At 59.8% G+C, this 57,671-nt stretch carries 51 protein-coding genes (2 of these 51 running past the window's edge); 33 read left to right on the top strand and 18 right to left on the bottom strand.

What is annotated here, in order from left to right; genetic code table 11:
• Positions 1-657: the 3' portion of an SDR family oxidoreductase gene (locus tag JJQ51_RS01485; protein WP_145636741.1), read on the top strand. Its footprint begins 87 nt before the window's first position; only the last 657 of its 744 coding nucleotides appear in the window; the start codon falls outside the window, past its left edge; its stop codon occupies positions 655-657.
• 188 nt (positions 658-845) lie between these two features.
• Here JJQ51_RS01485 and JJQ51_RS01490 read toward each other — a convergent pair whose 3' ends face one another.
• Positions 846-1,715, bottom strand: a complete 870-nt coding sequence (locus JJQ51_RS01490) for an SDR family oxidoreductase (RefSeq protein ID WP_145636693.1) — start codon at positions 1,713-1,715, stop codon at positions 846-848.
• Positions 1,716-1,820: 105 nt separating this feature from the next.
• Here JJQ51_RS01490 and JJQ51_RS01495 point away from each other — a divergent pair, with 105 nt between their 5' ends.
• Positions 1,821-2,714 carry a LysR family transcriptional regulator gene (locus JJQ51_RS01495; protein ID WP_269244177.1) on the top strand — a complete coding sequence of 298 codons (894 nt, stop codon included), beginning with the start codon at positions 1,821-1,823 and terminating at the stop codon, positions 2,712-2,714.
• 64 nt (positions 2,715-2,778) lie between these two features.
• On the opposite strand, the gene JJQ51_RS01500 is transcribed toward JJQ51_RS01495, so the two are convergent.
• The 4 genes from JJQ51_RS01500 to JJQ51_RS01515 form a co-directional block, all read right to left on the bottom strand.
• Positions 2,779-3,057 carry a transposase gene (locus tag JJQ51_RS01500; RefSeq protein WP_069614130.1) on the bottom strand — a complete coding sequence of 93 codons (279 nt, stop codon included), beginning with the start codon at positions 3,055-3,057 and terminating at the stop codon, positions 2,779-2,781.
• 7 nt (positions 3,058-3,064) lie between these two features.
• Entirely contained in the window at positions 3,065-4,510 is a 1,446-nt protein-coding gene (locus JJQ51_RS01505) for an HlyD family type I secretion periplasmic adaptor subunit (RefSeq protein WP_145636699.1), read from the bottom strand.
• Positions 4,511-4,523: 13 nt separating this feature from the next.
• Positions 4,524-6,239 (bottom strand): type I secretion system permease/ATPase, encoded by a 1,716-nt coding sequence (locus tag JJQ51_RS01510; RefSeq protein WP_269244178.1) that lies wholly within the window; start codon positions 6,237-6,239, stop codon positions 4,524-4,526.
• A gap of 104 nt (positions 6,240-6,343) precedes the next feature.
• The gene (locus tag JJQ51_RS01515) at positions 6,344-6,919 is read right to left on the bottom strand and encodes a PE-PGRS family protein (RefSeq protein WP_113331788.1); all 576 of its coding nucleotides are present in this window, start codon (positions 6,917-6,919) and stop codon (positions 6,344-6,346) included.
• A gap of 500 nt (positions 6,920-7,419) precedes the next feature.
• Here JJQ51_RS01515 and JJQ51_RS01520 point away from each other — a divergent pair, with 500 nt between their 5' ends.
• From JJQ51_RS01520 to JJQ51_RS01540, 5 genes are all read left to right on the top strand, one after another.
• Positions 7,420-8,505, top strand: a complete 1,086-nt coding sequence (locus tag JJQ51_RS01520) for a hypothetical protein (RefSeq protein ID WP_269244179.1) — start codon at positions 7,420-7,422, stop codon at positions 8,503-8,505.
• 644 nt (positions 8,506-9,149) lie between these two features.
• Positions 9,150-9,857 (top strand): response regulator transcription factor, encoded by a 708-nt coding sequence (locus JJQ51_RS01525; protein WP_113352109.1) that lies wholly within the window; start codon positions 9,150-9,152, stop codon positions 9,855-9,857.
• A gap of 1,034 nt (positions 9,858-10,891) precedes the next feature.
• Complete coding sequence (locus JJQ51_RS01530) at positions 10,892-12,220, top strand: HlyD family efflux transporter periplasmic adaptor subunit (RefSeq protein WP_113391154.1); 1,329 nt, start codon at positions 10,892-10,894, stop codon at positions 12,218-12,220.
• A 70-nt stretch (positions 12,221-12,290) separates the two neighbouring features.
• Positions 12,291-14,255 (top strand): glycosyltransferase family 2 protein, encoded by a 1,965-nt coding sequence (locus JJQ51_RS01535; protein WP_269244180.1) that lies wholly within the window; start codon positions 12,291-12,293, stop codon positions 14,253-14,255.
• Positions 14,256-14,293: 38 nt separating this feature from the next.
• Positions 14,294-15,553 carry a hypothetical protein gene (locus JJQ51_RS01540; RefSeq protein WP_113391153.1) on the top strand — a complete coding sequence of 420 codons (1,260 nt, stop codon included), beginning with the start codon at positions 14,294-14,296 and terminating at the stop codon, positions 15,551-15,553.
• A gap of 325 nt (positions 15,554-15,878) precedes the next feature.
• Here the strand turns inward: JJQ51_RS01540 and JJQ51_RS01545 are convergent, their stop codons facing one another.
• Complete coding sequence (locus JJQ51_RS01545; RefSeq protein ID WP_113391152.1) at positions 15,879-16,148, bottom strand: hypothetical protein; 270 nt, start codon at positions 16,146-16,148, stop codon at positions 15,879-15,881.
• Between the two features lie 278 nt (positions 16,149-16,426).
• Here JJQ51_RS01545 and JJQ51_RS01550 point away from each other — a divergent pair, with 278 nt between their 5' ends.
• Positions 16,427-16,708, top strand: coding sequence for a hypothetical protein (locus tag JJQ51_RS01550; protein WP_113421492.1), 282 nt, complete (start codon positions 16,427-16,429; stop codon positions 16,706-16,708).
• A gap of 72 nt (positions 16,709-16,780) precedes the next feature.
• Here the strand turns inward: JJQ51_RS01550 and JJQ51_RS01555 are convergent, their stop codons facing one another.
• Positions 16,781-17,734, bottom strand: coding sequence for a LysR family transcriptional regulator (locus JJQ51_RS01555; RefSeq protein WP_113352104.1), 954 nt, complete (start codon positions 17,732-17,734; stop codon positions 16,781-16,783).
• 171 nt (positions 17,735-17,905) lie between these two features.
• Between JJQ51_RS01555 and JJQ51_RS01560 the strand changes: the two genes are divergently transcribed.
• Complete coding sequence (locus JJQ51_RS01560) at positions 17,906-18,544, top strand: NAD(P)H-dependent oxidoreductase (protein WP_113352103.1); 639 nt, start codon at positions 17,906-17,908, stop codon at positions 18,542-18,544.
• A gap of 322 nt (positions 18,545-18,866) precedes the next feature.
• Here the strand turns inward: JJQ51_RS01560 and JJQ51_RS01565 are convergent, their stop codons facing one another.
• Positions 18,867-19,427 (bottom strand): TetR/AcrR family transcriptional regulator, encoded by a 561-nt coding sequence (locus tag JJQ51_RS01565; protein WP_162750785.1) that lies wholly within the window; start codon positions 19,425-19,427, stop codon positions 18,867-18,869.
• A gap of 150 nt (positions 19,428-19,577) precedes the next feature.
• On the opposite strand from JJQ51_RS01565, the gene JJQ51_RS01570 reads away from it, so the two are divergent.
• Entirely contained in the window at positions 19,578-20,984 is a 1,407-nt protein-coding gene (locus JJQ51_RS01570) for an amidase (RefSeq protein ID WP_269244181.1), read from the top strand.
• Positions 20,985-21,065: 81 nt separating this feature from the next.
• Here the strand turns inward: JJQ51_RS01570 and JJQ51_RS01575 are convergent, their stop codons facing one another.
• The gene (locus tag JJQ51_RS01575) at positions 21,066-21,644 is read right to left on the bottom strand and encodes a TetR/AcrR family transcriptional regulator (RefSeq protein WP_197044223.1); all 579 of its coding nucleotides are present in this window, start codon (positions 21,642-21,644) and stop codon (positions 21,066-21,068) included.
• A gap of 258 nt (positions 21,645-21,902) precedes the next feature.
• On the opposite strand from JJQ51_RS01575, the gene JJQ51_RS01580 reads away from it, so the two are divergent.
• From JJQ51_RS01580 to JJQ51_RS01590, 3 genes are all read left to right on the top strand, one after another.
• Entirely contained in the window at positions 21,903-23,054 is a 1,152-nt protein-coding gene (locus JJQ51_RS01580) for an alpha/beta fold hydrolase (protein ID WP_113391146.1), read from the top strand.
• Between the two features lie 374 nt (positions 23,055-23,428).
• A complete protein-coding gene (locus tag JJQ51_RS01585; RefSeq protein WP_113395667.1) occupies positions 23,429-24,118 on the top strand; it encodes a carbonic anhydrase in 690 nt (229 codons plus the stop codon).
• A 4-nt stretch (positions 24,119-24,122) separates the two neighbouring features.
• The gene (locus tag JJQ51_RS01590; protein WP_269244182.1) at positions 24,123-25,649 is read left to right on the top strand and encodes a SulP family inorganic anion transporter; all 1,527 of its coding nucleotides are present in this window, start codon (positions 24,123-24,125) and stop codon (positions 25,647-25,649) included.
• Positions 25,650-25,941: 292 nt separating this feature from the next.
• Here the strand turns inward: JJQ51_RS01590 and JJQ51_RS01595 are convergent, their stop codons facing one another.
• The 5 genes from JJQ51_RS01595 to JJQ51_RS01615 all read right to left on the bottom strand — a co-directional run bounded on the left by JJQ51_RS01595 (position 25,942) and on the right by JJQ51_RS01615 (position 32,864).
• Complete coding sequence (locus tag JJQ51_RS01595) at positions 25,942-27,663, bottom strand: peptidoglycan D,D-transpeptidase FtsI family protein (protein ID WP_113421533.1); 1,722 nt, start codon at positions 27,661-27,663, stop codon at positions 25,942-25,944.
• Between the two features lie 191 nt (positions 27,664-27,854).
• The gene (locus JJQ51_RS01600) at positions 27,855-28,400 is read right to left on the bottom strand and encodes a sarcosine oxidase subunit gamma family protein (RefSeq protein ID WP_113421532.1); all 546 of its coding nucleotides are present in this window, start codon (positions 28,398-28,400) and stop codon (positions 27,855-27,857) included.
• Positions 28,393-31,326, bottom strand: a complete 2,934-nt coding sequence (locus JJQ51_RS01605; protein WP_269244183.1) for a sarcosine oxidase subunit alpha family protein — start codon at positions 31,324-31,326, stop codon at positions 28,393-28,395. The genes JJQ51_RS01600 and JJQ51_RS01605 overlap by 8 nt, the downstream gene beginning before the upstream one ends.
• Entirely contained in the window at positions 31,323-31,601 is a 279-nt protein-coding gene (locus JJQ51_RS01610; protein ID WP_269244184.1) for a sarcosine oxidase subunit delta, read from the bottom strand. The genes JJQ51_RS01605 and JJQ51_RS01610 overlap by 4 nt, the downstream gene beginning before the upstream one ends.
• A gap of 12 nt (positions 31,602-31,613) precedes the next feature.
• On the bottom strand, positions 31,614-32,864 hold the full coding sequence (locus JJQ51_RS01615) for a sarcosine oxidase subunit beta family protein (RefSeq protein WP_269244185.1): 1,251 nt from the start codon (positions 32,862-32,864) through the stop codon (positions 31,614-31,616).
• Between the two features lie 87 nt (positions 32,865-32,951).
• Between JJQ51_RS01615 and JJQ51_RS01620 the strand changes: the two genes are divergently transcribed.
• From JJQ51_RS01620 to JJQ51_RS01685, 14 genes are all read left to right on the top strand, one after another.
• Positions 32,952-33,911, top strand: coding sequence for a GlxA family transcriptional regulator (locus JJQ51_RS01620; RefSeq protein ID WP_269244186.1), 960 nt, complete (start codon positions 32,952-32,954; stop codon positions 33,909-33,911).
• A 79-nt stretch (positions 33,912-33,990) separates the two neighbouring features.
• The gene (locus tag JJQ51_RS01625; protein WP_113352091.1) at positions 33,991-34,674 is read left to right on the top strand and encodes a helix-turn-helix domain-containing protein; all 684 of its coding nucleotides are present in this window, start codon (positions 33,991-33,993) and stop codon (positions 34,672-34,674) included.
• Between the two features lie 93 nt (positions 34,675-34,767).
• Positions 34,768-35,676: a class II glutamine amidotransferase gene (locus JJQ51_RS01630; RefSeq protein ID WP_269244187.1), complete on the top strand. Its 909-nt coding sequence runs from the start codon at positions 34,768-34,770 to the stop codon at positions 35,674-35,676.
• 31 nt (positions 35,677-35,707) lie between these two features.
• Positions 35,708-36,394: a GXGXG domain-containing protein gene (locus tag JJQ51_RS01635; protein WP_269244188.1), complete on the top strand. Its 687-nt coding sequence runs from the start codon at positions 35,708-35,710 to the stop codon at positions 36,392-36,394.
• A gap of 15 nt (positions 36,395-36,409) precedes the next feature.
• Positions 36,410-37,738 carry an FMN-binding glutamate synthase family protein gene (locus tag JJQ51_RS01640; RefSeq protein WP_269244189.1) on the top strand — a complete coding sequence of 443 codons (1,329 nt, stop codon included), beginning with the start codon at positions 36,410-36,412 and terminating at the stop codon, positions 37,736-37,738.
• Between the two features lie 77 nt (positions 37,739-37,815).
• Positions 37,816-39,123 (top strand): type III glutamate--ammonia ligase, encoded by a 1,308-nt coding sequence (gene glnT, locus JJQ51_RS01645; RefSeq protein WP_113395660.1) that lies wholly within the window; start codon positions 37,816-37,818, stop codon positions 39,121-39,123.
• A gap of 99 nt (positions 39,124-39,222) precedes the next feature.
• Positions 39,223-40,107, top strand: coding sequence for a formyltetrahydrofolate deformylase (gene purU / locus JJQ51_RS01650; protein WP_145323378.1), 885 nt, complete (start codon positions 39,223-39,225; stop codon positions 40,105-40,107).
• A 3-nt stretch (positions 40,108-40,110) separates the two neighbouring features.
• Entirely contained in the window at positions 40,111-41,016 is a 906-nt protein-coding gene (gene folD / locus JJQ51_RS01655; protein WP_269244190.1) for a bifunctional methylenetetrahydrofolate dehydrogenase/methenyltetrahydrofolate cyclohydrolase FolD, read from the top strand.
• Between the two features lie 114 nt (positions 41,017-41,130).
• Positions 41,131-42,264: an aminomethyltransferase family protein gene (locus JJQ51_RS01660; protein ID WP_113355708.1), complete on the top strand. Its 1,134-nt coding sequence runs from the start codon at positions 41,131-41,133 to the stop codon at positions 42,262-42,264.
• 10 nt (positions 42,265-42,274) lie between these two features.
• A complete protein-coding gene (locus JJQ51_RS01665) occupies positions 42,275-42,880 on the top strand; it encodes a dimethylamine monooxygenase subunit DmmA family protein (RefSeq protein ID WP_113355709.1) in 606 nt (201 codons plus the stop codon).
• A complete protein-coding gene (locus JJQ51_RS01670) occupies positions 42,877-43,842 on the top strand; it encodes a PDR/VanB family oxidoreductase (RefSeq protein ID WP_145635801.1) in 966 nt (321 codons plus the stop codon). Before JJQ51_RS01665 ends, JJQ51_RS01670 begins: the two co-directional genes overlap by 4 nt.
• Before the next feature lie 29 nt (positions 43,843-43,871).
• Positions 43,872-44,912, top strand: coding sequence for a heme-dependent oxidative N-demethylase family protein (locus JJQ51_RS01675; protein WP_269244191.1), 1,041 nt, complete (start codon positions 43,872-43,874; stop codon positions 44,910-44,912).
• Positions 44,913-44,979: 67 nt separating this feature from the next.
• Positions 44,980-46,317 carry an NAD(P)-binding domain-containing protein gene (locus JJQ51_RS01680; RefSeq protein WP_269244192.1) on the top strand — a complete coding sequence of 446 codons (1,338 nt, stop codon included), beginning with the start codon at positions 44,980-44,982 and terminating at the stop codon, positions 46,315-46,317.
• A gap of 116 nt (positions 46,318-46,433) precedes the next feature.
• A complete protein-coding gene (locus tag JJQ51_RS01685) occupies positions 46,434-47,033 on the top strand; it encodes a methyl-accepting chemotaxis protein (RefSeq protein WP_113355745.1) in 600 nt (199 codons plus the stop codon).
• Here JJQ51_RS01685 and JJQ51_RS01690 read toward each other — a convergent pair.
• The gene (locus JJQ51_RS01690) at positions 47,030-49,399 is read right to left on the bottom strand and encodes a DUF1989 domain-containing protein (RefSeq protein ID WP_269244193.1); all 2,370 of its coding nucleotides are present in this window, start codon (positions 49,397-49,399) and stop codon (positions 47,030-47,032) included. The genes JJQ51_RS01685 and JJQ51_RS01690 overlap by 4 nt on opposite strands.
• 39 nt (positions 49,400-49,438) lie before the next feature.
• Positions 49,439-49,651: a hypothetical protein gene (locus JJQ51_RS01695; protein ID WP_152094144.1), complete on the bottom strand. Its 213-nt coding sequence runs from the start codon at positions 49,649-49,651 to the stop codon at positions 49,439-49,441.
• On the opposite strand from JJQ51_RS01695, the gene JJQ51_RS01700 reads away from it, so the two are divergent.
• Entirely contained in the window at positions 49,641-51,425 is a 1,785-nt protein-coding gene (locus JJQ51_RS01700) for an APC family permease (protein WP_112724330.1), read from the top strand. The genes JJQ51_RS01695 and JJQ51_RS01700 overlap by 11 nt on opposite strands.
• Before the next feature lie 93 nt (positions 51,426-51,518).
• Here JJQ51_RS01700 and JJQ51_RS01705 read toward each other — a convergent pair whose 3' ends face one another.
• Positions 51,519-52,967 carry an MFS transporter gene (locus tag JJQ51_RS01705; RefSeq protein ID WP_269244194.1) on the bottom strand — a complete coding sequence of 483 codons (1,449 nt, stop codon included), beginning with the start codon at positions 52,965-52,967 and terminating at the stop codon, positions 51,519-51,521.
• Between the two features lie 113 nt (positions 52,968-53,080).
• Between JJQ51_RS01705 and JJQ51_RS01710 the strand changes: the two genes are divergently transcribed.
• From JJQ51_RS01710 to JJQ51_RS01720, 3 genes are all read left to right on the top strand, one after another.
• Positions 53,081-53,956, top strand: a complete 876-nt coding sequence (locus JJQ51_RS01710; RefSeq protein WP_113355715.1) for a helix-turn-helix transcriptional regulator — start codon at positions 53,081-53,083, stop codon at positions 53,954-53,956.
• A gap of 301 nt (positions 53,957-54,257) precedes the next feature.
• Positions 54,258-54,572, top strand: a complete 315-nt coding sequence (locus JJQ51_RS01715) for a hypothetical protein (RefSeq protein ID WP_269244195.1) — start codon at positions 54,258-54,260, stop codon at positions 54,570-54,572.
• Positions 54,573-55,035: 463 nt separating this feature from the next.
• Positions 55,036-55,269, top strand: a complete 234-nt coding sequence (locus tag JJQ51_RS01720; protein ID WP_269244355.1) for a substrate-binding domain-containing protein — start codon at positions 55,036-55,038, stop codon at positions 55,267-55,269.
• A gap of 37 nt (positions 55,270-55,306) precedes the next feature.
• On the opposite strand, the gene JJQ51_RS01725 is transcribed toward JJQ51_RS01720, so the two are convergent.
• Entirely contained in the window at positions 55,307-56,197 is an 891-nt protein-coding gene (locus tag JJQ51_RS01725; protein WP_145635782.1) for a LysR family transcriptional regulator, read from the bottom strand.
• A 172-nt stretch (positions 56,198-56,369) separates the two neighbouring features.
• Between JJQ51_RS01725 and JJQ51_RS01730 the strand changes: the two genes are divergently transcribed.
• Complete coding sequence (locus JJQ51_RS01730; RefSeq protein WP_269244196.1) at positions 56,370-57,146, top strand: class I SAM-dependent methyltransferase; 777 nt, start codon at positions 56,370-56,372, stop codon at positions 57,144-57,146.
• 10 nt (positions 57,147-57,156) lie between these two features.
• A protein-coding gene (locus JJQ51_RS01735; RefSeq protein WP_269244197.1) for a pyridoxine/pyridoxamine 5'-phosphate oxidase crosses the window boundary here: on the top strand, positions 57,157-57,671 show its 5' portion. Its footprint extends 130 nt past the window's final position; the window shows 515 of its 645 coding nt (coding positions 1-515); its start codon is at positions 57,157-57,159; its stop codon lies off the right edge, out of view.

The following is a 57,671-nucleotide window of genomic DNA, read 5'->3' on the forward strand; positions in this document are numbered from 1 at the left end:
GCGACAATGCGCACGCCGCGCGAGGATGTGCTGCCCTCTTCAAAGAATGTGCGCGTGCTCGCGCTCGATGTGACCGATCCGGACAGCATCCATCAGGCCATCGAGGCTGCCGGGCCAATCGACGCCCTGGTCAACAATGCAGGCGTGGGCGCCGCGGCGCCGTTCGAGGTCATGCCCATGTCGACGATCCACGACGTCTTCGAGACGAACCTCTACGGTACGATGGCCGTCACGCAGGCGGTGCTGCCGCAGCTCAGGGAACGTAGGGGAGGGGTCGTCGTGAACGTTACGTCGTCCGTGACGCTGCGGGCGCTCCCGCTAGTCGCAGCCTACACGGCGAGCAAGGCGGCGGTGAACGCCTTTACCGAGTCCATGGCGCTGGAAGTCGCACAGTTCGGCATACGCGCGCACATCGTGCTACCCGGGCGCGCGCCCGAGACCCGCTTCGCCGAGAATGGCAGCTCCCGAATGCGGGGTCTCGACCACGAGGCCTATGCCGATCTCGTCAAAGGCTTCATGGCCCGCTTCAGCCTGCCGGGCCCGGTCACCCATTCGCGGGATGTCGCCGAAGCCGTGTGGCGCGCGGTGAACGATCCCTCGAGCCCCGTGCGGATCCCCGCAGGCGCCGACGCGGTGGCCTGGGCCGAGGCGAGCTGACCTGAAGGTCGCCACGCGATCACGCCCAATGGCAATGTCCTGCCCTTGGCACGGATTGATGTTCCTGCTTCCTGTTATTGATCGGTGACTCGCGTATGCTCGTCACATCGCATTGGGTGCGGAGGCCGGATGGGAGGAAGAGGCGCGTCGCGCCCACTCCCTCTCCGGAGCGGTTTGGCTGTCGGGCCTCAGGCCGCGGTAGCGATCTCACTGGCAAAGGCCCGGTAGGAATGCAGAGGGCGACCCAGGATCGTGATCAGCCGCTCCACGTCGCCGAGCTCGGGGATCATGCCATCGGTGACGTAGCGTTCGGCCATCAGACGCATCTCATAGGCCGTCCACTTCGGCATGAAGCTTGCCATGTTCTGCTCGAATCCGCTGGGATCGTCGCCGCCGTAGACAACCGGGCGGTCGAGCAGGTCCGACCAGATCTTGGCCACATCCGGGCCGGTCAGCGTGTCGGGGCCGACAAGGTTGATCGTCTCGATAGGTAGCTTGCGGGCAGCCTGGTCGCGGCGGATCAGTTCGATGGCGGCGACCTCGGCGATATCGCGGGCGTCGACCATGGCGACACCCTTATCGCCGATCGGCATCGGGTAGACGCCGTGATTGAGGATTACGTCCTTGATCATCAGCTCATTGTCGATGAAGTATGTCGGGCGCAGGATGGTGGCGCTGAAGCCCATCTGGACGAGCATGCGCTCAGCACCGAACTTGACGGCGAAATGCGGCACATTCACTGCACGATCGGCATCGAACACGGAAAGATAGACGACCCGTTCGACGCCCGCCTCGCGGGCGATGTTGAGCGTGATGATCGCCTGGGTGAATTCATCGCCGGTAACGGCATTCAACAAAAAGAGCGTGCTTACGCCGTGGAAGGCGTTGCGCAGCGCATCGATGTCGAGCAGGTCGCCTTGAGTAACTTCGACGCCGGCCGAGACATTGGCCCTTGAGGGATCGCGGGTCAGCACGCGAACCTTCGCGCCACGCTTGATGAGTTGATCCACGACGTGGTGGCCGACACGACCGGTGGCGCCTGTAACGAGAATGGTCATTGGGATTGCTCCGTTGAGGTGTTCAGTTGACAGTTATCAATTTAATGATCCAAATTGCGCCCGATAGACGTCATATTTGGACAGACTGTCTCGTTGGTGAAACACATGGATCTGCTCGCTCTCGCCGATTTCAATCTGGTCGCTCGCCACGGCGGGTTCGGCAAGGCTGCTCGCGCCACTGGCCGACCGAAGGCAACCTTGTCGCGGCGTGTGGCCGACCTTGAGGCGAGTCTCGACCTGCGTCTGTTCGAGCGCGGTGCACGGACGCTAAAGCTCACGGAGGAAGGGCGCGCACTCTTCGAGCGAACAGGCGCACTCCTGACCGAGCTTGACGAAACGGCGAAGGCTATCGCGTCGGGCGGACATAGCCCCCGAGGGCGGTTGCGGATCAGCGCACCCTTGCTGTTCTCCCAGACGGCAATGGGGAAGCTTGCGGCGGGATTCGTCCTGAAACACGCCGAAGTTCAGCTCGAGATCACGACGGAAGACCGGGCAGTCGATATGATCGAGGAGGCTTATGATCTGGTCATTCGCGTCAATCCGGAGCCGGACGAAAGCCTCGTTGGTCGCGTGTTCCTGCATGATCGGCTGGTGGTCGTGGCAAGCCCCGATCTACCGCGCCCGATGGGCCGCGACCCCGTTGCCGCCGTCACTCGTGGATCGATGGCCCAAGCTGAATTGTGGGAGGTCATGACCTCAGCGGGAAAATTGAGCATCGCGGCAAGGCCAGTTCTGAGCGTCTCCTCGTTCATTATGGTTCGTGATGCCGTTCGAGCGGGGGCGGGAGCGGCGCGTCTACCCCTATCGCTCGCCATTCCGGATTTGGCTACCGGCAGGCTGGTGAGCTGGGGTGAGCTAGAGGGGCTTCAAACCGCTCTTTGGGCACTATATCCAACGCGTCGGCTCCTCAGCGCGCGTGTTTCGGCATTCCTAGATTATCTGAAGGAGGCCTTTCCTCAAGGGACGCCCGACGAGCTTGCCGCCTTCGTTGAAGGATGAATGCAATCGCAATGGTTTATCGCGTAGAGATGGACCGAACGCGGCCGCACTCCATGATTGGGGATTAGTTTCGCCCATTCGATGTCTTCGCCAGCATCTCACTCAGCGTTGCCGCCGAGAGCATGGCTTCGGCTAAAAGTTTCTTGAGCTTCTGGTTTTCTTCCATCAGTGCTCTCATTCTTTTGGAATCGAGACCGGCATTTCCGAAATGAAGGGATTGCCACCGATAGAAGGTCGGCTCGCTGATACCGTGCTTGTGGCAAACATCAGCAACCGTCACCCCAGCCTGGTGCTCTTTCAGTATGCCGGTAATCTGATCGTCGTCGAATTTTCTCTTGCCCATCACCGCTTCAGTCCTCACGAAATGCTCTGTGGAAACTGTCGATAAGTGGTCTGATGGCATAGAATGCCACGCTGCTTTTGCCCGTTTCGATCAGTGTCTGCACAGGCATGCCTGCGACCAATTCGACATCGTTCATTTTCGCCAACCGCTCGTCCGTCACTCGGATCGTCGCGGCAAAGTATGGCTGGCCGCTCTGCGCATCGGTGAGGCGGTCCGCCGATACATACTCGACCCGGCCTTTCAGCAACGGAACGCGCCGCTGATTGTATGGAAGGAGGTGAACCTGCGCCTCAAGCCCCGCACGGACGAGATTGATGTCTTCCGGTCTGACGTGGGCGGACACGATGAGGCGATCGCTGCGCGGCACAAGATCGACGAGCGGCTCGCCCGCGCCGACCACTCCGCCGGCGGTGTGGATGCGCAGGTTCATGATTGTTCCGTCTTCGGGCGCCCGGATATCGGTCCTTGAAAGCTGATCGTCGATCGCCCACAAGCGCTCGCGCAACTGCATGATCTGACTTTCCGTGTCGCGCATACCCTGCGCGACTTCGCTCAGCCGGTCGCTCTCGAGCTTTGCGAGATCGGCCTGTGCCTCGCTGATCACCTGGTAGGCGCGCGAAATCTGGGCCTCCACCTGACCCCGCTGGCCGGCGAGGTCCGCTTTTTCCCGCTGGAGGTTGAGGACAGTATTTTTTCGTTCCAATCCCTTGGCGTTGAGGGCCGTAACCTGATCCAGTTCCTGCTGCGAGATTGCCGCCCTGTCGGTCAGTGCTGTCTTCTGCGCGCCAAGCCCTACGATTTCCTGCCGCACCTGTGCGATCTTCTCGCTGGTTATGCCAACTTCCGCCTGCATGACCTGACGACGCGCTTCGAAGATTTTCCGCTGTCCAGTCAGAATCGCGCCGACTGAGAGATCTCTGTCCATTGCCGACCTGAGGTCCTGCGGAAAAGCGATATGATCGGCGCCCGTCTGCTCGGCAAGCAGGCGGGCGCGGCTTGCTTCGGCGTCCCAAAGTTGCCCTTGAATATTGTCGCGCTCCGAGCGGGACTTGGTGTCGTCGAGTTCTATCACGACTTGCCCTGCCGTCACGGCATCGCCGTTCTTGACGAGTATCCGTCGCACGATACCGCCTTCCAGGTGCTGAATGGTCTTGCGGCTGGACTCCGGCTCGATGACGCCGGATGCAACTGCGGCGCTTTTCAGCGGCGCCAGCACCGACCAGATTCCCAATCCGACTATAAAGACTCCGATCAACAGGTTCCCCGTCCATATAACGCCCCTGAGCCGCGGCATGGGCGAAGGGGGAGCGGGTCCGCGCTGTTTCGTGCCGAGCACCGGCGCGTAAGCTGTCTGTTGCTTGTCTGTCGCCGTCGATCGTTCGGCAAAGCGCTGGCTCACTTTTGACGAACTTGAAAATCTCGCCAGCGTTGCATCCAGTTGCACAAGGGTCATGTCCCAGTCCCCTCTATGGTCCCGTTCGCGACGGCGGTTGAAGATAGGTTTCATAAATCTGCTCGCTGTCGCCGAAGGCAGCCACCGTCCCGTTGCGCATAATGGCGATCTTGTTGGTAACTGGTAGGATACCCATGCGGTGAGTTATGATAACAACGGTCATGCCCCTGGATTTCATGCGTTCAATTGCCTTGTGCAGCATGCGCTCGCCATCATAGTCCAGGCTAGAGTTCGGATCATCGAGAACGATGAGGGATGGATTTCCATAGGCGGCCCGTGCCAGCCCCAGCTGTTGGCGCTGAGCGCGAAGGAGCAGGCTACCACCTTCTCCAATATCGGTCTCGTACCCCTTTGGCAGCCGCATGATCGCCTCGTGCAATCCAACCAGCTTGGCTGCATCGATTACCCTGGCGGGATCTCCTCCATCCAGCCGGCCGATCACATCCTTGATTGCCCCGCCGAAAAGCTCGATGTCCTGCGGCAGATATCCGACGTGGTAGGCGCCTCCGCAAAGACGCAGAGCCGAAACATCTACCCCACCAAGAAGGGCGCACCCGCTTGTTGCTTGCACGACGCCCGCAATAACACGACCTAACGTCGATTTTCCCGATCCGGAAGGGCCGATGAGGGCAACGCAATCGCCAGGCGCCAGGCGCAACGTGATTCCGGTTAGTATCTGCCTGTTGGCGAATGGTTGAATATAGCCGACGTCTTCGAGAACCAGGCCATTGGGTTCCGGCTGAAGCACCGTTCGGGCATCGCGTTCCGACGCAACGGCGATCAGCATGCGGTTGAGGCGATTGAAGGCGTTGCGAGCAAACATTAGGGAGCGCCATGCGCCTATCGCGCCCTCGATCGGCGCAAGTCCGCGCCCGAGCAGCAGGCTGGCGACGAAGATGATACCGGGACTGCTGTTGCTCGAGAGCACCAGCCAGGTCGCGGATCCCATCAACAGGATCTGCGCCAGTGTTCGGATCGATTTGGAAAAACCAAGAATGATCTCCGTCCGATGCATCGCGATGTCTTGTGCTCGTCTTGCCATTTCCGCATCGCGATAGACCACTAGCGCGGCACCATATTCCATGCCCATCGCCCGGATCACCTCGATGTTTTTTAGGGCGTTCGCGAACCGCAGATAGCTTCTGGAGAGGGCAAGATTGGCGCTGGCAAGCGGTTCTTGCGTCGCTAGCTCCGTGAGGCAGGCAAACAGCAGAAGTGCTAATGCGCTCAGAAGACCGAGCGCCCCAAGCAGCGGATGAACAAGAAAGAGCAGGAGCAGGAAGATCGGTGCCCATGGGAGGTCAAAAAACAGGGAACTTGCCGGGGAATCGAGGAATTGGCGTAAGGTGGTCAGATCCCTGAAGCACTCCGTGGCGGCTCCTGCATCGGCGCGTGCGGCATATTCGAATGATGCGGTAAGCACCATGGGCCGTAGCCTGTGATCCAGCCAGCTGCCGATGCGCGAGAGGGCTGCCCGGCGCACAATGTCCAGCGTTGCGCCAACCACCACGGCGACGGCGATGACTATTGTCAACATCAGAAGCGTGTCGGCGCTGCGGCTCGACAGAACTCTGTCATAGATCTGCAGGAGATAAACGGAAGGCGCCAGAAGGAAGAGATTGTAGCCACAGCTATAGAGGAAAACCAGCCCAAGTGCTCCGGCGCAAGCCCGGAGCGCGATGACGAGCTGTGTCTGTTGGCGCGATGGCGTTACAGAAAGCGTTGCCATTATCCGATCTCGCTCCGCGTGAGACTGACAAGACGAGGCTGCCGATGGGTTCCGCAACCTATGAGGGTCGCCGAGTGAAGCCGGCGACCCTCTGGGTTTGGGGTTCATGAGCCAAGATGGCTGAGATCGATATGGCCGAAGTCGTTCGAGAAATGATCGAGAGCATTGTTCACTGTCGTCGTTGAGGGGTCCGTGTGAACGAGCGCTGCCGAGATGTCGCCGCCGCGAGCCAAGTTGCCGTTGCCGCCGTTGCCGCCGACGCCAGCAAGAATGGTGGCATGCTGATCTGCAAGAAGCTGAGTATATTGTGTCGCCGTGGTATCCGCGCTGACCGCCGCCGTGTCGCCGCCGCTCACGCTTCCCTGGCTGCCGTTGGAGTGAGAATCTCCTCCGGCGCCTCCCGCGCCGCTATTCGTGACCGCCGCTAGGAAGCCATTCTGGGCTTGCGCAAAGCCGCCAGGTCCGCCGCTGCCGGCGGTCCAATCTGCCATCTGCCCCACGTGATCGCCGTTGTGCAGATCGATGGATGCCCCGTCGACCGTTTGCGTATTGGCGACATACGCAACCGGATTGTAGTCAATATTGCCATGGCTGTTGCCATCGCCGCCGTTGCCGGCGCTCGCGTCGCCGGCAACCGGGTCACTGAAATGGATCGTGTCAGATATTTGTGGGATAGGCATTGATGTTCCTCCTTCGATTTCGTTTCGTCCGTGTGGTTCTACGGCATGGGTCTCCAGCGTCTCACCGCCCGCAATACAACCGCGGGTGAATATTACCCGCGGTCAAATCTGGGAGCTATCTAGATATTCGGTGACGCTCCTTCAGGCGTATGCTTGGAGATGAGCGCAATTTGACCTCGGCGCGTCGTGGTCGGCACCAGATGAGATGGTCATGATCGGGCCTGCGGCCCGATCGACACGCCTGATCTTTCGAAGCAAAGGAGGTTCAAGCAAACAGGCGGCATTCGGGTCTCTGCTGCAAGGCCGGTTTGGCGCCCTCGAATTCTCATCGCGGGGCGCTCGATCCATGATAGCCAAATGGCTAGGACGCTAGCCGGCAGGATGTAGACGAATTACAGGCTCTGCTTTTCTCACGTTCAGGTGCACAATGTCCGAAAAATCCTGTCTGCATAAGTTGCTCGCCTTGTGGGATGTTCGGTTGATTTGCAATGGAGATGGTTATGACGGACACCCGTCCCTTATTGGAAGACTTACCCAAAACAGGCACCGATCAAAACCTCACCTCCAATTCGGCAGCGGGGCACCTGGCTCTGGTGCCAACCTGGCTTCCACTGGATGTCGCGTCGGGTCCGAACTACAACTCAGCTGGTAGCGGCGGCGACGGGATAAGCGAAGGCGTGATCGACAGCAACGCGCTGGCCGTCTTCGTGCCTTCCAATGCTGCCATTGCGGGACCTCATTCGAGCGCGGACGCCTTCCAGGGTAACGATGCGCTGGTCAACCAGCATCCCACCGAAACGGCTGGGATCGGCGGGAATGGCGGAAGTGGCAATATTGCGATTGGCGGCGGCGACGTCAGTCATGCCGGCACCGGTGGCAACGGCCTCTTTTTTGGCGGTCTCGTGAGCACTGATGTTGCGGTGTTTGCTCCCGTGAACACGGCTGTGGCGGTTGGCCATGGCGCTGAGGCTCACGCCGATCAATCGAACAACGCTTTGTTCCTGCAGGGGGCAACCCAGATGGGCGGCATCGGTGGCTCCGGCGGCGATCATAATGTCGCGATCCACGACTCGACGATGAACCCGGGAACCGCGGTTACGTTTACCGGTGACAATTATGCGGGGCATGGCGGCAACGGAGTTTTCGTCGGCAGCATGGTCGATGTGAACGTGGCCATTTTCTCCCCGATCAACATCGCGGTAGGCGCCGCAGGCGGTTCGGCCGAAGCCCATCAGACAAACAATGCGGTTTTTGATCAGGGCACGATGCAGATTGCCGGCATCGGCGGCAACGGTGGTGGCTTCAACATGTCATCGGGGACGATTTTTACCGGCAGCCATGAAGCTGGCGGTGGTGGCGTTGGATCATCGACCGGCAGCATGGTCGACATTAATCTCGCCTATTTCCATCCCATCAATATCGCAGTTCCTGCCGGTGGGACGGCGGACGCCCAGCAGATCGACCATGTTCTCTACGATCAGCATGCACTTCAATTGGCCGGCGTCGGCGGCCACGGTGGCGGCGGCAATCTTACGGACGCCCATTCGGCTCTCGTAGACGACATTCTGGGCTTCGTACATACCTGACAGATAGTCTCCTTGCGGGCATTGTGAAGGCTCAACTTCATGAAGCCATTCTCCGCGCCTTTAAGAACCATATGCTGGATTGCTTCATCCGTTTGGCCTTGCCTCTCGGAGAGGCATGGCGCGGAATGCCCGGTCACCGAGACGCCGAGTATTCCCCTCCTAACCCAATTTATGTTGTTATAAATCTCGATCGTTCTAGGCTGTTGTGTCTGATCGGAACCTATAGGTGCCAATACAGTATTGAGGCTGCTTTAAGTTGAAGGACGTGCTTGAACTGAATCTCATTGACAGATAATGATATTCTGTCTGTTTTTCCTGTGATGTATTTCTCGAATATCATATGTATTTTTAATGTCACCGATAGCTTTGTTGACACGCTTTCTGCATATGAATTCAACGAAGTGAATCGATGCAACATATATTAGTGAATAATGATTTCAGTGCGATATACATGCAAAGGTTGACTGTCCTTGAGCCATTGCACTCTATAACAACTCTCGTGATAGATAAGACTATTGATATCGATAGTACCTCTTTTTCATGTCATGACATGAAACGAGAGCGGAAATAATCTGGGTTGCGGTTGGGCTGCAGATATTCCGGGGAGCGGTCAAGTGTCCAACAGTGCCAAATCCAAGCGTCATATGGGGCGCAATATACCAACTATTGTCGTTATTCAGCATTCCACATTGGCGCGTACGACTGTGGTGAAGCTTCTTGAGCGTGAATTCGCCGGCTGGAATTTTGTCGACATGATCTCGACGGAAAGTCTCGATAGAGCCCTTGGTGCCGAGGTACGTTTGATTGCGCTGGATCTGGCCGGCAGAGGTGTCGAGAGTGCAAGCCTGCGTAATGATCTCGCCGCGATTGCCGCGCGCTTTCCCCAGGCTCCCATCACCCTGCTCTTAGGTACGGATGATGTCGACATAGTCCGTCAGGCGCTCAAAATGGGCATCCGCGGTTTCTTTTCGACTTCACTTCCCATTGATATCGCCCTTGCCGGCCTTCGTCTCGTTCTGGCGGGAGGAACATTCTGCCCGCAGCTGTTAGGCGTTGTTGCAGATGAATCAAGCGAGCATGTTCCGGCCAGAAACGAGGTGGAGAAAAACCTGGATGAAAGGACGCAATATTGGACGATCGCCGATTTCACTCCCAGGGAGGCGGAGGTCCTCGCGGAGTTGCAATGTGGCTGCTCGAACAAGGTTATTGCAGGAAAACTCAATTTGTCGGGGCATACGGTGAAGATGCATCTGCAACACATAATGCGTAAGTTGCAGGCGCAGAACCGGACTGAGGTGGTCGCTCGCCTGGTTCGACGAGCCGAGAGCGGGCATGACGCTTCCGCGAATTAGGGTGGTATCGCACGTGCCAAGATGGTCGATGCGGGGCTGCGCGACAGACCATTCCTTATCCTTGACCTTTCCTATGGACGTCCATTGCGGAACATGAGTGCCGGCAAAGAACATCCACAGCTTGTCTTCGCTGCATGCGAATCAGGCAGTTGGGAGTTGCCGCCTCCCCGCCCGCTTTGCGAATCCGGCTCGGCGAAGCTGGTGACCGCCCTTAAGAAAGGCGCCCCACGATAAACGCTCTTTCACGATGACCAGACACCCCTCCAAGCGGCTCCTTCAAAGCCTCGATCTCCTGGCGCCAAGCCAATACCAATCTAGCCGGCTTGCGACCGACATGCAAAGCCATCCGGCTGGATGCGGAGAGTGACGCATGTTTTCATTTGAAACCTAATTCCAGTACTAAGGCGGAAGACCGGCTTACGGATCTGATCATCCTTTTGGAGTAGCGCCGTCAGCAGAAGGTGGAAATCTGGGGGGAATCCGCGCCGACGCTGCGTTTCATCTACTTCTTTATGATGGGTTTCGAAGCTGTAGATCATACGATGGTGGTATTTAGCAAGATAATTAATCGTATAAGTTGCGAATGGTCGGTTTCGCCAAGCTCCCAGGAGCCAAGGATGCACAAATAATGCCACGTGTTTCACTTGCGCGCGCTGGACTTCGCTTCTCACCGTAGCGGATATAACGGCTGCTATTGTAGCGGGATGGACTGAAAGGCTGATCCCAATTCGTAAGATGGCCCCTTCAGATTGCTGGTCAAATATTGGGCATCTGCGGACCATGCCGTTAGCACAATCTTAACGATATTGCGGCGCACAAAAAACCGTGCAACGATCGCTGCATTCTTTCGGGAGGAATAATATAGCGCATTCATCAAAGGATCTATGGCTATGTTTTTCTTTAGAAAAAGCAAAGATGGCAGAAATAATGATGCATCGGTGAGATTGGCATCTTACGCTGTACTTGGTGTAATGGGTACAGTATTTGCCTCATCCGCATTCCCTCCATTCTTCACATCGACTTCTACTCGCGCTGTGATCAACGCACCGCTCGTGCCGCTGACAACGCCGATCAGCGGCAAGGTGACGTCGCTCGGCGCAGCGGGCGAAATAACGGTCGAGAACGATCGCGTCGACAATTCGACCTTGATCGGCTTGAAGGTTCAGCTTGCCGCGCTGCGCAACGAGATGGAACAGAAGAATTCGATCGTCGGCGACTACGCCCAGCGTATCGGCGACCTTGAAAACGATCTTTCCGGCCAGCAGGCGGCACTCCTCGTCAGGATCACCGCGGATCTCAAGGCCGCCGAGGCGGCTCTGGAGATGGTGACCTACTCGTCCCGCATCGCGAAAGCCGAGGCGGCGCGCAAACTCAGGCTCATGGCTCGGGGTATCGCCGCCGGCAGCGAAGGCGAGGTCGCCGATACGGTTCGTCTGGAGGACACCAAGCTTGAAGCCGCCAAGCTCGCCGTGGCCAAGCTCGCCTCGGAACTCGATTTTGCCCGACAGGGTGTTTATGTTGGCGCCGACCTGCAGTCGCTGCAAAATCTCCAGCAGGAAATCCGCACGCGCAAGGCCGACCTCCTGCAGATCAAGTTGCAGATCGCGACGATGCGCACGAAAGAGACCGAGCTCGGCTCGCTCGTGATGACGGAGGCATCGCGGGTCGACAGGCTGGCGCGGGCCGATTTGCACGTTCCCTCGACGAGCCAGCTTTACAAGCCGGTGGCTGCATCCGGACGCGAGGTCACGGCTGGCGACACGCTCGCTGAAACGCTCGACTGCCGCGACGCCTTTGTCGTCGCAATCTTTTCCGAGCGGCAGGCGCAAGCGCTCGTCGTGGGGTCGAAGGTTGATGTCAATGCCGAAGGTTGGCCTCAAGCGGCAAGCGGCGTCGTCGAGCGGCTGGTTCCGCGTACGACCGACAGGGTGGATCTCGATTACGCCGTTCCTTTCCCGCCGACGGAGCGTCGCGAGCTCTATGCGTACATCCGCCTGACCGAGCCTGGCACGGCAGACTTGCGAGGCAGCCCGTTCTGCTCTGTCGGCACGTGGGTCGACGTGACGATGCCCCAGGAATGGCTTCAGAAAACGCAGCATTATATACGCGAGGCATCGACATCGCTCATTGGCGTAGCCCAGGCATCCGCCGCGCAATGGCCCGCGGCTGAGACAAAACTGACCGGTCTCGTCCGGCGGTCGGCCGAACAGTTCGGCGTGCTCAATTTGGAGGAGCGCCTTGCAAAGGGCCCTCGGGACATCCGCGCCAGCTGGAGGATCCTCTATCCCCAGCCTCGGCGTGCCGAGGCGCATGCCGTCGAGCTCCTTAACGAGCGAATGAGAGCTGCGCCGGTGAAAAGCTGACGCAAGTCGCTGCGGCATCCGGCGGCCCGTGACCGATCGCATCCAGGCTGAAGTCAGGGAGAAACAGACCGTGTTCTTTAGTTCCGACGACGACTTATTCAGTGTTCTGACCTTCGATCTTGTCATCGCCGCTTGCGCGATGTTGTTCGCGATGCTCGCAAACCCGAAGAAACCGTTCGAGCGGGCGGCATTCAGTCTGCTCATGCTCTTGTCGCTCGGGCTCTATCTTTCGTGGCGCGCCCTCGACACGCTTCCGCCCTTCGAGTTTTCCGCCGAAGTGCTCTGGAATTATGTTTACTTCCTCTTCGAGGCGGTGTCGGTGCTTTACGCCATCGGTTCGATCCTGATCCTTCTGAGAACGACTGACTGGAAGAGGGAGGCCGATCTCGGTGAAAAGGAACTGGCGGCCAAGGCCGACATTCCTTCCGTCGACGTTTTCATCTGCACCTATAACGAGCCACTGAATGTCCTGGAAAAATCGGTCATATCCGCCCAGGCGATGAACTATCGCAGGCTTCGTGTTTTCGTCTGCGACGACACTCGTCGCCAGGAAGTGCGCGACTATTGCGCACGCGTCGGTGTGAACTACCTGACGCGTCCGGATAACAAGCATGCCAAGGCCGGCAATCTGAACAATGCCTTGAATCATACGAACGCGCTCGCCGAGACTTCCGATTTCATCATGGTTCTCGATGCGGATTTCGCCCCTCAGGCAAATTTCCTGAACCGAGTCATCGGTCTCTTCAAGGACGGGAAGGTGGCCGTCGTGCAGACGCCGCAATTTTATTTCAACAGTGATCCGATCCAACACAATCTCGGCATCCGACGTTCCTTCGTCGATGACCAGCGGGTCTTCTTCGACACGTTCCAGCCCGCCAAGGATGCCGTCGGATGCGCGTTCTGCGTGGGCACCAGCTTCGTGGTGCGTCGCGCCGCCGTCAACGAGATCGGCGGCTTTCCGTATGATGCGCTGTCCGAGGACATGCTGCTTACCTACCGTCTGATGGAGCGGGGCTATGTAACCCGCTGGCTGAACGAGAAGCTGAGTGTCGGCCTGTCAGCCGAAGGGATTCCCGAATATATCACGCAGAGAACTCGCTGGTGCCTCGGCACGATCCAGATCGGCCTGCTGCGCAACGGGCCGCTCTGGCGCGGCAACTTCACCCTCATCCAGCGTCTGCATTATCTGCACGGGCTATTCTGTTGGCTGTCGAAGCCTTTCATCCTCTGCCTTTTGCTGGCGCCGTCCGTCTATTGGCTGACCGGAGTTTCGGCGCTGCAGGCTGACGAACTGCTTTTCATGAAATACGGCCTCAGCTCGCTCTTCCTGTTCTGGACCTATTCGACATGGATATCCGAAAGGCGCACGCTGCCGCTCTTCACCGAGGTTACACATGCGTTGACCGCCGTGCCGATCACCATCACTCTCTTCCAGGCGATCCGTAAGCCGTTTGGCCGCCCTTTCAAGGTGACGGAGAAGGGAGGGGACAGGTCCGCGATCCGCGTTCACCGCCCGACCGCGCTGTTTTTCGGCTTCGTAGCGGCCATGTCGGGGCTGTCCGTCGTCCGGGTGGTCTATGGGTGGGATGCGCCCGTTGAATTTTCCGCACGCGAATGCCTCAATCTCGTCTGGTCGTCGGTGGCGATGATCATTGCGTTCACGAGCCTGCTTTGTTGCATAGAGCTGCCGCGTTTCGGCCAGGAAGAACCGATCGAAGTCCGGCTTCGCGGACGGCACCGGGCCAATGGGCACATCGCCGACGTGACGATAACGGCCGTGTCCACTGAAGGCGTGACGCTGGCGGAGCACGGCCCGGCCGGTGCGAAGGACGAGGCCGTGTTCATCCCGGAAGTCGGCTGGATTTCCTCCTCGGCCAGAGTGGCGCCATCGTCGACGGCTTTCTGCCTGATGCCGACGCCGGAGCAGCACAATGCCATCCTGCGACTACTTTTCAGGAGCGCGCCCGACAACGTCGCGGAACGGGGAGACTTGCGCAAATCGATGCAGATGCTCTTGTGGCGCGCCTTTTCCTGATGGGCGGGCAGGACCATTCGACAGACCCAGGGTGACATATGCGAAGCTTTTTCAGGGCCTTTCTGGCCGGCGCCGTCGTCGCATGTTGGGTAAACGGGGCATGGGCAGGCGAGGAGCGGCATGTTCAACTCGCCGCAAGGCTTTGCGCCGGCCTTGTTGCGCATATGAGCGGCGAGCCGGCGCAGCCTTTCGTCTTCCGCAGCTACGAGCCTCCGGCCGATGCTTCGCCGCTCCATCCCGCGCTCGAGAATGCGGGCTTCACCTATGACAACGCACTGGCGGTCATGGCGCTATATGCCTGTGGCCGAAAGTCGGAAGCGGGCCGGGTCGCCGATGCATTGGTGCTCGCGCTGAAGACGGATCGATTTTATCACGATGGGCGGCTGCGAAACGCCTATCGCGCCGGCCCGGTTGAGGATAACGGCAGCATGCTGCTTCCGGGCTATTGGAGCCCCGTTAGCAAGTCTTGGATTGAAGACGACTATCAGGTCGGCAGCGCGACGGGCAGCACGGCCTGGGGGGCGCTGGCATTGCTGACCGCCTACGAACAGACCGGCCGAAGGCCCTATCTGGATGCCGCTCGGACAATCATGGACTGGATCCATCGCAGCACCGCAGATCCGCAAAATCCCGGTTATTTCGGAGGCTTTTTTGGTCAGGAGCCCTCACCGGAACGCATAGGCTGGAAATCCACGGAACATAACCTCGATGTCTATGCGGCGGATCGCTGGCTTGCCGGGCTCGATCCCATGGGCGACTGGATGCATCACGCCGAGAAAGCGCGCGCGTTTCTGGAGGCCATGTGGGATTTCGAGGACGGTCGTTTCTTTGTCGGCAGCCTGCCGGACAGCGCCGTGCCGAATACAAGGATGTCGGGTCTCGACGCCGAATTGTGGCCGCTCATCGCCGTGCCGGCCTATGCATTCAGGCGCGCGCGCGTCCTGGAATGGACGAAACGCAATCATGGCGTTGATGGTGGTTTCGACTTCAACAATGACCGCGACGGCACCTGGCTTGAGGGCACTGCCCAGGCCGCCCTCGTGTTTCGTCTGAGCGGCAGAGGGAAAGAGGCTGAGCCGTTGTTCGAGACGATTTCCAGGCAAGTTGCCCCCGATGGCCTGCTCTATGCCACGGTCAACGCTGAGCTATCGACCGGCCTGAAGGTTGGGCCCGACTCCACCTCCGTTGACTTCAAGTACTTCCGCCTTCCCCATATAGGAGCGACGGCATGGGCCGTGCTTGCCGCGCTGAAGCGCAATCCTTTCATAGGCACGGCCGGTCAGTCGGCGAGCCGTTAGAGTTCCCGGAAAAGTACGAAGCGGTGTTCGTCCGGAATTGCGAAAAAACAAAGGGCGATTTCCTGATTGGATGAAGCGCCGAACCGCCCTGGAATAGACCACGCCACCGGGCGGCGATTGGGAAAGGTTTCAGTGGTCTGAGATGAATTGCCGTGCCCGGTGGGCCCAGGCAGGGCGGCTGCGTAGCACTATCGCGCGTGTCGGCTGTGAACTTGAGTTCAGCAACTTGCACGATTCAATCTATCATTGTGCCGCGGTTTTGTGAATGCCGCCAGGGGTATCCGAAGACGGGCACGCGGAATCACAACTGGGTCTTTCGCGCCAACTAATCGCAGACGGTTTCGCGCACCACTACCCGATGATGATGGCGGTAGCTGTAGCGTCTCTCGGTCCAGCACCGGCGATGATATCTGTAGCGTGGGCCGTCATAGTACCCATCATCCGCGTAGGCCGGCGGAGCACGATAATAACGCGGCGGCGGCGCATCATAGTCGTAGCGAGGCCCAACTCCGTATTCAAAGTAGACCTGAGAGAATGCCGGGGACGCGGCCAAGGTCGTGGCGAGCGCCAACGCTGCGATTACGATTCTTTTCATGTCTTTCCATTCCGATTCATGTACAGCTGCGGCGCGCTAACCCGCGCCCTAAATGTAGTATGCCATGAGCACTGCTCGTGAATACGGACGAAAGTCCCGATCAAGTAGGGACTTAGGCCTAAGAGCTCCCGAAAGCTTTGTTCGCTAGCGTTCATAGAAGTTGGTGGACTCGTCTTTCTCGAAGCGTAAGATGAAGTATCGGCACCAACCGAATACGTAGGCGGTGGCGACGGAGGGCTTAGACTTGCTCCCGCCTGCAAGACCGAGGGAGCGGTATTATGCCCTTTCGGAAATACGCATCTATTCCAGATGATCCCAATTTTCGCGAAGCGTTATTGGTTTGGGCTCGCAAGTTTACCAGATCCGAAGCGGTCGCGAGACGTGTCACTCAACGGACGATTGATGTGTTGTGCGACAATCCAAGCCTCCTCGACGGACGCGACATAAACGAAGCGATTTTCATGCTGTTGCGGCGGCACGCGTTCGATGAAATCGAGTGGTCGTCGGAGCAAGGCCATCAAGGTGATGGGGCCGTGTCCGAGAAGCAGCCGATGTGGTGAGAGAGCGCTGCATCGTAAAGCCGCGTCTTCCCGAAACGGAAAAGCCGCGGGATCACTCGGTAGCCCGCCCGATCAGCAGGTCGGAACCTGCATTTCATTGCGTATACTCTGATTCTCCCATGGAAGCCCGCCAGCGAATAGTGTCGTGATCCACTGTATAAACGCTTCAGTTCGTGCCGGCGTGAATTTCGCGGACGGACGGACAAGATGGATCCCGCCATCGATCTCGAACTGCCACTCAGGTAGGAGCCGGACGAGCGTCCCGGCAGCGAAGTCACGGGCCATGGACCACTCGCCGAAGCCGACGATGCCGATTCCCTGCCGTGCCGCTTCGAGCAGCGTATCGATGTCGTTCGATCGATAGCTTCCGGAAGGCAGGATTGTCTCGCGAAGGGGGCCTTTCCGCATGCGCCACTCCGGCACCAGCACTGGCCCGGTATATCGAAGGAGGTTGTGGTCCACGAGCGCGCGGGGAGAGGCGGGAATCCCATGGCGATCGAGATAATCCGGTGATGCGCCGAGAACGATCCGGTGGTCGCCCAGCTTGCGTGAAACAAGACGGCTGTCACCGAGCGTTCCAAGGCGCACTGCTGCGTCAAATCCTTCGCCGATGAGATCGACATGCCGCTCGGCGTAGTCGACCTCGATATCAAGGCCTGGATATCGGCGAGCAAAAGCTGGCATCGCAGGCGCCAGCCATTGCCGGCCCATCGCCCCCGGGAAGGCCAGGCGCAGCCGACCTTTGAGCTCGATACCGCCGGCGGCCGCCTCCTGCTCGGCCTCTAAAATGGCGTTGGTTGCACTTAGAATGCGTTCCGCGAGCTGGGCACCGGCTTCCGTTAGTCGAACCCGCCGTGTCGTTCTTTCGAGCAGACGCACGCCGAGGCGTCGTTCCAGCGCGGCGATACGTTTGGACACAATGGTCGGGTGTCGGCGGAGCATGGCGGCTGCCGCGACGAATGAGCCTTCCCTGGCAACAGCCACGAGTGCTGCAAGTTCGTCGGTCCGCGCTTGTTCGAGATACATGATTATCGGATCGCCTCCAAATCGCTTTCAGAGAAGCAGGATTGCTGCACATATTGCAGCATTATAATGCGACGAACCCTAATTTTCCTAGCTCCACAGTGAGGCTACCTCTGTTTCGACACGGCAGCGATGCGATTGCCGTCCGGATACGAGACGAAAAGGAAAACCACGATGACGACTGTGAATGAACGTCTGGAATGGCGCTATGCGACCAAGAAATACGACCCGAGCAGGAGCGTCGCCCCCGACACGCTCTCGCGCATTGTCGAGGCGGTGCGCCTAGCACCCACGTCGAGCGGGCTTCAGCCCTTCGAGCTGATTGTCGTTAGCAACCAGGACGTCCGCACGAGAATTCGAGCCGCGGCCTGGGATCAGGCGCAAATCACCGACTGCTCGCACCTGCTGATTTTTGCGGCCTGGGACGACATCACCGCTGCTCGCGTCAACATGATGTTCGACCTCACCAATGAGGTTCGAGGTTTTAGAAACGAGGGCTGGGAAAATTATCGCAAGAAACTGTTGAGTATAGTCGCCGCGCAGGGAACAGAGGCCAATCATCAAGCTGCTGCCCGGCAGGCCTATATCGGCTTGGGCGTCGCCGTCATCGCGGCAGCCTTCGAACGGGTGGACTCGACACCTATGGAAGGCTTCGACCCGGCCGCGGTCGACGAGATATTGGACCTGCGATCGAAGGGGCTGCGCAGCGTCGTCATGCTGCCGATTGGATACCGAGCCCCAGAGGGCGATTGGCTCGTGCACCTGAAGAAGGTCCGACGAAGCCGTGATGAGTTTGTCACCGACATCGTGTGATCCAGGCATCCGCAATTGTCGTGGTGATCTATGCTTCGGGGATCGGCTCGATCTCGCCGCTCCTCTCATACCCCCGTGCAAATACCAGGTGATCAGCGCTTTGCGGGCATTGATAACCGACACGCAGATCCTGCCACTCGAGAGGTGAGGCCGCGGGCTCCAGCCGGCATAATCCATATGAAGCGGAACGAGCCGCCCATGGCACCCTGATGCCGTCCTGCAAGGAGCCTGGAGCCGGTGATTGAGCAGGTGGAGCTAAGCTGGGCGAATGCCGGCGGCGCGTTGAATTGAATGCTAATAGGCAACCGAGCGCGGATCACGTCTATGCCGGCAGGAGCCCCGTGGCTCGGTAGCTTTCGATCAAGGCGTCGAACAATGATATGTCGCAGCGGCTTCTCGCCATCAGCTGAGCTCCGGCGACCGCCGCAAAGATCGCACGTGCCCGCGCCTCGCTGTCTTCTGGGCGCGTCACGCCGGCGGCGGCGAGCGCCTTTCTGATCCAGGCCACATTGACGTCGGAGAAGGTCTGAACCTCCGCCGTCACCTCATCTGGAAGGTCATCATATTCCGCCGACATGAAGCTGCAGAGGCAAAGTCGGTTGTCGCTCTCCAGCGACCTTCGAAAGATTTTCGGATATTCCCGTAGCGCGTTGATTGGATCGGCCGCGCTTTTAAGGAGGGTATCGAGCTCCCGTTCGGTATCCTCCCAGTAGCGCCGAGCAACCGCCGCACCGAGCCCCGCCTTGCTTGGGAAGTGATGATAGATGCTCGCCGCCTTGATCCCGACCTGGGCCGCGAGATCGCGGAAGTTCAGCCCGCTGTAGCCATGTGATTGAGCGATCTGCCTGGCAGCGGCCAGGATCGCTTCCTTTGAATTCGTCATCGTCATCTCAGCGGCGAGGATTGAATGGTTATTGCCCTACCAAATGTTAGATAGGGGTTGACGCACAAAAAGGAAAGGGTTTATCTCTCCCTAACGAACGTTAGGTTGGCTGCGTGCGGAGCGAGACGGAGCCGGAAGAGAGAGAAAGCTATGAGTGAGAACATCATCTATTCAGACGCGACCAAGCTCGCTGAGATGATCCGCAGCCGCGAGGTTTCAGCGGTTGAGGTCGTCAAGGCCCATCTGGACCGCATCCGGACGGTTGACCCGAAGATCAATGCGATCGTCACACTCGCCGAAGATGCCCTGGAAAAGGCCGAGGCGGCGGACGCCGCGGTCCGCGCGGGTGATGAGCTCGGTGCCCTTCACGGCGTCCCCTTCACGGTCAAGGACTCGATCGATACCGCCGGCGTGGCGACGCAGCGCGGCTCGCCGATCTTCAAGGGACGCATGCCCGATGCCGACGCCACCAGCGTCGCACGCATGAAGAGGGCCGGCGGTATCCTGCTCGCCAAGACCAATCTTCCCGAATTCTCCTACTGGATCGAAAGCGACAATCTGCTTACCGGCCGGTCTAATAATCCCTGGGATCTCTCGCGGACGCCGGGCGGTTCGAGCGGTGGCGAGTCGGCCGCGATTGCGGCGGGCATGTCGCCCATCGGCCTCGGCACCGATCTCGCCATCTCGGTGCGGGGACCGGCAGCCCAGACCGGTATCTCGTCCATCAAGGCAACGCACGGCCGTGTGCCGATGACCGGCATTTATCCGCGCGCGCCGCGCCGCTTCTGGCACGTAGGTCCAATGGCTCGCAGCATCCGCGACCTGGCGCTCGCCTTCTCGCAGCTTGCCGGACCTGATGGCCATGACGCTTTCGCGACGAGCACTGTTCAATTCGACGCCGGTATCGGCCGTCAGCCCTATCGGCAGCTCCGGGTGGGTTGGCTGGTCGAACCGGGCTTCGGGCCGATCGACCCTCAAGTAGCCAAGGTGGTCGAGGCGGCCGCCGGGGCGCTCAAGAGTCTCGGGCTACATGTCGAGCCGGTGCGAATTCCCGCGCTCGAAAGGGATTTCGCGCTCGATGTCTTCAATCGTATCCACGTGATGGAGATGAAGCAGGCCTTTGCGGAGGCGACCGCCGGGCACGAAGACCAGATGTACCAGATGTCCAAGACGATGCTGTCGCTGCCGGACACCTCCATGGCAGATTTCATCGAGGCAGAGCAGGCGGCCGAGCGTCTGCGCGATGGCTTCGCCGAGTATTTCCAGAAGTTCGATGCGCTGATCACGCCGGTGCTGCCGTTGCCGGCCCACAAGCACGGCCAGGAGGAGTTCATCATCAATGGCCGGACGGTCGACGCCACCTATCTGCAGGGTGCGACCGTGCCGCTCAACGTCACCGGCTTGCCGGGAATTTCAATGCGGTTCGGCACGAGCAGGGAAGGTCTTCCGATCAACGTCCAGATCGTCGGCAGCTGGCTGGCGGAGTCGACGATCCTGGCGGTCGCGTCCCAGCTCGAGAGTGTGAGCACCGTCAGGGATCTGCATCCAGATCTTTGATGGGTGGCGCCGGGAGCGATCAAGTTCGCGCGGCAGCGCATGTGTCGCGATATTATTTTGTCGAGAGGACGCTGCCCGTAGTCATGCCGGTGGTAAGCACCTCTGGCAACTAACCTCCGCCAGTGCCTCGAATACGGCCGGCGTGCGTTCCAGGCGTGCGATCGTTCGCGCGCCTTCGAGCGCGGCTACCAAAGCGGCCGCGGTGGAGGACGCGCGCGCGGGAGCGAAGCCACACCGCCTGAAATGCTCTGCAATAATCTCGGTCGAATCGACAAATCCGCGCGCGACCCTTTTGGTCAGCTCAGCGTCGAGCGCGGGCAGTTCATTCGCCAGATTTTGCATCAGACAGCCATATTGAAAGTCGGAGGCGACCATTTCGGCGGCGAATGTTCCGAAAATCTGGCGAACGAAATTTTCCGCATCGCCGGCCGTGTTCGCGGAGATATTTCGCAAAACCGCAATTCGGCTCGCGACGTATTGATCGATTGCTTCTTCTGCGAGCTGTGCCTTGCCGCGTGGAAAGTGAAAGTAGAATGATCCTTTAGGGGCACCGCTTTCTTCAATGATCTGGGTCAATCCAGTCGCGGTATAGCCTTGGATGCGAAACAGTCTTTGGGCGGTTGCAATCGCGTTGGCGCGGGCGTCAGTCTTGCGTGGCATGCAACAAACATAACACGGTTCGCTTGACGCCGCTATGGCGATCGCCATACTATGGTGATCGCCATAGAAAGAGGCCTGCGGATGAATCATCCTGTTCATTTCAAACCATCGATGTCCCGACGAGCCGTTTTGGCGATGGGCGCGGCCAGTCTGGTTGCCGCGTCCCTTCGATCGGCTCGCTCAAACCCCATGGGAGGAAGTGCTTTGGCTACACCACCTTACGGCGGGGGAACGCTTCCCAAGGGGGGCCGCTCGCGCATGATCCACGGGGTCAACGGCCTTGATGTCCATATTCTCGAGGCCGGTTACGAAAACCCCGGCCGGCCCCTCGCGCTGCTTCTGCACGGCTTTCCAGATCTGGCTTACGGCTGGCGACATCTGATTCCGGTTCTGGCTGACGCGGGGTACCATGTCGTGGCGCCCGATCAGCGGGGTTTTGGCCGCACCACCGGTTGGATGAACGGCTATGACACCCCGCTCGCGCCCTTCAGCCTCTTGAACATGACGCGCGACGCGCTCGGGCTGGTTTCGGCGCTGGGGTATCGGCGCACGACGATGCTTGTCGGGCACGACTTCGGTTCGCCCGTGGCCGCCTATTGTGCGCTCGCTCGACCTGACGTTTTTCCATCGGTGGTGCTGATGAGCGCGCCGTTCCCTGGCCCGCCGGCATTTCCGTTCAACACCGCGGAAAGCGAGGCATCGTCGCCGGTCCAATCGAACACTGACAATCAAAGGTTGGCGGCCGCGCTGGCTGCGCTCGATCCGCCCAGAGAGTATTATCAGCAATATTTGAGCACGCGGAAGGCCAATGATGACATGTGGCGTCCCCCTCAAGGTCTGCACGCGTTTCTTCGCGCATTTTTCTACGTCAAGAGCGCCGACTGGCCGGGAAACAAGCCGCATCCGCTGCAGGCGCGAACCGCCATGGAGCTTGCAAAAATGCCCACCTACTATGTCATGGATCTCGGCAAGACGATGCCCGAGACTGTCGCTCCATTCCAGCCTTCCGCCGCCGAGGTCCAAACCTGCAAATGGCTCACCGAGCCGGAACTTGACATATACACGGAGGAATATGGCCGCACCGGATTTCAGGGCGCGCTGCAGACTTATCGCGTCTATTCCGATCCTGACCTGAATGCCGAGTTGCGCCTGTTTTCGGGCAGGACGATCGATGTCCCGTCACTCTTCGTGGGCGGGAAGAGCGATTGGGGCACCTACGCAGCGCCGGGCGCGCTCGATATCATGAGGACAAAGGCAGCGACGAAGATGGCTGGCATCGAGCTGATCGACGGCGCCGGTCACTGGATCCAGCAGGAGCAGCCGGGCCGGTTGAGCGAGCTGCTGCTCGCCTTCATGAAGGAGGCGGGTGGGGCGGATCACCCCAGTGATTTCGGACTTGGCGGTCATTAGTCTGCCCCCCAATTGACGGGAAGATCACAGAGCGGTTTTATGGCCGGCGAGAAGCGATCCGCAGGCCTAGCAGCGGCCATCCGGATCATAGTCGGCGAGGCTCGGAGATCAGGGACGGACCTTACCGATTGGAAGAGCACCGTCCAATGGTCTCATATGGGCTGTCGTTGTGACGCATGCGCCGGAGGTCAACTAAAAGGATCTCACAGTCCACTCACAAGATTTTTATAAATTAGGCTACGCTAATTCGGTGCTCGCTATTTTCTTCCCATTTCCAGTTCCTATCTCGCACTTGCGAGATGATCGCGCATTCCAACCCGCCGGGCATGGGTACGCCCCCTGCCTGCCGTCCGGCCCATTACAAGGACTCGACAATGGGTGATTTGCTTAAAGGGATCTCCAGCTTTCGCGGTGCCGTCTTTCCCGACCATCAGGCACTTTATCGCAAGCTGGCGGAGGAGGGGCAGCAGCCGCAAGCGCTGATGATTTCCTGCGCCGACAGCCGGGTCATGCCTGAAACGATCACGCAATCCGGCCCCGGCGAACTCTTCGTTTGCCGCAATGCCGGAAACATCGTTCCTCCCTTTTCCACGGCGAATGGCGGTGTGTCCTCGGCAATAGAATATGCGGTCGTAGCACTCGGCGTTCGTGATATCATCGTCTGCGGGCATTCCGATTGCGGTGCGATGAAAGGGCTTTGCCATCCTGATCTTTTGAAACCGATGCCGAATGTCGCCGCCTGGCTGAAGCACAGTCATGCCGCCCATTCGATCGTCTGCGAAGCCTACCCCGCCGACCTGTCCGAGCGTCAAAGGGTTCGCGCCATCGCGATGGAAAACGTCGTCGTTCAGCTCGACCACTTGCGCACGCATCCTTCCGTCGCCGCCAAGCTTGCGATCAACGACATCACACTGCATGGATGGTTCTTCGATATCGAGACGGGGGAGGTGCTCGTCTATGACGGTACGGCCGCTCGCTTCACGGAAATCCTTGAGGACAGGCCTTTGCCTGTCGCGGTTAAGGGTCGTGGTCGTCCGCATGTGATCCCGCAAGCCGCGGAGTAGGCCGATGATGTCAAGCTCTGCTCTTTCACGCGACCTCGCGTCCTCGCTCGTCGTATTCCTCGTCGCCATACCGCTCTGCCTCGGCATTGCCGTGGCTTCAGGCGTTCCGGTGGCGATGGGCCTCATTTCAGGCATTGTCGGCGGTATCGTCGTCGGCCTTTTGGCGGGATCGCCGCTTCAGGTATCAGGGCCGGCCGCTGGCCTTGCCGTGATCGTCTTCGGTTTCGTCGAGCAATATGGCATCGACATGCTCGGGCCGGTTCTCATCGTTGCGGGTTTACTGCAGGTCCTTGCCGGATTCCTGAAGATCGGCTCGTGGTTCCGGGCGATTTCACCCGCGGTCGTCCACGGCATGCTCGCCGGGATCGGCATCCTCATCATTCTTGGCCAGATCCATGTGCTGATGGGGGCAAGACCGGCTGCCGGAGGCATCGAGAACGTCACTGCCATGGAGCAAACCTTTGCTCGCGTATGGGGCGCGGGGCTGACGCGTGAAGCAGTCGCTCTCCTTGTGGGGCTGATTTCCTTGCTGGCCATGATCGCCTGGGAGAAATTCAGGCCGAAGCAACTGATGCTGATACCCGGTGCCCTGGTGGGGGTTGCGGCCGGTACGATATTGACGGTTGGCATGCAGCTGCCAATTGCAAGAGTGGAGGTGCCGTTTTCCCTTATCGAAAGCATTACACTGCCGACGCTGGATGGCTTTGCCAGGATGGTCGAGCCCGGCATCATGGTGACGACGCTGGTCATCGCGGTGATCGCAAGTGCGGAAACGCTGCTCTCATCCGCCGCCGTTGATCGTATGCATGATGGCGTGCGGACCCGCTTCAACAAGGAGCTGTTTGCGCAGGGTATCGGCAACGGGCTTTGCGGTCTGTTGGGTGCGCTGCCCATCACCGGTGTCATCGTCAGGTCGTCCGCCAATATTCAGGCGGGCGCACGCTCGCGGGCGTCGGCCGTGCTGCATGGTGTTTGGATCCTCGGGCTGGTGGCGTTTCTGCCGCAGCTCCTCGCAATGGTGCCGCTGACGGCGCTTGCCGCGGTGCTGCTGGTGACAGGATGGCGGCTGATCAGTCTTCATCATGTCCGGCATCTCTTCGATCATCACGGCTGGGTCCCTGTCGGGATCTGGACCGCTACGGTCGCGATGGTGGTACTTCAGGACCTGCTCGTGGGCGTGGCACTCGGCCTTGCGCTGTCCATATTGGAAATCCTTCCATATCTGCGTCGCAAGCTCGCCATCGACAGATTGGAAGAGGATGAAACCATCCATCTCGACCTCGTGGGCGTGGCGACATGCAAGGATGTTCCCGCCCTGCTCAATATGCTGGAAACGCTTCCCGAGGGTCGCAAGATCAGGATTGCCGGCACGCGCCTGCACTACCTTGATCATACAAGCGCCGAAACCCTGCGCGAATGGCTGAAACGGCAGAAGAAATCCGGGCGTCTGGTGGAAATCGAGCATCCACCGGTCGGTCGCCATCGGCGGCTGACGCCAATCTTTGAAACACTAGCGCGGGAGGTTGCCTGATCGGTGAAGAACTCACCGGCTACCTAGCGATAATATGCTTGCCCCGCTTGTCGGGGCAAGACCAACAGCAAAACATACAAATGCCCGTTAAGGGAGGTGCGAGAAACAGCCAAACCACGTACCCGTAGTGATTTGAATTATACTACCTAAAATTGTATTAGATTGATTCATTTTGGAACATAAGCTGAGGTGGCGAGCCCTGTCTTTTGGGGCAAAACGCATTTCATCAAGCCGCGGCTTTCGAGAAAGGCGTGACTTTGCCCATCGAAGCTAGGGATCAAACATCCAATCTTCAGTACGCGGCGAGCAAGTTTGACCCGAAATCGGGCTCGACGCCGAGCAGCGGCGCGGCGTGGCTGATGATGTCATGGACCATGGGTGCCGCCGTGTTGGTCGCGAAGGTCAGATTGTGTTCGCCCGTCAGAGGCTGGTCGACGAAGGCCAGCACTACGTATTTCGGGTTATTCATTGGGAACGCCGCCAGGAACGAATTGAAGCTGAGCTTGTGCGAATAAACGCCGTGAATGACCTTGTTTGCGGTGCCCGTCTTTCCGCCGACATGATAGCCGGGGACGTCGGCAGGTTTGCCAGACCCTTGCTCACCGTTCAGCTGGAAGAGGTAGCGGATCGTGTCGCTGGTACTCTTCTTGACGATCATCGTCTCGGTCTTCTCCGCCTCTTCCTGTGTGCGCGGAAGAAAGGAGGGTTCGATCAGCTTGCCACCGTCAATGAGGGCTGCGCCAGCGACGGCAGTCTGCATCGGCGTGGTGGCGACGCCGTGGCCGAAGGCAATGGTCATGGAGTTGAGCTTCTTCCAAACCTTTGGCTGGCTGGGCGCCTTCACCTCGGGCAGTTCGGTCTGCATCTTCGTCAACAGCCCGAAGCGGGTCAGATAGCTCTTCTGGATGGTCATGCCCACCTTATCCATCATCTTGGCCGTGCCGATGTTGGACGAATAGCGGAAGATTTCCGGGATCGACAGGACACGCCGCGGCACGTCGCGGTCGTCATGGATGGTGAAGCCGCCGTAATGTAGAGGGGCGCTGGCGTCGAAGGTATCCGTCAGCTTGACCATGCCCGTGTCGATGGCCATCGCGATCGAGAAGGTCTTGAACACCGAGCCCATCTCGTCGGTGCCGTTCGACATGCGGTTCAGCCAGCCTTTGACATCAGCTTGCGGATCGTTCGGATCGAAATCGGGAGCCGAGGCCATGGCCAGGACTTCGCCCGTGTGAATGTCGAGGATGACGGCGCCGGCCGCCTGACTCTGATATCGGCCGATTGCCTCCGACACCACGTCATGCACAATGTTCTGGACACGAAGATCGATCGAAAGCCGCACCGGCTCCAATTGGTCGCGGCTCGTCAGGCCAGTGGAAGCGAGATCCGACAGGCCCTGCATGTCGAGGTATTTCTCCATGCCGGCGACGCCGTGATTGTCGATATCGACATAGCCGAGGATATGTGCGGCTGTTCGCCCGCCCGGATAGAAACGCTTGACCTCAGGTCGAAAGCCGATCGCCGGAATGCCGAGCGCCAGGATTTCGCTCTGTTCCTTCGGCGTCAGCTGCCGGCGCAGCCAGGCAAAATGCGAGCGGCGGTCAGCAAGCTTCTTATAAAGAGATTTGCGATCGATATCGGGAAAGATCGAGGCGATCTTTTCCACTGCCTCGTCCGGATCGATCACGCGGTTGGGCTCGGCAAACATCGAGACTGTGCGAATATCGGTTGCGAGCAATTCGCCGTTTCTGTCGACGATATCCGGGCGCGCGGCGCTGACATGATCCGGCGGAATCGCCGACGTGTCGGTCCGCGGCTCCATATCGAAATAGGTAAGCCTGGCAAAGATCGCCACATAACAGACAAGCAGCCCACCCGCCAGCATCATGATGCGAGCTTTGGCGAGTTTGGCTTTGCCCGTTGCGCGTACTGGCGGGCGTTCGCGTCCGCCCGGACCAAAGGTGATTCTGATGAGGCGACCGCTATTTGCGCCGAGGGCGTGGATGATCGACATGAACGATTTATTCGCAAAACAGGGGAAGGCGGACGTGCCTCTGGATCAACAATCTCTAAGCTCAAGATGGTTAACAGGGGCCTAATTATAAGTTTTTCTTACTAACGTTGTGTTTGAGGCGCACCTCGCGCAGTGCGCGTATGACGGTTACGGGCAAGATAGCCTTGCTATGTCCGCGCCAGAGATGTGGTTCAGAGCGCGAGCTGCTCGGCATCCTGAGATCGAACCAGAGCTTCGAGTTCCTCATAAAGCGAGTCCGCAAAGCTGCGCAGCACAGTCAGCTCGAAATCGTTCATGCCGATGCGCGTGAGCTGCACCGAGATATGACCGAAAAGCGTCATGGCACTGCGTCCCTCGGGGAAGCTAGACAGATGCAGATCGACGGCCGTACCTTTGTTGAGTATCCGGGGCGCGTCCTGGCCCGAAACCAGGATGCGGATACGGCCGTGGCTTTGGTCGCAGATGAAGGCGCGGCCGGCGAGGACATCGGCGATAGCCTGCCTTTGAGATTGAACGAGCTGCTCGTTACCGGCGATGAACCATTGCCGGTATCCCGCCGGGCGTACGGAACTCCGCTTGAGGCCGGCCACAGGAAGATGGGCCAAAAGCTCTTCGCTCGTGGTCGTGCCCAGCACATGCAGGAGATGTCCCTCAGGCAGGGCTTCAAGCCGGATGGTCTCGCTTTGCAGGACGGCCTTTCCGGCAAGGACCGGCTTTGATATCGGCAAATCAGGCATGGAGTTTCTCATTCTGCGGGTCGAGGAAGACCGGGCTGCAGATCATTGCATCCGTGTATTCGTTTCTAAGCCCGTTCCAGACGACGACCTTCTTGCCGATGCGCTCCGCTCCATTCTTGATGAGAGCGAGCCCGATCGTATGGCCGAGGCTGGGGGAAAAGGCGCTCGATGTCACATAGCCTTGGTCGTTTTCGAGTGTCGCCGCCCCACCGTCCGCAAGGATATGAGCGCCGGTACGGAAGCTTGTTGCCGGGTCCACCGGTTTGACACCGACGAGGCGAGGCCGATCGGCGGCCTGGAGACCATCGCGCGCGAGCATCGCCTTGCCGATGAAATCAGGCTTCGCCGCCGAAACCATGCGGGCAAAGCCAAGATCGCCTGGCGTTACCGTGCCGTTGATCTCGGCATGGGTGACATGACCCTTCTCGATACGCATGACGCCAAGCGCCTCGGCGCCATAGGCGCAAATTTCATGCTTTTGACCCGCCTCCATGATGGCGTCGGCGACGAATTCGCCATAGGCCGCCGGCACGGCGAGCTCGTAGGCGAGCTCCCCGGAAAAAGATATGCGGAAGAGGCGACCCTCAAGCTTGCCGCCGAACAATGAGACCGCGCGCGCGCTCATGAACGGGAAGGCGGTGTTGGAAATATCCTCGTCGACGATTTCGGAGAGGATCAACCGCGACTTGGGTCCGGCGACCGCCATCTGCGCCCATTGATCGGTTGACGACGCGAAACAGACCTCCAGCTCGGGCCAGAGCGTCTGGGCACAGAACTCCAGGTGGGTGAGCACGCCGGCGGCAAGCGCTGTCGTTGTGGTCATGAAAAAATGGTCTTCGCTCAACCGGCTGGTGGTGCCGTCATCATAGATCATGCCGTCTTCGCGCAGCATGATGCCGTAGCGCGCCTTGCCGACGGAAAGCTTGGCGAAACCGTTGCAATAGATGCGGTCGAGGAAGGTTGCGGCATCCTTGCCGAAGATCTCGATCTTGCCGAGTGTGGAGACATCGCAGATGCCGGCATTTTTTCGGATGTTCAGCACTTCGCGATCGACGCTTTCGCGCCAGGTTTTTTCACCCTCGCGCGGAAACCAGGAGGAGCGGTACCAAAGCCCGGTTTCCACGAAGACCGCACCATTCTTCTTTGCCCACTGGTGTAAAGGGGATTTTCGCGCCGGCTGAAAATGCTTAGCCCGCGAGGTACCTGTCAAAGCACCGAAGGAAACCGGCGTGTAGAAGGGCCTGAATGTCGTGGTGCCGACCTCGGCCGGCGATACGCCGCGGGCCTCGGCCAGGATGCCGATGGCGTTGACATTGGAGAGCTTGCCCTGATCGGTCGCCATGCCGTTGGTCGTATAGCGCTTGGCAAGCTCGACATCGCCATAGCCTTCACGAACGGCAAGGCCGAGATCCTTGAGGTGCACGTCGTTTTGATAGTCGACGAAGGCCTTGCCCTTGCCACCTTTGACAAACCAGAGCGGCTTGGCAGCAGGCGGTGCTTCCTCCATTGACGCAAAGGCCGGGACGATCTTGCCAAGGCCGATTGCTTCCAGCGCCTCGGCGGCTTTCATTGCCCCGTCGCCAAGGCAGCTATCGGTGGAGGCAAGGCCGGCTGCGGAGCCGGCAATCAGCAAGCCATCCTGTCTTTCAGGGGCCAGGAAGGCTGCACACTTTTCCGACCAGGTCGGCTTTGCACCGCGATGGCAGGCGAGGTGAATGATCGGGCTCCAGCCGCCGGACATGGCAAGCGCGTCGGCTTCGATTTCCCGGCTACCGGAGGAGCTCACCACGGTCACACGGCGCAGCTGCTTGCCGCCATGCGCGTCAATGACGCGAGCGCCGGCCAAGACTTGTGCCTTGCCGTTCCAGAGATCGTTGCCATCGGCGCGACTATCGACGATGGCGGTAACCTCGACGCCCGCTGCCTCGAGCTCGGCGGCGGTGCGGTAGCCGGAACTGTTGGTCGTGAAGACTATCGTGCGCTTGCCAGGCGCAACCGCCTGCCGATTCAGATAGCTGCGCATTGCGCCTGATATCATCACGCCCGGAATGTCGTTGCCGCCGAAGACGATTGGGCGCTCTTCCGCTCCGGTCGCGAGGATCGCCTGCTTGGCGATGATGCGCCACAGGCGCTCGACCGGCCGTCGCGGATCAGACGTCGCCACATGCTTCTGAACGCGTTCGACCGCCCCGAAGACATTGTCGTCGTACCAGCCGATAACTGTCGTTCGCGGCAGGCACTGCACGTTCGACAGGCTTTCGAGCTCATTGATCATGCTTTCGAACGTCGGATTCTTCTCTGCGAGCAAACCGCCGCCGAGGGCGAAGCCTTCGTCTGCAAGAACCACCCGCGCTCCGGCGCGTCCCGCCGTCAGCGCCGCGGCAAGACCTGTGGGTCCGGCGCCGATCACGAGCAGATCGCAATGCGCCCAGCATTTTTCATAGGAATCGGGATCCGCCTCATAGGATGCCTTGCCAAGACCGGCGGCCTTGCGGATCAGCGGTTCGTAGACCTTCTCCCAGAAGGCGGCCGGCCACATGAAGGTCTTGTAGTAGAAGCCGGCGCTGAGGAAAGGCGACAACAAGCCGTTGACGGCGCCGATATCGAAGCCGAGCGACGGCCAGCGATTCTGACTGCGCGCCGTGAGCCCATCGTAAAGCTCGATCATCGTGGCACGGGTATTGGCTTCAGTTCGTCCGCCCGTGCCGGTCGTGACAAGGGCATTGGGCTCGGCGGCACCCGCCGTCAGGATGCCGCGCGGGCGATGATATTTGAAGCTGCGGCCGACAAGCTGGATACCATTGGCGAGCAGGGCGGAGGCAAGCGTGTCGCCGGGATGGCCCGTCAGATCCCGGCCGTCGAAGCTGAAGGCGAGGGTCTTCGAACGATCGATCAGGCCGCCGGAGGAAAGACGATAGCTGCTCATGCGCCGCCCCCAAGCTTGGCAAGTGCCGCGTCGCTGACGCCATGGACCTTGTGGGTAACAGTGTCGCGCTCGACGATCAGCCAGCGGCGGCAACCGGATGAGTGATGCCAATACTCCTTGTGAAGCCCCTTCGGATTGTCGCGCAGATAGACGTAATCGTACCAGTCTTCCGCGCCGGCGTCGGCTTTCGGGCGGCTGAGGTTCGCATCGCCCTTGATGGTGAATTCTTCCTTGGGCCGGGTGCCGCAGTGAGGGCAGGAAATCAGGCTTGCCATCGTGTCATGTCCTCAATGCAGGTTCGGTTGGGCGCCGACGCCCTTTTCATCGATTTGATAGCCACGCCGAAAGCGATCGAGGCGCAACTGCATTGCTGTCTCATGCGGCTCGTTGCGGGCGATCAGATGCGCGTAGCAATAGCCCGACGCCGGCGTGGCCTTGAAACCGCCGTAGCACCAGCCGGCGTTCAGATAGAGGTTGTCGATATGCGTCCGGTCGATGATTGGAGAGCCATCCATGCTCATGTCCATGACGCCACCCCATGTGCGCAGGTAGCGCACGCGCGTCAGCGCCGGGATCATCGCCACACCGGCTTCGGCGACATGTTCGACGGTCGCGAGATTGCCGCGCTGGGCGTAGGAATTGTATCCGTCGATATCGCCGCCGAAGACGAGACCGCCCTTGTCGGACTGCGAGACATAGAAATGGCCGGCGCCGAAGGTGACGACGCAATCGATGAACGGCTTCAGGCCTTCCGAGACGAAGGCCTGCAGCACATGGCTCTCGATCGGCAAGCGCAGACCCGCCATGTCGGCGACCACCGTGGAATTGCCCGCGGCCGCGAGCGCCAGCTTGCCGCAACCGATGTAGCCCTTCGTGGTCTCGACGCCAAGGACCCGGTCATTGTCGGAACGAATACCAGTCACTTCGCAGCCGGTGATGATGTCGACGCCACGGCTGTCGGCGCCGCGGGCATAGCCCCAGGCGACTGCGTCATGGCGCACCGTGCCGCCGCGCGCCTGCAACAGGCCACCCATGATCGGGAAGCGGGCGTTTTCGAAATCCAGGAAGGGCAGCTTTTTGCGAACAGCTTCGCGATCGAGCAATTCCGCGTCGACGCCGTGCAGGCGCATGGCGTTGCCGCGACGGGTATAGGCGTCGCGTTGAGCATCCGAATGAAATAGATTGAGAACGCCGCGCTGCGAGACCATGGCGTTGAAATTGAAATCCTGCTCCAGCCCTTCCCAGAGCTTCATCGAGAGCTCGTAGAACGGATTGTTGCCGGGCAGCAGGTAGTTCGAGCGGATGATCGTCGTATTGCGCCCGATATTACCCGAGCCGAGATAGCCCTTTTCCAGAACGGCGACGTTGGTGATGCCGAAGGTCTTGGCCAGATAATAGGCAGTTGCCAGCCCATGACCGCCGCCACCGACGATGATGACGTCATAATGCGGTTTCGGTTGCGGCTGGCGCCAGGCGGGCGCCCAGCCGGTATTGCCGCGAAGACCGTTGAGGAAAACAGAAAAAGCCGAATAGCGCATGGTTCGATCCGCTGTGAATGCGCTCATGATGACAGAGTGGCAAATGCCGACTTGCCCAATTAGGACCTCTTTCGATAAAAAGGGGACATGGCTTCCATCGATGCAAGAAAAAGTCAGGCCATCGGCTTCGTCCTGATCCCTGGATTCGCGCTGATGTCCTATGCTTCCGCGAGCGAGCCGTTGCGCGCCGCGAATCTTTTGGCCGGACGTGAAATCTATCGATTGTCGATTTTTTCGCCGGATGGCACCCCGGCGGTATCCTCTGGTGGTGTACCGGTGCCGGCCGACCCTCTCCCGGGTCGCGGATCCGGCCTCGGCACGGTCTTCGTCTGCGCCGGCGGCTCGCCGCGCGATTGGCACTACCCTTCGGTTCTCGCCTGCCTCCGCCAGCTCGCACGCGAGGGCGTGCGCATCGGTGGCATCTCGGGCGGCCCCTATCTGCTCGCAGCGGCCGGCCTTCTGACCGAGCGCGATTTCACCATTCATTGGGAGCATGCGCCGGCCTTGCTCGAAGCCTTTCCAGCACTTGCGCCGCGCCAGGCACGCTTCGTCATCGATGGCAATCGCATCACCTGCGGCGGTGGCATCGCGCCGCTGGACATGATGCATGTGCTGATATCAGAGCACATGGGCGCCGATTTCGCCCGGCGCGTCAGCGACTGGTATCTGCACACCGAAGTCGGCGAGCCAGCGGCGCCGCAACGCGGTTCGCTCGCAGAACGCTACGGCGTTCACCATCCGGGCCTGCTCAGCGTTCTTGCAAAAATGGAGGAAACGATCGAGATGCCGCTCGACCGTACGGCCATGGCACGCATTGCCGGCGTCACGCCGCGTCATCTTGACCGGCTGTTTGCTAGTCATCTCGGCTCGACATTCCTAGATCAATATCGGCTGATACGCCTGCGGCATGCCCGGCGGCTTCTGGAGCAAAGTCCGCTTTCGATTTCCGAAATCGCCATCGCCACCGGCTTTTCCAGCGGCGCGCATTTCTCCAGAGCCTATCGCTCGCTTTATGGCATGGCACCCCGCGAAACCCGCCGCGACTGATTTTCGTCGCAGTTGAGAAAATTTCACTGGGAGGATAGAGTTCTTCCCAGCAGGCCCTGCCGGCAAAAAAGGATACAGAATGAAAACCAAGGCAGACACGATATCGGCGGACGACCAATCCCATGCTGGACGCTCGGCCTTCTCCCAAAACCCGCATGCGGTTCGCGAGCCGAAGGAAAACAATCTCGAAATGGCGATCGGCCACGAAGTTCGCGCCTATCGCAAGAAGCTCGGCATCACCGTGACGGATCTCGCCGCCGCGACGGGGATCTCGCTCGGCATGCTGTCGAAGATCGAGAACGGCAATATCTCGCCGTCGTTGACGACGCTGCAATCGCTGTCGCGTGCGCTCGGCGTGCCCTTGACCGCATTCTTCCGTCGCTATGAGGAGCCGCGCAACGCCGTCTTCGTCAAGGCGGGCCAAGGTGTCGAGCTGGAACGCCGTGGCACGCGCGCGGGCCATCAATATAATCTCCTTGGCCATATCGACAACAATTCCAGCGGCGTCATCGTCGAGCCCTATCTCATCACGCTGACGGCGGATTCCGACGTCTTCCCGACCTTTCAGCATGAGGGAATGGAGTTCCTCTATATGCTCGAGGGCGAGGTCATGTACCGCCATGGGGACCAGCTTTACCCCATGCAGCCCGGCGATAGCCTCTTCTTCGATGCGGATGCTCCGCATGGCCCGGAGGTGCTGGTGAAACTGCCGGCAAAATACCTTTCGATCATTAGTTACCCACAGCGAGGCAAGACCGACTGACTTGCCTTAAAAGAAAAAATTATTCTTTTGAGTTGAAAAACCGCGACGGACCTGATAGCCATTTTTGCAGATGCGAAAACGGAGGCTTTGGGCATGTGCGGAATTGTCGGTCTTTTCTTGAAGGATAAGGCGCTGGAGCCGAAACTCGGCGCGCTTCTGTCTTCCATGTTGATCACGATGACCGATCGCGGACCTGATAGTGCGGGTATCGCGATCTACGGCAACGATAATGGCAGCTCGGCCAAGATTACCGTTCAGTCACCTGATCCGGTCAAGGATTTCGACGGATTGGAATATGAGCTGAGGCGGGCGCTCGACATTCCCGTGGCCGTGGCGGTTAAGAGCACGCATGCCGTCATCACCCTTTCCAAGGACAAGCTTGAAGAGGGCAGGGTGGCACTGGCGGGTCTGCGCCCGAATATCCGGGTCATGAGCAGTGGCGATACCGTCGAGATCTACAAGGAGGTCGGCCTGCCGAAGGATGTGGTCTCGCGCTTCGGCGTCACCGCCATGTCAGGCACGCATGGCATCGGCCATACGCGCATGGCGACGGAATCGGCCGTCACGACGCTCGGCGCTCATCCCTTCTCCACCGGCTCGGACCAGTGCCTGGTTCACAACGGTTCGCTATCGAACCACAACAACCTGCGGCGCGAGCTGAAGCGCGAGGGCATGACCTTCGAGACGGAAAACGATACCGAGGTCGCGGCCGCCTATCTGACGGCCGAGATGGCCAAGGGCAAGGATCTCGGGGCGGCGCTCGAAAGCGCGGTCGACGATCTCGACGGCTTCTTCACCTTCGTCGTCGGCACCAAGTCCGGCTTCGGCGTCGTTCGCGACCCCATCGCCTGCAAGCCGGCGGTCATGGCCGAGACGGACCAGTATGTCGCCTTCGGCTCCGAATATCGTGCACTCGTCAATCTACCGGGCATCGAGGATGCCCGCATCTGGGAGCCGGAGCCGGCGACCGTCTATTTCTGGGATCACGAAAAGGCTGCCTGATCAGAAGCGCCGTAATCGAGAGAGATCTTACATGCCAGTTTTCGACCTATCCGTCACGCCGCTGCGCGAACTCAATAGCGCCCTTCATGGCCTCGCCGCCGGCACCAACGATACGGCTTTCGAAGTCGTCAACCCGCGCGGCCATCATGCTGTTGCCGCAGGTATCGACGCGCCCGTCACTGTCGATATCAAGGGCTCCGTCGGCTATTACTGCGCCGGCATGAATGATGGCGGCAACGTCACCATCCACGGTTCGGCCGGCCCAGGCGTTGCGGAAAACATGATGTCCGGCACCGTCGTCATCGAAGGCGATGCCAGCCAGTATGCCGGGGCGACCGGGCAGGGTGGCCTGCTTGTCATCAAGGGCAATGCCGCCTCACGCTGCGGCATCTCGATGAAGGGCATTGATATCGTCGTCCACGGCAATATCGGCCATATGTCGGCCTTCATGGGACAGTCAGGCCATCTGGTCGTGCTCGGTGACGCCGGCGATGCGCTGGGGGACAGCCTCTACGAGGCCAAGCTCTTCGTCCGCGGTTCGGTGAAAAGCCTCGGCTCCGATTGCATCGAAAAGGAGATGCGCCCGGAACACCTGCAGAAGCTCTCCGAGCTTCTGGAAAAGGCCGGCGTGCGCGGCGTCAGGCCGGAGGAATTCAAGCGCTATGGATCGGCGCGCAAGCTCTATAATTTCAATATCGACAATGCCGACGCGTACTAAGGCGAAGGGGACCTCATGAGCTACCACAATCCGCACACGCCGCCTCGCAAGTCCGCTACCTTCGACGATCATACGCTCGCCGAAATCCGCCGCGCGGCGGCGACGGGCATTTACGACATTCGCGGCGCCGGCACCAAGCGCAAGGTGCCGCATTTCGATGATCTACTGTTCCTCGGCGCGTCGATATCGCGCTATCCGCTCGAAGGCTATCGCGAGAAGTGCGATACGACCGTCGTCCTCGGCAGCCGTTTCGCCAAGAAGCCGATCACGCTGAAGACCCCGATCACTATTGCTGGCATGAGCTTCGGCGCGCTTTCCGGCAATGCCAAGGAAGCACTTGGCCGCGGCGCGACGATCGCAGGCACGTCGACGACGACAGGCGACGGCGGCATGACGGACGAGGAGCGCGGCCATTCGCAGACGCTGGTCTATCAGTACCTCCCGTCGCGCTACGGTATGAACCCTAGGGATCTGCGCCGCGCCGATGCGATCGAAGTCGTTGTGGGCCAAGGCGCCAAGCCCGGCGGCGGCGGCATGCTGCTCGGCCAAAAGATTTCCGATCGCGTCGCCAATATGCGCAATCTTCCGAAGGGTATCGATCAGCGTTCGGCCTGCCGCCATCCGGATTGGACCGGTCCGGACGATCTCGAAATCAAGATCATGGAGCTGCGCGAGATCACCGATTGGGAAAAGCCGATCTACGTGAAGGTCGGCGGTGCGCGCCCCTATTACGATACGGCTCTTGCGGTCAAGGCCGGTGCCGACGTCGTCGTGCTTGACGGCATGCAGGGCGGCACCGCTGCGACGCAGGATGTCTTCATCGAGAATGTCGGCATGCCGACGCTTGCCTGTATCCGCCCCGCAGTCCAGGCACTGCAGGATCTCGGCATGCATCGCAAGGTACAGCTCATCATTTCGGGCGGCATTCGTTCCGGAGCCGATGTGGCGAAGGCGCTGGCGCTGGGCGCCGACGCCGTTGCCATCGGTACGGCGGCGCTGGTCGCGATCGGCGACAACGATCCCAAATGGGAAGAAGAATATCAGAAGCTCGGCACGACGGCCGGCGCCTATGACGACTGGCACGAGGGCAAGGACCCAGCCGGTATCACGACCCAGGATCCTGAGCTCGCAAGCCGGCTCGACCCCATTGCAGCCGGCCGGCGCCTTGCCAATTATCTCAAGGTGATGACGCTGGAAGCGCAGACGATCGCGCGTGCTTGCGGCAAGAATCACCTGCACAACCTGGAGCCGGAGGATCTCTGTGCGCTGACGATGGAGGCCGCCGCCATGGCGCAGATTCCGCTCGCCGGCACCAATTGGTACCCGGGCAAGGGAGGCATTTAAGATACCGGCCGGGCCGAGAGGTCCGGCCGCTGCATGCATCATCGAAGTGTCTCGAAGAAATCCAAAGGGGAACGAGAATGACACTGGATCTTGCTGCCTTTGCAAAGGACAAAGGCATCAAATATTTCATGATCAGTTATACGGATCTTTTTTCCGGCCAGCGTGCCAAGCTGGTGCCGGCGCAGGCGATTGCCGGGATGCAGGAGGAGGGTGCCGGCTTTGCCGGTTTTGCCACCTGGCTCGACATGACGCCCGCCCATCCCGATCTTTTTGCCGTACCCGATGCCTCCTCCGTTATCCAGCTCCCGTGGAAGAAGGATGTTGCCTGGGTCGCGGCCGATTGCATGATGGAGGGTGAGCTGGTCGCCCAGGCGCCGCGCAACGTGCTGAAGAAGCTCGTGAAGGAAGCGGAAGCCGCGGGCAAGCGCGTCAAGACCGGCGTCGAGGCCGAATTCTTCCTGATCACCGCCGATGGCGCCAAGATATCGGATGAATACGACACGGCTGAAAAGCCCTGCTATGACCAGCAGGCTGTCATGCGGCGATATGACGTCATCTCCGAGATCTGCGACTATATGCTGGAGCTTGGCTGGGGCGCCTATCAGAACGACCACGAGGATGCCAATGGCCAGTTCGAGATGAACTGGGAATTCGACGACGCCCTGAAGACGGCGGACAAGCACTCCTTCTTCAAATTCATGGTCAAATCGATCGCCGAAAAGCATGGCCTCAGGGCGACATTCATGCCGAAGCCTTTCAAGGGGCTGACGGGCAACGGCTGCCATTGCCATATTTCCGTATGGAGTAATGATGGCAGGACCAATGTCTTTGCCGACAGAGAGGCCGAATTCGGCCTGTCCGCCGAGGGCAAGCATTTCCTCGGTGGCATCATGAAGCATGCCTCGTCGCTGGCGGCCATCACCAATCCCACCGTTAATTCCTACAAGCGCATCAATGCGCCGCGCACCACGTCGGGTGCCACCTGGTCTCCCAATACCGTGACATGGACCGGCAACAACCGCACCCATATGGTGCGCGTGCCTGGTCCCGGCCGCTTCGAGCTGCGCCTGCCCGATGGTGCCGTCAATCCCTACCTGCTGCAGGCCGTCATCATCGCTGCCGGCCTCGATGGCCTACGCAGCATGGCCGATCCGGGGCCTCATCACGATATCGACATGTATGCGGAGGGTCATCTCGTGAAGAATGCGCCGCGACTGCCGCTCAATCTGCTCGATGCGCTGCGTGCCTATGACGAGGACGAGGGGCTGAAGCAGGCGATCGGTTCGGAATTCTCCGAAGCCTATCTGAAGCTCAAGCATCAGGAGTGGAACGCCTACTGCTCGCACTTCACGCAGTGGGAGCGCGACAGCACGCTCGATATCTGAGTGCGTGGCGGCAAGATGCCCTTCAGGGCTCAGGCGCCGGGGTGCATTCCCCCGGCGCGAGGGCGGAATTTTGGCCGCGGACGGCGGAGGAAGATCAGCATGACGAGCTATGTATTGACAGTGACGTGCCAATCGACGCGTGGGATCGTTGCGGCGATCTCGAACTATCTGGCCGGGCAGGGCTGCAACATCGTCGATTCCAGCCAGTTCGACGATCTCGATACCGGCAAGTTCTTCATGCGCGTCTCCTTCATCTCCGAGGAAGGGGTGGGCCAGGCAGCGCTCGTCGAAGGCTTCAAGCCGATCGCGGAAAAGTTCGCCATGGATGCCGAGATCCATGACGAGAAGAAGCGCATGAAGGTGCTGCTCATGGTCTCGCGCTTCGGCCATTGCCTGAACGACCTGCTCTACCGCTGGAAGATCGGCGCATTGCCGATCGACATCGTCGGCGTCGTCTCCAACCATTTCGATTACCAGAAGGTGGTCGTCAATCACGACATCCCCTTCCACCACATCAAGGTGACGAAGGACAACAAGCCGCAGGCCGAAGCCCAGTTGCTCGAGATCGTCGAGCAGACCGGCACCGAGCTTGTCGTGCTGGCCCGCTACATGCAGGTTCTCTCGGATGCGCTGTGCCGGAAGATGTCGGGCCGCATCATCAACATCCACCATTCCTTCCTGCCGTCCTTCAAGGGGGCGAACCCCTACAAGCAGGCCTATGAGCGCGGCGTGAAGCTGATCGGGGCGACGGCGCATTATGTGACGGCCGATCTCGACGAAGGTCCGATCATCGAGCAGGACACGGCGCGCATCACGCATGCGCAGTCGGCCGAGGATTATGTCTCGATCGGCCGCGATGTGGAAAGCCAGGTGCTGGCCCGCGCCATCCATGCGCATATCCACTATCGCACCTTCCTCAACGGCAATCGCACCGTCGTCTTCCCGGCAAGCCCGGGCTCCTATGCCTCCGAGCGCATGGGGTGAGTGATGGCGCTCGCGACAGTGATCGACGGTAAGAAAGCGGCGGCTTCGGTGATCGAGGCGGTGAAGGCTGCAGCGGCTGGACTTGAGGCGGAGGCCGGTGTGAAGACCGGGCTCGCGGTCGTCATCGTCGGCGACGATCCGGCCAGCCACGCCTATGTGAACTCCAAGAGCAAGATGGCGAGGGAATGCGGCTTCAAGTCGCTCCAGCACACGCTGCCGGCCGAAACGACGCAGGAAGAACTAGCGAAGCTCGTGGCCTCGCTGAACGACGATCCCTCCATCCACGGCATTCTCGTACAGCTGCCGCTGCCGAAGCATCTGAATTCGGATGACATCATTCAGTCGATCAAGCCGGAGAAGGATGTCGATGGCCTGCATGTGGTCAATGCCGGCAAGCTTGCAACCGGCGATCTCGAAACCGGGCTGATCTCCTGTACGCCAGCCGGCGCCATGCTTTTGGTACGCTCCATCCATGGCGAGGACCTGTCGGGTCTCAATGCCGTTGTCATCGGCCGTTCCAACCTGTTCGGTAAGCCGATGGCGCAATTGCTGCTTTCCGCCAATGCGACGGTCACGACGGCGCATTCGCGCACGAAGGATCTGACTTCGGTGGCAAGAGGCGCCGATATTCTGGTGGCAGCCGTCGGCCGTCCCGAGATGGTGAAGGCCGACTGGATCAAGCCCGGCGCCACCGTCATCGATGTCGGCATCAACCGGATCGATGCACCCGAGCGCGGCGAGGGCAAGAGCCGGCTGGTGGGCGATGTCGCCTATGGTGAAGCATCCGAAGTCGCCGCCGCGATCACGCCGGTTCCAGGCGGTGTCGGACCGATGACGATCGCCATGCTGATGGCCAATACCGTCATCGCTGCCCATCGCGCCGCGGGTCAGAAGCCGCCGAGGTTTTGAGAGCGAAATACCATCCGGACGGCCAAGAAAAACCCCCCGGATCGGCTTGCCAAGGCGCGAAAGACGATTATAGTCAGGAAATAAATATTCCATAGAAGAAAAAGAGGGAACGAAATGGCATTATCATGGCGTTTCTCCGCCTTGGCGGACCGGCACCGTGCTCTCGGATCGAAACTCGAGGATTGGAGCGGCATGGGAACCGCCTGGACCTACGAGAAGGACATGTCGCAGGAGCATGTCGCGATCCGCACCAAGGCCGGCATCATGGACGTTTCCGGCCTCAAGAAAGTGCATCTGGTTGGACCGCACGCCATTGCCGTGCTCGACTATATCACCACCCGCGACATGTCGAAGATCTATCCCGGCCGCTCGGTCTATGCCGCGATGCTCAACGATCGCGGCTACTTCACCGACGACTGCATCGTCTACCGCACCGGTCCGAATTCCTGGATGCTGGTGCATGGTTCGGGCTCAGGCCACGAGGAAGTGCTCAAGCAGGCGGCCGGCCGCAACTGCGCTGTCCTCTTTGACGACGATCTGCACGATCTGTCGCTGCAGGGTCCCATCGCTGTTGACTACCTTGCCAAATACGTCCCTGGCATCCGAGATCTCAAATACTTCCATCACATGCAGACGACGCTGTTCGGTGCGCCTGTGATGATCTCGCGCACGGGCTATACCGGCGAGCGCGGTTATGAGATCTTCGTGCGCGGCCAGGATGCGCCGATGGTCTGGGATCGTATCGTCGCGGAAGGCGAGGAGATGGGGATCATCCCCTGCTGCTTCAGCGTCCTCGACATGCTGCGCGTCGAAAGCTATTTGCTCTTCTATCCCTACGATAACTCGCAGATGTACCCCTTCGCGGACCAGCCGCCCGGCGATAGTCTTTGGGAGCTCGGCCTCGACTTCACGGTCAGCCCGGGAAAGACAGGTTTCCGCGGCGCCGAAGAACATGCGCGCCTCAAGGGCAAGGAACGCTTCAAGATCTTCGGTATGCTGATCGATGCGGACGGTCCGGCCGATCTCGGCGACGAGGTCTATGCCGAGGGTAAAAAGGTCGGTGTCATCACCTGCCCCTGCTATTCGACCCTGACAAAGAAATCGATGGCGATCGCCCGCCTCGATGTCGACAAGGCCGTGCAGGGCACGAAGCTGGAAGTACGCGGCAAGAGCCTGAACGCAAGCGCGATTGCCCATACGCTGCCGTTTGACGACCCTGAAAAGAAGAAGAGGACGGCCATCGGTTAAGGAGGCGCTCATGCTTGTCGAAGGCATCAAGAGCCGACCGGTCTACAAGGGCCTCTCCATCCAGCCGCATGCCCGGCGGCATCTGTTCGCGCTGGAAGGCGAGGGGGCCAATGCTCTCCTCGACCAGGCGACCGGGCTTGACGATACCATCCTGTCGCGCAGCGAAATCCTCTATGTCGCGCGCGGCTCGCAAGGCAGGGGTCATGATGAAGCCCTGCGTGTGCTCGGCGCCGATATGTTCTTCACGGCGCCGACGATCGCGACATTGCTTTTCCGCCTGAAGGGCTCCCTTGCAACGGCGCATATGGGCACGCGGCTCTATATCGCCGGCACCGAGGGCTTTATCGGCCAGGCGATGATGGTGGCGCTCGACTACGGCATGGATCATGCCTCGATCATCACGGAGCATCGCGGTTCGCTGGCTCGCCGCGTGCAATGCGTCCACTGCAAGGGCATCACCGACGATGTCACGCACAGTCCCTTTACCTGCAGCCATTGCGGGCTTCCGCTATTAGTGCGCGACCACTATTCGCGCCGCCTCGGCGCCTTTCAGGGCGTCAACATCGATGCGGAAGAGCCCGGCACTGCGCCTGATCCCGAGGAGTTGTTCCTGTGAGCGGTGGTACGGAAATTCCGGTTCGTGTCGCGAAGGTGACGCCGGTCGCCGATCGTATCAAGCGTTTCCGCTTCGAGCGTCTCGATGGCGCGCCGATGCCTTATTTTTCCGGTGGCGCCCATGTCATCGTCTCGATGAACGATGAGGGTCATGTTCGTCGCAACGCCTATTCGCTGATGTCGCCGCCGCATGATTGCTCGGCCTATGAGATCAGCGTGCTGCGCGTCGAGGACTCGCGTGGCGGTTCCGCCTTCATGCATGAGAAAGTGAGGGAGGGTGACGAGCTCAAGGTCAGCTATCCCGTCAATCTCTTTCAGCCGGACTGGCGCGGGCGCAAGCACCTTTTGATCGCCGGCGGCATTGGCATTACGCCCTTCATCGCGATGATGCGGCAGTTCTCGCGCGAGGGCGCGAATTTCGAGCTGCATTATGCCGTGCGTTCGCTCGATCGCGGCGCCTATTGCCGCGAGCTCGTCGAGCAATACGGCTCGCAGCGGGTGAAGATCTATTGCGACGCTGATCGCAATTTCATCCCCGTCGCCCGTCTGCTCGAAAGTCAGCCGCTCGGCACGCATCTCTACGTATGCGGTCCGGCCGGCATGATCGACGGCGTATTGAAAACGGGCATCGAGGCCGGTTGGCCGGAACAGAACTTGCATTCCGAACGCTTCCTGTCGTCGCAGCCTGGCAAGCCCTTTTCCATCAAGCTGACGCGGTCGGGTAAGACCGTTCACGTCGGCCATCACGAAAGCATGCTGGAAGCAATCGAGGCTGCCGGCATCGATGCGCCCTTCCTCTGTCGCGGCGGCGCCTGCGGACAGTGTGAGACGGCTGTTGCCGTCTGCGACGGCAAGCTTCTGCATAATGACGTCTATCTGAGCGATGAAGAAAAGGCCTCTGGCCGAAAGGTGATGATCTGCGTCTCCCGCTTCGAGGGAAGCGCGCTGCATCTCGACCTCTAAGCATTCGGCCGATATCCAGGAGAATGGGCATGGCAATCGCCTTCAAGCAGGAAACGTTTCGGGACGACTTTACCTACCGCAACAGTCCGGAAAATATCCGGCGTTTTCCGTTCCCCTTCGATCGCGACGAATACATGTATTCGGTCAACATGGAACCGCATGTGAAGGGGAGGAAGAATACGGTCTTTGAAAACCTCATCGACGTCGATGAGCATTATGTCGCCGAGATGCATGACCGGGCTCTGGTGCTGAAGGAAGATCCCCTACGCTATCAGGCGCTGCCGCACATGATGACGGCGCAATGGGACACGTTGGAACTGCTAATGGAAGAGCAGGCTGCCGGCTATCCCGAACATTTCGCGCTCACCAGGAATGGCGATCAATGGCGCTGGATCAATAGGCCGCTCGGCATAGACGACACCTTCACCTTCGGCGATGCGTCCACGTTGCCTTACGAACCCTTCGAATACATCACCCGCCAGGCGCAGGGTGATTTCTGCATCGTCGACCAGCGTGACGGCAATCTCTGGATGGATGCCGGCATGGTGACGACCCAGGCCGACTGGTCGCTCGATTTCGATATCGGCATGAATTTCATGGAGTGGCACGGGCCGGTGCCGCTCGCCCATCAGATCGGCGTCTTCGACCGCGCGCTGAAATTCCTCTTGAACCTGCAGCAGGGCAAGCCGACGCGCCGGTTCAACTGGACGATGACAATCAATCCGCGCCTCGATACCAGCCCCGAAAACTACCCGAAATGGGGTCCGGATCGCACCACCGTGACGCCCGAGAATGTCGGCGAGAAGGTGCACCTGCGTGTGGAATTGCAAAGCCTATGGCGCCTGCCGCGCTCGAACGCCATTCTCTTCGTCATCCGCTGTTATCTGATGAACATGAATGAGCTCGTGACCGTGCCGAAATGGGCGCGCCGTTTCCCGCGCGTGCTGAAAACCCTGCCGCCGGAGCTCATCGACTACAAGGGCCTGACGCGCTTCCGCCAGACCACGATCGACTGGCTATCGAAATATGACGACGGCGCCCCGACCAGTCCCGGCATTTTTCCGGATTGATGCCGACACGGCGCGAAACGACTGCATGCGATAAGAACTTCGACATAATCGAGAAGGGGAATGCCACATGACACGAGTTGCCGTTATCGGTGCCGGCCCTTCGGGCCTTGCCCAGCTAAGGGCCTTTCAATCGGCCACGAAGAAGGGTGCTGATATCCCGGAAGTCGTCTGCTTTGAAAAGCAGGCGGATTGGGGCGGCCTTTGGAACTATACCTGGCGCACGGGCCTCGATGAATATGGCGAGCCGGTGCATGGCAGCATGTATCGCTATCTATGGTCGAACGGCCCGAAGGAATGCCTGGAATTTGCCGATTATTCCTTCGAGGAGCATTTCGGCAAGCCGATCGCCTCCTATCCGCCGCGTGCCGTGCTCTGGGACTATATCAAGGGCCGCGTCGAAAAGGCTGACGTGCGCAAATGGGTGCGCTTCAGCACGCCGGTGCGCATGGTGCGCTTCGATGAAGAGACGAAGAAGTTCACGGTAACCGCGCATGATCGTCCTCAGGACCGGATGTATGACGAGGTGTTCGACTATGTCGTCGTTGCCTCTGGTCATTTCTCGACGCCGAACGTGCCCTATTTCGAAGGGGTGAAGACCTTCAACGGCCGCGTGCTGCATGCCCACGATTTTCGCGATGCGCTGGAGTTCAAGGGCAAGGACGTGTTGCTCGTCGGCCGCAGCTATTCGGCCGAGGATATCGGCTCGCAATGCTGGAAATACGGGGCAAAGTCGGTGACGACGAGCTATCGCTCCAAGCCGATGGGCTTCAAATGGCCTGAGAATTTCGAGGAGCGGCCGCTGTTGACGCGTCTTGAAAACAAGACGGCCTATTTCCTCGATGGCTCATCGAAGGATGTCGACGCGCTAATCCTCTGCACAGGCTATCAGCACCATTTCCCCTTCCTGCCGGATGATCTTCGGCTGAAGACGGCAAATCGCCTCTGGGCTGACCACCTCTACAAGGGTGTGATCTTCGATAAGAATCCGCAGCTCTTCTATATCGGCATGCAGGATCAGTTCTACACCTTCAACATGTTCGACGTGCAGGCTTGGTGGGCGCGCGATGTCATGATGGGCCGCATCAAGCTGCCGCCCGAAGCGGAACTGCAGGCGAACTTCGACAAGTGGCGCGCCCGCGAGGAAACGCTTGAGGATGCCGAGCAGATGATTTGGTATCAGGGCGACTATGTGAAGGAGTTGCTCGCCGAGACCGATTATCCGAGCTTCGATATCGAAGGCACGAACAGGACCTTCATGGAATGGGAGCATCACAAGGCGGAAAACATCATGGGCTTCCGCGACCACGCCTACCGCTCACTGATGACCGGCACCATGTCGCCGACACATCATACGCCCTGGGTTGACGCGCTCGACGATTCCATGGAGGAATATCTGCGCAATTGATCCATGCTCACTTCCCCACCTGACCGGCAAGGGAGGCGTCGAGCAGCCCTTGCCGGATTTTTATGTGATGAGACGAAACGAGTTCATCCGCAACTTTCTTTTCGGGCATGGCTTCCATGGATTTCCAGACAAGCGTTCTCGGCCGTATGGCCGGTTTCCTTTATCGCTGTAGGGCGGACGAAAGCTATACGATGCTTGAGATGACCGACGGCATCGAGCGCATCTTCGGCTATCCCGCTGACGAGATTATCGGCAACCGTTCGCGAACCTTCACTTCGATCATGTGCGAAGAGGATATCCCGCTCATGGATGAGCTTGTCGGCAAGGCTTTGGAAAGTCACACCGACTGGACGATGGAGTATCGCATACGTCATCGCGACGGCCATTTCCTCTGGGTAACGGAAACGGGCGGCGGCGTATGGGACGAGGCCGGGGAGCTTCTTTATCTCGAAGGCAGTATCCTGAATATCGAATCGCTCTATCGTCGCCTCGACGAGCAGACCGCGGGCATGCGGGTCACGGCATCGAAGACCAACGAAATTCTGCAGTCGCTGCGCTACTTGAAGCTGCTTGCCGTCAATGCCGGCATCGAGGCTGCAAGAGCAGGCACGGCCGGATCTGGTTTTGCGGTGCTGGCGGCAGAGATGCGCACGCTTGCCAACTCCTCGGAAGAGGCGGCGCGTGCGATCTCGGCCGCGCAGAAGAAGTCGGATTAAGATCGCGGCCGCGTCTTCTGCGGATCGTAGTGAGAAAGCGGCACGATGACAGCCGGAAGCCGCTTCTGCTGGCCATCCAACTTCCCGATCTCGACCTTGGTTCCGACAGCGGCATGCGTGACGTCGACGCGGGCAAGCGCGATGGTCTTGCCGAGGATTGGCGACCGCGTGGCGCTGGTGATCACGCCGATCTGCGCGCGGCCGATATGGATGCAATCGCCGGGTCCGACGGCTTCATTGGCCTCGATGTCCAGCCCGACCATCAGATGGCGAGGATTTTCCTTTCGTGGCACCAATGCTTCGCGCCCAATGAAATCATCCTGCTTGGATTTTAACGGCACGGTGAAGCCGATACCGGCCTCGAAGGGATCAGTCTGGTCGTCGAATTCGTGATGGGCAAAGACCAGACCGGCCTCGATACGCACCATGTCGAGCGCCTCGAGTCCCATCGGCTTCAGACCATGGGGTTCACCGGCTTTCCAGACAGCGTCAAAGACTGTTACCGCATCCTTCGGATGGCAGAAGATTTCGTAGCCGAGCTCGCCGGTATAGCCGGTACGCGAGACGACGACCGGTGCTCCCTCGAAATGGCCGATGCGGCCGACGGTGAAGCGGAACCATTCCAGCTCGCCGATCGTTGGTTGGCGCGGTGCCGTCCAGATGATCTCCTTGAGAATGTCGCGGCTCTTCGGGCCTTGCAGGGCGATGTTGTGCATCTGATCGGTAGATGAGCGGACCCAGGCTTTGAAGCCTTTCTTCTCCGCCTGCTCGCGCAGCCAGATGCCGCTATAGTCATCGCCGCCGATCCAGCGGAAGTTCTTGTCGCCAAGACGGAACAGCGTGCCATCGTCGATCATGCCGCCATGTTCGTAGCACATGGCGGAGTAGACGACCTGACCGGTCGAGAGCTTACGCACGTCGCGCGTCAGGCAATATTGCAGCAATTCCTCGGCATCCGGCCCTGTCACCTCGAACTTGCGCAGCGGCGAAAGGTCGATGACGACGGCGCGTTCGCGACAGGCCCAGTATTCCTCGACCGGGCCTTCCGAGGAGAAGCGGTTCGGCAGCCAGAAGCCGCGATATTCGGTGTAGTCGCGCGTCATCGCGGAAAGGCGCGGGTGGAACGCGGTTTCCCGCGTCAGTTCTGGGTCGGCGTCTGGGGTCATGCGATAGGCCACCGCTCGTGTGAATTTCTCTTTGCCGGAAAAGGTGCGCACATGGATATCAGTCGGATCCCAGCCATTGGCCGCGTCGATGTCATCGGGACAGGATGAGGAGACACAGACAAGATCCGTCAGGGCGCGCATCAGGACGTAATCGCCGGGCCTGGACCAGGGCTCGTCGAGATAGAGCTGGTTATTGTGATCGACATTGGTGTTGTAGAAATAGTTGAGTGCTTCCCAGCCCTTTCGGCCGGCAATACCGTAGGGCGCGAGCGCCGCGTTGAAATTGTCGGTGCAGTTCACGTGGCCGGGATAGCCCATGTCGTCGTAGTAGCGGGAATTGCAGGCTGTCGCGAAGGCATCGTGGCGGCCAACCGTGTCCTGCACGATTTCCACCAACGGCTCGAAATCACGGTCAAAGGCCTTGGAGGGAAGGCCGGGCGCTGGATAGCTGCGGCCGAGCAGGGTACGGGTCACTGTAGAATCGAGCGCAAGGTCGAGGCCTTTGTCGACCTTGCGTGCGGAGAAGGCCTGGAAATCGGTGCATTGCCGGCCATAGACATCGATGATCTGAATATATTCGCCGGCGCGGACGAAATAGGCCGAAGCGGTTGCCGCCTGGATGCGGATGTCCTCGATCGGATCGGCAAGCGGTTCGGGCAGCGCCGAGGCATAGTCTCGCAGGATCGTCGTGCGGCGTATTGTGAGCTCGACGGGCGTTGCCGTATCCTGCGCCTCCGGCGACATGGTCGTTCCCGGTGCGCAGGCGATCAGCAGACCTTTGGTCGCGATGGTGAATTCCGCCGTGCTGCCGGCAGGAGATGACCCGCCGAAAAGGTGCAATGCTGTCGCGGACGCCATGTCTGCTCCGCGCCGTTCCAGCGCTGTCCTGACGCGAGCCGCACTTTCATTTCCCGAGGAAAGAATGGTTTTCAGACCTGTCGCTTCGCCGGTGAATGCCGACCCCAGTCCCGCGGATTGAAAGCGGCCCTTCTCGTCGAGGAAGGTGAGCTCGCAGATCTGGCCACCTTCGCTATCCGTTACCAAAACCCGATCGCCAGGCTCGACGCGCACGACCAGCGACCCCCCGCCCTTGCAGCGATAGCGTTCTGTATCTTGCGGCAAGGCTGGAATGCCTGGATAGCGAATGATGCTCGCCGAGATCGGCCGTATTCCGGCGGTCGGCGGATGGAGTTCTCGCATTAAACCCTCTCGGGAAATGAGGCGTGTCAAACACGGTAATCATGCTGACAAAATGCCATCCGAAAGTAAAGGGATATTGACTAAAAAGAAAATATCTTCACTATGCATAAAGGGCATGTATCTGGAAACCGCGCGCAGACTCGGCTCATGAAAACCTCCAGCAAGCCCCGCAATGCCATGGGAGGCACGTTCAGGGAGACGTACGAGAGATACGTCCGGAACAAAATGGGGAATATCACCAATGACTGACATCGTGGACGCCGGCGCTCCCGCCGGCACCGAAGGTAAGCTTATACGCGCGCTGGACTGGAAGGGCGCGTTCTGGGTGGCTGCGGGCGTGCCGCCACTTGTTCTCTTCTCCATCGGCGGCATCGCCGGCACCACGGGCAAACTTGCCTTCGTCGTGTGGATCATCTCGATGATCATGGGTTTCCTGCAATCCTTCACCTATGCCGAGATTGCCGGCATGTTCGGCAACAAGTCCGGAGGCGCCTCGGTCTATGGTGCGACCGCCTGGCTGCGCTATTCGAAATTCATCGCGCCGCTCTCGGTCTGGTGCAACTGGTTTGCCTGGTCGCCGGTGCTGTCCCTCGGCTGCGCCATCGCGGCTGGTTATATCCTCAATGCCTTCTTCCCCATTCCGGCGGCGGATTCGCAGGCTGTGCTGAGCTGGATCAGCGCCCATGCGACATCGATCACCGCCGACAGCCCGCGTGTCGCCGAATACATCGCGGCCCATGCCGGTACATCTCCTGACGATGCGGTAAAAGCGCTGCTCAGCGCCGATGGCGTTGCAGCTTTTACGCCGGCCATCCGCAACTGGTCTCTCGTCAGCTTCAACATTCCCTTCCTCGCAACCGCCAATATCAATGCCACCTTCTTCATCGGCGGCATCCTGATGCTGATCATTTTCGCGATCCAGCATCGCGGCATTTCCGAGACGGCGAGCGTGCAGAAGTGGCTGGCGATCATCGTGCTGGTGCCGCTGCTCATCATCGGTGTCTATCCGATCGTCAGCGGCCAGATCCTCTCCGCCAATGTGACCGGCCTGCTGCCGCCGACGGCTGCCTATGCCGCGACCGACGGTACCTGGAGCAATGGCGGCTGGACGCTTTTCCTCGGCGGCCTCTATATCGCCGCCTGGTCGACCTATGGCTTCGAAACGGCGGTGTGCTACACGCGCGAACTGAAGAACCCGAAGACGGATACGTTCAAGGCGATCTTCTACTCGGGCCTTGCCTGCTGCATCTTCTTCTTCCTAGTGCCCTTCGCCTTCCAGGGCGTGCTCGGGCATGCCGGGATGCTGGCACCTGGCATCGTTGATGGCACCGGCGTTGCTGAAGCGCTCGGGGGCCTGATCGGCGCTGGCCGGATCGTAACGCAATTGCTCGTCATCCTGATGATCTTGGCACTGTTCCTGGCGATCATGACGGCGATGGCCGGCTCCTCGCGCACCCTCTATCAGGGCTCGAAGGACGGCTGGCTGCCGAAATATCTCGACCATGTGAACGAGAACGGCGCGCCGACGAGAGCGATGTGGACGGACTTTGCCTTCAATCTCTTTCTTCTCGCCATCGCGTCGGACACGAGCGGTTATTTCTTCGTGCTCGCCGTCTCCAACGTCGGATATATCATCTTCAATTTCCTCAACCTCAATTCGGGCTGGATCCACCGCATGGACTCCGGCCATGTCGAGCGTCCGTGGAAGGCGCCGTCCTGGCTTATCGGCCTCAATACCGTCCTCGCCTTCGTCAATGCGCTCTTCCTTGGCGCCGGCGCCAAGGTTTGGGGTTATGCCAATGCGCTCTGGATCGGCTTTGCCTTCGCGGCTCTCATCCTGCCGGTCTTTGCCTACAGGCATTATGTTCGCGATGGCGGCAAGTTCCCGGTCGGCGCCATGGATGATCTTGGTCTGGTCGGCCAGGATCTGGGTGTCAGGAAGGCGGGTATTCTACCCTATCTGGCGCTTGCCGGCGGTCTTGCCATCGTGCTGATCGCCAATTGGTTCTTCCAGCTGCCGGCATAACGGCATCTGGTCGAAGACGAGATTCATGCTCGAAAGTCCGGCCTGGTCACAGGCCGGACTTTGCTATGGGATCGACTGATCCGGACCTTCCGATCATTCGGGCGCGACGATGAGGGCGTCGATCTCGGCTTCTTCAGGTCGGCTGCGCTGCCGTGCCAGCCGCAGAAGCGTGGCCGCCAGCAGGATCGCCATCAGCCCCAGCTCGACGGCGATCGCCGTGACTCCAGCGGAGAGATAGGCACTGGAATATTGCAGCACCTGGGCAAATACGGCCCCGAGGATCGCAGGCCCAAGACCCAACGACACCTGCTGCATGGTTGCGAGCATCGCGCTGCCGGCGCCGGCATGTTCATGCGGCACGTCCGCCAGCCCCAGCCGATAGAAGGTGTTGACGATCAGTGCCTGACCGAAGCCGATCAAGATCGTGGATGGGATAAGGTTGATGACTCCCGGCCGCGGCCAGACCGTTTCGAGCGTCACGATGAGGAGCGTAAGCCCGCTCATCTGAATCACGCAGCCCATCGCCAACATGAGTTCCCGGCGTATATTCGCTAGGCGAGGTGTGACGAAAGCGGCCGAGACGAAATAGGAGCCGCCGAGCGCGATCAAGGCATTGCCTGACTGCAGCGGCGTCAGCCCGGCGCCCGCCTGCAAGGTAAGGGCGAAGACGAACATGAAGCCGCTCCAGCACGTGAAGAAGAGTATGGCGATCAGCCCTCCGAAGCGCATGCTGGAGATGCGCGTGAGCGACGGCGGCAGGATCGGGAAGGCGCCGCGCGCCTCCTTGCCGCGCTCGATGCGCCAAAGAAGTGCCACCAGTGGCAGGATCGGCACGAAGCCGAGCAGGCAAAGCCAATTCCAGTGGAGCGACGGACCGAGCGCGGTCGGCAGCAGGACCGAGAGCGTCAGCAGCGCCAACGTGATCATGCCTGACCAGTCGACCGGAACCCTGCCTTGCCCACGCGTTTCTGGAACATGGCGCCACACGCAGAGCAAGATCAGGATGCAAACAGGCAGATTGATGAGAAAGATGCTGCGCCAGCCGGAGCCGGCAATATCCGCCGAGATCAGGAAGCCACCGAGAACCTGACCGATGATGAAAGCGATGCCGCCGATCGCGCTATAGAGCGAGACGGCGCGGGCGTGATCGCGTCCCGTCAGGCTGACATGGATGGTCGCCAATACCTGCGGGACCATGAGTGCGGCCGCAATTCCCTGCAGTGCGCGCGCAACGATGAGGAAGGTGACTGATGTCGCCACACCGCATAACAGGGAGGCGAGGCAGAACAATAGGACGGCCAGGCCGAACATGCGTCTGCGGCCGAAATTGTCGCCGAGGCGCGCACCCATGGCGAGGCAGACGGCAAAGGCGACGCCATAGGCGGCGACGAAAAGTTCAAGTTCGGTCTCGCCGGCCTGCAGGGAGGCGGAGATGGCGGCGAGGCCGACATTGATGATGGAAAAATCGAGCTGCAGCAGCAATTGCCCGGCCAGCAGGATCAGCAGGCCGAACTGGCCAAGCCGGATTGGTGCGGATGACATTGGGGACCTCAAAGCATTTCCAAAACTGAGTCCACAGCGTTCTACACCTATGTTAAACTGGTACAAGATACCTGATTAGACTGGTATAAGAAGTGTCAGGCTGGAGAATGGAAATGCACGGCACACTCGATATCGTCCCCAATCCAATGCTTTCGCGGGCACAGGAACTCGGCGAGATGTTGCGAAGACGGCGGGAATCCCTTGACCCGCAAAGATTGGGACTCGGTCGGGCAGGGCGGATTCGTACACCCGGATTGCGGCGGGAAGAAGTGGCGTCACGTGCCGATATCGGCATCACCTGGTACACCAAGCTGGAGCAGGGCCGCCCGATCCGCGTGTCGCCGCGCGTGCTTCTCTCCGTCGCGCATGCTTTGGAATTCAACGAAGTGGAGACGGAGCATCTTTTCAGACTGGCTAATCTGCCGGTCCCGCCTCGCCTCGAAAATCCGCGCGTTTGCGAGCCGCTCACCGAGGCAAGCCAGCGCATTCTCGATCATCTCTGTCCCTATCCGGCTCTTATCCAGACGAAACGCTACAATATACGTGGCTTCAACGAGGCCTATCGCCGCCTCGTCGGCGTCGATCTCGATGCCGTCCCGCCCGAGGACCGGAACTGCATCTATCTGTCCCTCGTCAATCCTGCCTGGCGCGCGAGCCAGGCCGATCCTGACGAGATGCTGGCTAACATGGCAGCGCTGTTTCGTGCCTCCATGGCGGAGCATCTCGACGATCCGAGCTGGGAGCGGCAATTGGAACGCTATATGAGCGCTTCGGACCAATTTCGCATGGTGTGGGATCGCTATCAGCTCAAAGGCATCGAGAATACCGTCAAGCGTTTCCGGCTGGCGGATGGCACTATTCTGGCGCTGCAATCCAACAATTGGTGGGCAAGCCCCAGCAATGACGACCGCATGATCGTCTATACACCCGTCGACGAAGCCGGGGCGGAGAAGCTGAACGCGATGATGAAGCGCAGGCGGACTTGCTGAGCGGTAAAGCCGGCAGAACCCCATGGGATCGATCACCACGAATGAACTGGCGGCAGTTTCCGCCCGTTCGTTGGGCATTGCGCGTCCCGACACTGTCAAAAATGGACGTAGGCTTTAAACGGCAGCCTGCCTAACGTGCCGGCAGCAGACATAAGCAATGGCCGGTTTGGCTGGCGGCTTGCCGTCAAGGATCGCCCGTCGCGCGGAGCTGAAGTAACGGACTGCATAGTATCAGAGTAGTTTCACTTGCAAGAGCGAGTCCATCTGTGGTGTCGCAGTAGCAGTGGTCCTCGAAGGAGGCATGATGGAACGCTTTCGCCACCTTATAGGAGGCAGCCTATCGCCGAAGCAAGTCGCCACACTCCAAAAGGTGCTGGACAACGTCACCAGTCAGCCCTGGTTCGATAACAGCGAGCATTGCCGTAACGCGCTGGCCGGGCGGCTGACCTTTCTCATAAAAATTGGAATAGAAAACACCGCGCATCTCCAAACCATCGGTGTTTGCTGGGCGGTTAATGATTTCAACCGCGATGTGATGAAAACGAATCGAAGGAAGCCGGCCGAGATGATGGGGATAGGGAAGGCCGAACAGCTTCGACTTGAGGATTACCGGTAATGTTTGCATCCCGAGTCCGGCCTCAACGGACATCTCGCTAAAATTTCGACGTGCCGCCGCAGAGCGCGATTTCATTTGTATAGCGAGCTTAAACAGCGTGCGCTTCGCGCCTAAAGCACGGATTCCGCATCCGATTCCGAAAGGGGTAGGATCTGCTCGCCCCGCTGCCTGCCGATACGCAGGCGATCCGCGGCAATCGGACCGGCCTGATCTTCCAGGACTCGTCCGAAAGCCTCAATCCACGCCTGCGTATCGGTCAGGCATCGCCGAATCGATTATTGCCCACGGGCTAGCAAGCGCTTCGCAGGCAAAGGATCGCGGCGGCGATCTTCTCGAACGGATCGGCCTTTCGGCCTCGGTGGCGGATTGCTTTCCGAGCGGCGCAAGGTGCGACGCATCTCCAACGAGGAGATAGGGAGCCGTTCCGCGCAACTAATTATCGGGCAAGCGCGGCGGCTATCTGATTGCCGATGGCGTCGTCGATCTGATGATGAGCTATTCTTCGAACGCGCGTCTTCTGGCAGGGGATCCGGCTTTCAGCGTCATCGACATACCCGACGAGTTTCAGCCGCTTATCGAATACGGCATGGCAATTCGTAAGGGCGCTGATGATGAAACAAGGTCTCTGCAGGACTTCCTGCTATCGGAGACCGGGCAGGAGATTCTCAACAAGGCCGGGTTTTCTCCGGTCGATTAGTCTCCAAGGCAGATGGTGGCCAAGGTCTTTTCAAGCATCAGCCAGTCGGCGGCGTGCTGGAGCGCGTGTAGACCTCCGCCTCATTCTGCAGCCATTCGCAGAAGAGAACGGATTTTCGGTTCCGACGGGCGCGGCGCAGTGCTACATATTCGTGGCCGCTTTCCAGAAAGCCATATGGCGCCATCAGCCGGCCGAAACGGATGTCGTCACTGACATAGGGCCAGGGGGCGACGCAGACACCGAGGCCGGCGCTCGCAGCCTCCAGCATGAAGTAGAAATGCTCGTATTCGACGCGCGGTCCCGTGGCGACCGATCTCTCCGATCGGGCAAGCCAGTCGCCCCATGCGCGCAGCCTTGTGCGCGTATGAAGCTGGGGCAGGCCATCGAACTCTGGCGTTGACGCGGCAAAGAGCGATGGCGCGAGCACCGCGCCGGTTTGCTCCGGAAACAGGAAAATCACATCGGCGCCGGAAGGCCATGGCGCGCTTCCGACGCGGATTGCCACATCGAAGCCGTCGCGGCTGAAATCGACGGGCTTTGAAGAGGCCGACAGGCGCACTTCTATGTTGGGGTATTTCGCCTGAAACCGATAGAGGCGGGGAATGAGCCAGCGCATCGTAAAAGTGCCGGGGCAGGAGACGTCGAGCTGACCGTCTTCCGTATCGGCTACGGCTCGCACCGACAGATCCATCTGGTCGAATGCGCCCGTCAGCCCGGTCAACAGGGTCATCCCGCCTTCAGTCAATCTCAGCCGGTTTTTCGGTCCTTCGAACAAGGGAACGCCAAGTACCTCCTCCAGATGCTGAATCTGCCTGCTGACGGCGCTGTGCGTCACATTGAGCTCGTCTGCCGCAAGCGTCATGCGTCCGAGCCGGCCGGCCGCTTCGAAGGCGCGCAGCGCATTCAGGGAGGGCAATCGTCTAGTCATGTGCATTTTCCGAACATTGACTGTTCGAACATATCGTTTTTCTTCCGTGAAAATAACATGTTTTTTGATGCCGAGAGAAATGGACAGCGTATTCATCGAACAATGACGCGACGATGCAATGGCATTTTCACGTCCGGCGAAGCCTTGTCCGACGAAGCAACGGAGATATGAAGTGCAAGGCAGATATCAGGACGGCAGTGCGGGCGATGCGAATTACGGCGTGATCGGATCGGGCTATACCAATTATCGTCAGCCGGACCCCCATATAGCCGAATTCATCCGCGCCGCTCTCGGCGATGCGAAAACCGTGTTGAATGTCGGTGCCGGCGCAGGCTCCTATGAGCCGGTCGACCGACAGGTGACGGCCGTCGAGCCGTCTGCGTCCATGCGCGCCCAACGACCGGCGCATCTCCCGGTCGCGATTGACGGAACGGCGGAACATCTTCCTTTTGCCGACCGGAGTTTCGATGCGGCAATGGCGACCTTCACGGTGCATCAATGGTCTGATCTCGACCGAGGGCTTGCCGAGATGCGGCGCGTTACCCGGGGCCCTGTCCTGGTGTTGAGCTGCGATCCGCATCTGCTGGAACGGTCGTGGCTACACACCTATGCGCCTGAAATGATTGCGGTCGAGGCACGACGTTATCCGGAGATAGGCAGGATCGCGACCGCACTCGGCGGCAATGTGGAGATCAAGGCGGTGCCGATCCCGTTGAACTGCGTCGATGGCTTCGGCGAAGCCTATTATGGCAGGCCGGAACGAATGCTTGATCCCGGCGCGCGGCTTGCCAATTCGGCATGGAGCTTTGTCGATGCCTCCGTTGGCGAGCGTTTTGTCGCCGAGCTCGGCCGTGATCTCACCGACGGATCCTGGGATCGCCGTTATGGCGCCCTCCGCACGCAGCCATTCTTCGAAGGCTCGCTGCGTCTCATTATCGCAAAACCATAAGGAGAGTGCCGTGAGAGACGAATTGCGCGTACTCAAGTCCCTGCCCGGGCCGTTTCCATCGTTCGAGGCGGATTTGACACCCGACAATCCGCGAGACCTGTTTTCCGACTGGCTGCGCGATGCCATCGAGGCTGATATCAAGGAGCCGCATGCCATGGTGCTTTCCACGATCGACGAGGATGGCGCACCGGATGCTCGTGTTCTCATCCTGAAGAACCTCGACCAGCGTGGCTGGCACTTCGCAACATCAGGCAGGGGGCCGAAGGGCCGACAGATTGCCGCCAATCCCTCTGTGTCACTCACCTTCTATTGGCCGCAGCTCGGACGGCAGGTGCGATTGCGCGGAATTGCGTTTCAGGCCGAGGCGCATGAGCGCTGTGCCGATTTCCGTGCACGCGCGCCGGGCGCCAAGGCGATTGCCCTGACCGAGCGGCAGAGCGAGGTTCTGGGTTCGTCGCAGGAGCTCGATGACGCATTGGCACTGCAGCATCGGCGGTTGCGGGACGAGCCCGATCTTGTTTCTGC

Origin of the sequence: Rhizobium sp. AG207R, assembly GCF_027109195.1 — a bacterium.
In the GTDB taxonomy this organism is placed as follows: domain Bacteria; phylum Pseudomonadota; class Alphaproteobacteria; order Rhizobiales; family Rhizobiaceae; genus Rhizobium; species Rhizobium dioscoreae.

Coding starts and splice junctions, on each gene's coding strand:
- JJQ51_RS01685 (WP_113355745.1), top strand. CDS start 46,434: ATGGATTTCCAGACAAGCGTTCTCGGCCGTATGGCCGGTTTCCTTTAT.
- JJQ51_RS01690 (WP_269244193.1), bottom strand. CDS start 49,399: ATGCGAGAACTCCATCCGCCGACCGCCGGAATACGGCCGATCTCGGCG.
- JJQ51_RS01725 (WP_145635782.1), bottom strand. CDS start 56,197: ATGACTAGACGATTGCCCTCCCTGAATGCGCTGCGCGCCTTCGAAGCG.
- JJQ51_RS01510 (WP_269244178.1), bottom strand. CDS start 6,239: ATGGCAACGCTTTCTGTAACGCCATCGCGCCAACAGACACAGCTCGTC.
- JJQ51_RS01545 (WP_113391152.1), bottom strand. CDS start 16,148: ATGAAAAGAATCGTAATCGCAGCGTTGGCGCTCGCCACGACCTTGGCC.
- JJQ51_RS01695 (WP_152094144.1), bottom strand. CDS start 49,651: ATGTCAGTCATTGGTGATATTCCCCATTTTGTTCCGGACGTATCTCTC.
- JJQ51_RS01705 (WP_269244194.1), bottom strand. CDS start 52,967: ATGTCATCCGCACCAATCCGGCTTGGCCAGTTCGGCCTGCTGATCCTG.
- JJQ51_RS01515 (WP_113331788.1), bottom strand. CDS start 6,919: ATGCCTATCCCACAAATATCTGACACGATCCATTTCAGTGACCCGGTT.
- JJQ51_RS01715 (WP_269244195.1), top strand. CDS start 54,258: ATGATGGAACGCTTTCGCCACCTTATAGGAGGCAGCCTATCGCCGAAG.
- JJQ51_RS01700 (WP_112724330.1), top strand. CDS start 49,641: ATGACTGACATCGTGGACGCCGGCGCTCCCGCCGGCACCGAAGGTAAG.
- JJQ51_RS01595 (WP_113421533.1), bottom strand. CDS start 27,663: ATGTCGATCATCCACGCCCTCGGCGCAAATAGCGGTCGCCTCATCAGA.
- JJQ51_RS01505 (WP_145636699.1), bottom strand. CDS start 4,510: ATGACCCTTGTGCAACTGGATGCAACGCTGGCGAGATTTTCAAGTTCG.
- JJQ51_RS01570 (WP_269244181.1), top strand. CDS start 19,578: ATGAGTGAGAACATCATCTATTCAGACGCGACCAAGCTCGCTGAGATG.
- JJQ51_RS01660 (WP_113355708.1), top strand. CDS start 41,131: ATGGCATTATCATGGCGTTTCTCCGCCTTGGCGGACCGGCACCGTGCT.
- JJQ51_RS01605 (WP_269244183.1), bottom strand. CDS start 31,326: ATGAGCAGCTATCGTCTTTCCTCCGGCGGCCTGATCGATCGTTCGAAG.
- glnT (WP_113395660.1), top strand. CDS start 37,816: ATGACACTGGATCTTGCTGCCTTTGCAAAGGACAAAGGCATCAAATAT.
- JJQ51_RS01500 (WP_069614130.1), bottom strand. CDS start 3,057: ATGGGCAAGAGAAAATTCGACGACGATCAGATTACCGGCATACTGAAA.
- JJQ51_RS01490 (WP_145636693.1), bottom strand. CDS start 1,715: ATGACCATTCTCGTTACAGGCGCCACCGGTCGTGTCGGCCACCACGTC.
- JJQ51_RS01550 (WP_113421492.1), top strand. CDS start 16,427: ATGCCCTTTCGGAAATACGCATCTATTCCAGATGATCCCAATTTTCGC.
- JJQ51_RS01540 (WP_113391153.1), top strand. CDS start 14,294: ATGCGAAGCTTTTTCAGGGCCTTTCTGGCCGGCGCCGTCGTCGCATGT.
- JJQ51_RS01665 (WP_113355709.1), top strand. CDS start 42,275: ATGCTTGTCGAAGGCATCAAGAGCCGACCGGTCTACAAGGGCCTCTCC.
- JJQ51_RS01495 (WP_269244177.1), top strand. CDS start 1,821: ATGGATCTGCTCGCTCTCGCCGATTTCAATCTGGTCGCTCGCCACGGC.
- JJQ51_RS01565 (WP_162750785.1), bottom strand. CDS start 19,427: ATGACGAATTCAAAGGAAGCGATCCTGGCCGCTGCCAGGCAGATCGCT.
- JJQ51_RS01610 (WP_269244184.1), bottom strand. CDS start 31,601: ATGGCAAGCCTGATTTCCTGCCCTCACTGCGGCACCCGGCCCAAGGAA.
- JJQ51_RS01675 (WP_269244191.1), top strand. CDS start 43,872: ATGGCAATCGCCTTCAAGCAGGAAACGTTTCGGGACGACTTTACCTAC.
- JJQ51_RS01630 (WP_269244187.1), top strand. CDS start 34,768: ATGTGCGGAATTGTCGGTCTTTTCTTGAAGGATAAGGCGCTGGAGCCG.
- JJQ51_RS01620 (WP_269244186.1), top strand. CDS start 32,952: ATGGCTTCCATCGATGCAAGAAAAAGTCAGGCCATCGGCTTCGTCCTG.
- JJQ51_RS01555 (WP_113352104.1), bottom strand. CDS start 17,734: ATGTATCTCGAACAAGCGCGGACCGACGAACTTGCAGCACTCGTGGCT.
- JJQ51_RS01590 (WP_269244182.1), top strand. CDS start 24,123: ATGATGTCAAGCTCTGCTCTTTCACGCGACCTCGCGTCCTCGCTCGTC.
- JJQ51_RS01525 (WP_113352109.1), top strand. CDS start 9,150: ATGGGGCGCAATATACCAACTATTGTCGTTATTCAGCATTCCACATTG.
- JJQ51_RS01580 (WP_113391146.1), top strand. CDS start 21,903: ATGATCCACGGGGTCAACGGCCTTGATGTCCATATTCTCGAGGCCGGT.
- JJQ51_RS01680 (WP_269244192.1), top strand. CDS start 44,980: ATGACACGAGTTGCCGTTATCGGTGCCGGCCCTTCGGGCCTTGCCCAG.
- JJQ51_RS01600 (WP_113421532.1), bottom strand. CDS start 28,400: ATGCCTGATTTGCCGATATCAAAGCCGGTCCTTGCCGGAAAGGCCGTC.
- JJQ51_RS01560 (WP_113352103.1), top strand. CDS start 17,906: ATGACGACTGTGAATGAACGTCTGGAATGGCGCTATGCGACCAAGAAA.
- JJQ51_RS01585 (WP_113395667.1), top strand. CDS start 23,429: ATGGGTGATTTGCTTAAAGGGATCTCCAGCTTTCGCGGTGCCGTCTTT.
- JJQ51_RS01635 (WP_269244188.1), top strand. CDS start 35,708: ATGCCAGTTTTCGACCTATCCGTCACGCCGCTGCGCGAACTCAATAGC.
- JJQ51_RS01520 (WP_269244179.1), top strand. CDS start 7,420: ATGACGGACACCCGTCCCTTATTGGAAGACTTACCCAAAACAGGCACC.
- JJQ51_RS01575 (WP_197044223.1), bottom strand. CDS start 21,644: ATGCCACGCAAGACTGACGCCCGCGCCAACGCGATTGCAACCGCCCAA.
- JJQ51_RS01625 (WP_113352091.1), top strand. CDS start 33,991: ATGAAAACCAAGGCAGACACGATATCGGCGGACGACCAATCCCATGCT.
- JJQ51_RS01640 (WP_269244189.1), top strand. CDS start 36,410: ATGAGCTACCACAATCCGCACACGCCGCCTCGCAAGTCCGCTACCTTC.
- JJQ51_RS01615 (WP_269244185.1), bottom strand. CDS start 32,864: ATGCGCTATTCGGCTTTTTCTGTTTTCCTCAACGGTCTTCGCGGCAAT.
- folD (WP_269244190.1), top strand. CDS start 40,111: ATGGCGCTCGCGACAGTGATCGACGGTAAGAAAGCGGCGGCTTCGGTG.
- purU (WP_145323378.1), top strand. CDS start 39,223: ATGACGAGCTATGTATTGACAGTGACGTGCCAATCGACGCGTGGGATC.
- JJQ51_RS01710 (WP_113355715.1), top strand. CDS start 53,081: ATGCACGGCACACTCGATATCGTCCCCAATCCAATGCTTTCGCGGGCA.